This window comes from Ornatilinea apprima (genome assembly GCF_001306115.1).
Lineage (GTDB): Bacteria > Chloroflexota > Anaerolineae > Anaerolineales > Anaerolineaceae > Ornatilinea > Ornatilinea apprima.
This window is the reverse complement of the sequence record NZ_LGCL01000015.1, coordinates 1-57,671: the sequence shown is the minus strand read 5'-3', so window position 1 is coordinate 57,671 and position 57,671 is coordinate 1. Positions and strand designations below refer to the sequence as shown.

General features: G+C 57.4%; 42 protein-coding genes. 23 read left to right on the top strand and 19 right to left on the bottom strand.

The window, feature by feature from the left end; genetic code table 11:
• Positions 1-219 precede the first annotated feature (219 nt).
• The 6 genes from glnA to ADN00_RS03495 all read left to right on the top strand — a co-directional run bounded on the left by glnA (position 220) and on the right by ADN00_RS03495 (position 6,171).
• Complete coding sequence (glnA, locus tag ADN00_RS03520) at positions 220-1,554, top strand: type I glutamate--ammonia ligase (RefSeq protein WP_075061574.1); 1,335 nt, start codon at positions 220-222, stop codon at positions 1,552-1,554.
• 206 nt (positions 1,555-1,760) lie between these two features.
• On the top strand, positions 1,761-2,381 hold the full coding sequence (locus ADN00_RS03515) for an FHA domain-containing protein (protein ID WP_075061573.1): 621 nt from the start codon (positions 1,761-1,763) through the stop codon (positions 2,379-2,381).
• Positions 2,382-2,522: 141 nt separating this feature from the next.
• A complete protein-coding gene (locus ADN00_RS03510) occupies positions 2,523-3,776 on the top strand; it encodes an AI-2E family transporter (RefSeq protein ID WP_075061572.1) in 1,254 nt (417 codons plus the stop codon).
• Complete coding sequence (locus ADN00_RS03505; RefSeq protein WP_075061571.1) at positions 3,773-3,964, top strand: hypothetical protein; 192 nt, start codon at positions 3,773-3,775, stop codon at positions 3,962-3,964. Before ADN00_RS03510 ends, ADN00_RS03505 begins: the two co-directional genes overlap by 4 nt.
• A gap of 147 nt (positions 3,965-4,111) precedes the next feature.
• Positions 4,112-5,104, top strand: a complete 993-nt coding sequence (locus ADN00_RS03500; RefSeq protein WP_160317456.1) for an NBR1-Ig-like domain-containing protein — start codon at positions 4,112-4,114, stop codon at positions 5,102-5,104.
• A gap of 17 nt (positions 5,105-5,121) precedes the next feature.
• Positions 5,122-6,171: an SIS domain-containing protein gene (locus tag ADN00_RS03495; RefSeq protein WP_075061569.1), complete on the top strand. Its 1,050-nt coding sequence runs from the start codon at positions 5,122-5,124 to the stop codon at positions 6,169-6,171.
• 69 nt (positions 6,172-6,240) lie between these two features.
• Here ADN00_RS03495 and trxA read toward each other — a convergent pair whose 3' ends face one another.
• The 5 genes from trxA to ADN00_RS03465 form a co-directional block, all read right to left on the bottom strand.
• Positions 6,241-7,077, bottom strand: a complete 837-nt coding sequence (gene trxA / locus ADN00_RS03490; protein WP_075061568.1) for a thioredoxin — start codon at positions 7,075-7,077, stop codon at positions 6,241-6,243.
• Positions 7,078-7,172: 95 nt separating this feature from the next.
• Complete coding sequence (locus ADN00_RS03485) at positions 7,173-7,598, bottom strand: hypothetical protein (RefSeq protein WP_075061567.1); 426 nt, start codon at positions 7,596-7,598, stop codon at positions 7,173-7,175.
• A gap of 53 nt (positions 7,599-7,651) precedes the next feature.
• Positions 7,652-8,719, bottom strand: coding sequence for a L,D-transpeptidase (locus ADN00_RS03480; RefSeq protein ID WP_075061566.1), 1,068 nt, complete (start codon positions 8,717-8,719; stop codon positions 7,652-7,654).
• A complete protein-coding gene (locus ADN00_RS20110; RefSeq protein WP_201781135.1) occupies positions 8,719-9,789 on the bottom strand; it encodes a L,D-transpeptidase in 1,071 nt (356 codons plus the stop codon). Before ADN00_RS20110 ends, ADN00_RS03480 begins: the two co-directional genes overlap by 1 nt.
• On the bottom strand, positions 9,786-10,595 hold the full coding sequence (locus ADN00_RS03465) for an N-acetylmuramoyl-L-alanine amidase family protein (RefSeq protein WP_075061563.1): 810 nt from the start codon (positions 10,593-10,595) through the stop codon (positions 9,786-9,788). The genes ADN00_RS20110 and ADN00_RS03465 overlap by 4 nt, the downstream gene beginning before the upstream one ends.
• Positions 10,596-10,742: 147 nt before the next feature.
• On the opposite strand from ADN00_RS03465, the gene amrA reads away from it, so the two are divergent.
• Positions 10,743-11,318 (top strand): AmmeMemoRadiSam system protein A, encoded by a 576-nt coding sequence (gene amrA / locus ADN00_RS03460; protein WP_075061562.1) that lies wholly within the window; start codon positions 10,743-10,745, stop codon positions 11,316-11,318.
• A 30-nt stretch (positions 11,319-11,348) separates the two neighbouring features.
• Here the strand turns inward: amrA and ADN00_RS03455 are convergent, their stop codons facing one another.
• Positions 11,349-12,245 (bottom strand): DegV family protein, encoded by an 897-nt coding sequence (locus ADN00_RS03455; RefSeq protein WP_075061561.1) that lies wholly within the window; start codon positions 12,243-12,245, stop codon positions 11,349-11,351.
• A gap of 212 nt (positions 12,246-12,457) precedes the next feature.
• Between ADN00_RS03455 and gndA the strand changes: the two genes are divergently transcribed.
• Positions 12,458-13,864 carry an NADP-dependent phosphogluconate dehydrogenase gene (gndA, locus tag ADN00_RS03450; RefSeq protein WP_075061560.1) on the top strand — a complete coding sequence of 469 codons (1,407 nt, stop codon included), beginning with the start codon at positions 12,458-12,460 and terminating at the stop codon, positions 13,862-13,864.
• An 87-nt stretch (positions 13,865-13,951) separates the two neighbouring features.
• Here gndA and ADN00_RS03445 read toward each other — a convergent pair whose 3' ends face one another.
• The 4 genes from ADN00_RS03445 to ADN00_RS03430 form a co-directional block, all read right to left on the bottom strand.
• Positions 13,952-14,587, bottom strand: a complete 636-nt coding sequence (locus ADN00_RS03445) for a DUF4013 domain-containing protein (RefSeq protein ID WP_075061559.1) — start codon at positions 14,585-14,587, stop codon at positions 13,952-13,954.
• A 190-nt stretch (positions 14,588-14,777) separates the two neighbouring features.
• Positions 14,778-15,044, bottom strand: a complete 267-nt coding sequence (locus ADN00_RS03440) for a cyclic-di-AMP receptor (protein WP_075061558.1) — start codon at positions 15,042-15,044, stop codon at positions 14,778-14,780.
• Between the two features lie 2 nt (positions 15,045-15,046).
• Positions 15,047-15,385 carry a cyclic-di-AMP receptor gene (locus tag ADN00_RS03435; protein WP_075061557.1) on the bottom strand — a complete coding sequence of 113 codons (339 nt, stop codon included), beginning with the start codon at positions 15,383-15,385 and terminating at the stop codon, positions 15,047-15,049.
• Between the two features lie 6 nt (positions 15,386-15,391).
• Entirely contained in the window at positions 15,392-17,791 is a 2,400-nt protein-coding gene (locus ADN00_RS03430; RefSeq protein ID WP_152966244.1) for an MGH1-like glycoside hydrolase domain-containing protein, read from the bottom strand.
• Positions 17,792-18,020: 229 nt separating this feature from the next.
• Between ADN00_RS03430 and ADN00_RS03425 the strand changes: the two genes are divergently transcribed.
• Positions 18,021-21,467: a transglycosylase domain-containing protein gene (locus ADN00_RS03425; RefSeq protein WP_075061555.1), complete on the top strand. Its 3,447-nt coding sequence runs from the start codon at positions 18,021-18,023 to the stop codon at positions 21,465-21,467.
• 46 nt (positions 21,468-21,513) lie between these two features.
• Here the strand turns inward: ADN00_RS03425 and ADN00_RS03420 are convergent, their stop codons facing one another.
• Entirely contained in the window at positions 21,514-23,772 is a 2,259-nt protein-coding gene (locus ADN00_RS03420; RefSeq protein ID WP_075061554.1) for a hypothetical protein, read from the bottom strand.
• 255 nt (positions 23,773-24,027) lie between these two features.
• Between ADN00_RS03420 and ADN00_RS03415 the strand changes: the two genes are divergently transcribed.
• Positions 24,028-28,035 (top strand): GAF domain-containing protein, encoded by a 4,008-nt coding sequence (locus ADN00_RS03415; protein WP_152966243.1) that lies wholly within the window; start codon positions 24,028-24,030, stop codon positions 28,033-28,035.
• An 85-nt stretch (positions 28,036-28,120) separates the two neighbouring features.
• Here ADN00_RS03415 and ADN00_RS03410 read toward each other — a convergent pair whose 3' ends face one another.
• Positions 28,121-29,500 carry a TrpB-like pyridoxal phosphate-dependent enzyme gene (locus ADN00_RS03410; RefSeq protein WP_075061552.1) on the bottom strand — a complete coding sequence of 460 codons (1,380 nt, stop codon included), beginning with the start codon at positions 29,498-29,500 and terminating at the stop codon, positions 28,121-28,123.
• A gap of 476 nt (positions 29,501-29,976) precedes the next feature.
• Positions 29,977-31,107: a hypothetical protein gene (locus ADN00_RS03405; RefSeq protein WP_075061551.1), complete on the bottom strand. Its 1,131-nt coding sequence runs from the start codon at positions 31,105-31,107 to the stop codon at positions 29,977-29,979.
• An 80-nt stretch (positions 31,108-31,187) separates the two neighbouring features.
• On the opposite strand from ADN00_RS03405, the gene ADN00_RS03400 reads away from it, so the two are divergent.
• The gene (locus tag ADN00_RS03400) at positions 31,188-33,179 is read left to right on the top strand and encodes a glycosyltransferase family 39 protein (protein ID WP_075061550.1); all 1,992 of its coding nucleotides are present in this window, start codon (positions 31,188-31,190) and stop codon (positions 33,177-33,179) included.
• 34 nt (positions 33,180-33,213) lie between these two features.
• On the top strand, positions 33,214-35,733 hold the full coding sequence (locus ADN00_RS03395) for an ATP-binding protein (RefSeq protein ID WP_075061549.1): 2,520 nt from the start codon (positions 33,214-33,216) through the stop codon (positions 35,731-35,733).
• A gap of 76 nt (positions 35,734-35,809) precedes the next feature.
• Here ADN00_RS03395 and recR read toward each other — a convergent pair whose 3' ends face one another.
• The 4 genes from recR to ADN00_RS03375 form a co-directional block, all read right to left on the bottom strand.
• Positions 35,810-36,418, bottom strand: coding sequence for a recombination mediator RecR (gene recR, locus ADN00_RS03390; protein WP_075061548.1), 609 nt, complete (start codon positions 36,416-36,418; stop codon positions 35,810-35,812).
• 12 nt (positions 36,419-36,430) lie between these two features.
• Complete coding sequence (locus ADN00_RS03385) at positions 36,431-36,781, bottom strand: YbaB/EbfC family nucleoid-associated protein (protein WP_075061547.1); 351 nt, start codon at positions 36,779-36,781, stop codon at positions 36,431-36,433.
• 25 nt (positions 36,782-36,806) lie between these two features.
• A complete protein-coding gene (gene dnaX, locus ADN00_RS03380; protein WP_075061546.1) occupies positions 36,807-38,432 on the bottom strand; it encodes a DNA polymerase III subunit gamma/tau in 1,626 nt (541 codons plus the stop codon).
• A gap of 169 nt (positions 38,433-38,601) precedes the next feature.
• Entirely contained in the window at positions 38,602-39,114 is a 513-nt protein-coding gene (locus tag ADN00_RS03375; RefSeq protein ID WP_075061545.1) for a lamin tail domain-containing protein, read from the bottom strand.
• A gap of 65 nt (positions 39,115-39,179) precedes the next feature.
• Here ADN00_RS03375 and ADN00_RS03370 point away from each other — a divergent pair, with 65 nt between their 5' ends.
• Positions 39,180-39,659: an NYN domain-containing protein gene (locus ADN00_RS03370; protein WP_075061544.1), complete on the top strand. Its 480-nt coding sequence runs from the start codon at positions 39,180-39,182 to the stop codon at positions 39,657-39,659.
• Between the two features lie 286 nt (positions 39,660-39,945).
• Positions 39,946-41,073, top strand: a complete 1,128-nt coding sequence (locus tag ADN00_RS03365; RefSeq protein ID WP_075061543.1) for a Rossmann-fold NAD(P)-binding domain-containing protein — start codon at positions 39,946-39,948, stop codon at positions 41,071-41,073.
• 59 nt (positions 41,074-41,132) lie between these two features.
• On the opposite strand, the gene ADN00_RS03360 is transcribed toward ADN00_RS03365, so the two are convergent.
• Positions 41,133-42,317, bottom strand: coding sequence for a glycine C-acetyltransferase (locus tag ADN00_RS03360; RefSeq protein ID WP_075061542.1), 1,185 nt, complete (start codon positions 42,315-42,317; stop codon positions 41,133-41,135).
• 71 nt (positions 42,318-42,388) lie between these two features.
• On the bottom strand, positions 42,389-44,056 hold the full coding sequence (locus ADN00_RS03355) for a helicase-associated domain-containing protein (protein ID WP_075061541.1): 1,668 nt from the start codon (positions 44,054-44,056) through the stop codon (positions 42,389-42,391).
• Positions 44,057-44,345: 289 nt separating this feature from the next.
• Here ADN00_RS03355 and ADN00_RS03350 point away from each other — a divergent pair, with 289 nt between their 5' ends.
• The 9 genes from ADN00_RS03350 (at position 44,346) to ADN00_RS03310 (ending at position 57,527) form a co-directional block, all read left to right on the top strand.
• Positions 44,346-45,161, top strand: a complete 816-nt coding sequence (locus ADN00_RS03350) for a DUF4388 domain-containing protein (protein WP_075061540.1) — start codon at positions 44,346-44,348, stop codon at positions 45,159-45,161.
• Positions 45,162-45,190: 29 nt separating this feature from the next.
• Positions 45,191-45,730, top strand: a complete 540-nt coding sequence (locus tag ADN00_RS03345) for a GTP-binding protein (protein WP_075061539.1) — start codon at positions 45,191-45,193, stop codon at positions 45,728-45,730.
• A gap of 17 nt (positions 45,731-45,747) precedes the next feature.
• Positions 45,748-46,542: an alpha/beta fold hydrolase gene (locus ADN00_RS03340; protein ID WP_075061538.1), complete on the top strand. Its 795-nt coding sequence runs from the start codon at positions 45,748-45,750 to the stop codon at positions 46,540-46,542.
• Positions 46,543-46,557: 15 nt separating this feature from the next.
• Complete coding sequence (locus ADN00_RS03335; RefSeq protein ID WP_075061537.1) at positions 46,558-47,151, top strand: hypothetical protein; 594 nt, start codon at positions 46,558-46,560, stop codon at positions 47,149-47,151.
• 9 nt (positions 47,152-47,160) lie between these two features.
• Complete coding sequence (locus ADN00_RS03330; RefSeq protein WP_075061536.1) at positions 47,161-48,438, top strand: hypothetical protein; 1,278 nt, start codon at positions 47,161-47,163, stop codon at positions 48,436-48,438.
• A 135-nt stretch (positions 48,439-48,573) separates the two neighbouring features.
• A complete protein-coding gene (locus ADN00_RS03325) occupies positions 48,574-49,464 on the top strand; it encodes a GGDEF domain-containing response regulator (RefSeq protein WP_075061535.1) in 891 nt (296 codons plus the stop codon).
• Positions 49,465-49,492: 28 nt separating this feature from the next.
• Positions 49,493-56,353, top strand: a complete 6,861-nt coding sequence (locus ADN00_RS03320; RefSeq protein ID WP_075061534.1) for a GAF domain-containing protein — start codon at positions 49,493-49,495, stop codon at positions 56,351-56,353.
• Positions 56,354-56,355: 2 nt separating this feature from the next.
• Complete coding sequence (locus tag ADN00_RS03315; protein WP_075061533.1) at positions 56,356-56,739, top strand: response regulator transcription factor; 384 nt, start codon at positions 56,356-56,358, stop codon at positions 56,737-56,739.
• Complete coding sequence (locus ADN00_RS03310) at positions 56,739-57,527, top strand: alpha/beta fold hydrolase (RefSeq protein ID WP_075061532.1); 789 nt, start codon at positions 56,739-56,741, stop codon at positions 57,525-57,527. The genes ADN00_RS03315 and ADN00_RS03310 overlap by 1 nt, the downstream gene beginning before the upstream one ends.
• Positions 57,528-57,671 lie beyond the last annotated feature (144 nt).

Sequence of the window (57,671 nt, the reverse complement as noted above, 5' to 3'; positions counted from 1 at the left end):
ATCACGGGTTTCTTTTCCCCCATATTCACACGATCTCAAAAGCAGATGGTGACGTCTGCCACAAAGAAAGTGTAGTGATCTACAAAGCCTGTGTTGGCTTTGTGTTGCTGCATTTATCCACACTGGTCTGCCATGCTGCATTTTTGCGGATAGGCATCTTCAGGCCGTGTTTCTATTGGCATATTAATTAGAAAATCCATTCATTCAACAGGAGGAACAATGGACGCAAAGGAATTACTCGCAAAAGTAAAAGAAGACAATGTGAAGTTTATTTCTTACCAGTTCACCGACATTTTTGGCACGGTGAAAAGTGTGGACGCGCCTGTAAATCAGCTGGCCGGCGCGTTGGAAAATGGCGTATGGTTTGACGGCTCTTCAGTGGAAGGCTTCGCCCGCATTGAAGAGAGCGACATGCACCTGATCATTGATCCCAACACCTATGCCGTGCTGCCGTGGACGCCATCTGACCTGCGCCGGGCGCGCGTATTTTGCGATATTCACCAGCCAGATGGTTCTCCCTTCGCGCGAGATGCGCGCGGCGTGTTGAAGCGCATGCTGAAGAAGCTGGACGAGCGCGGTTGGGTGTACAATGTAGGCCCGGAACCGGAATTCTTCCTCTTCAAGCAGAATGGTGGGAATATTCACCCCGAGCCGCACGACGTGGGTGGTTACTTCGATTTTTCCGCGCATGATGATGCCGCCCAGGTGCGCGCCGAATTAATGGCCGCGCTTGAGTCGATGGGATTGGAAGTGGAATTTGGCCACCATGAAGTTGCTTTGGGCCAGCACGAAATTGATTTTCGCTTTGCCGACGCTTTGAAGACGGCGGATAATGTGTTGACCTTGAAATCAACGGTGAAGGCGATTGCCGCCCAGCACGGTCTGATTGCTTCCTTTATGCCCAAACCGATCTTTGGCATCAATGGTTCGGGTATGCATTGCCACCAGTCGATGTTTGACAACAAAGGCAATAATTTGTTCTTCAAAGCGGATGATGAGTTCCATCTTTCTGATCTGGCCAGGAGCTTCATTGCCGGTCAGCTTGCGCACGCGCGCGCCTTCTCCGCGATTGTGGCTCCCACGGTCAATTCCTACAAGCGCCTGGTACCCGGTTATGAGGCCCCTGTTTACATCGGGTGGGCGCAACGCAACCGCTCGGCGCTGATCCGCATTCCGCGCTATACTCCCGGCCAGGACAAGGCCGTGCGCGCAGAATTACGCTGCCCTGATCCATCTATGAACCCGTATTTGGCCTTCGCGGTGATGCTGGCGACTGGCCTGGATGGTGTGGACAAGAAGATGACGCCTCCCCAGCCGTTGAACAATGTCAATATTTATGAGCTGACCCCTGCAGAACTGGCCGAAAAGAATATTGACCAAATGCCTGGCTCGCTGCGCGAAGCGCTGGATGAGATTGAAAAGGATGAGGTGATCAAAGCCGCTCTGGGAGAGGAGATGTTTGAATCGTACAAGCGCGTCAAAGAAGCCGAATACGAAGATTACCGCATCAAAGTGTCGGACTGGGAACTTGAACGCTATCTTGAGCTGATCTAACCCATGGGAAAGACCGGCTTTGCCTGGCGGGGTGAAGCAGGACTTTTTGATCATAAGGAAACAAGGCCGCGAATCTCTCGCGGCTTTGTTTTTTGATTTTACCGGGCGACAGCGCGCGCGGTATTGCGAAAACTGGGTTGCGGATACGTTGACACGTATATTAAAAAAAGCTAAACTAATACTGAACATCAATCAGGAGGACAACTATGGCATCCTATCGGCTGGTAATGCGCAATGGTCCGACCCCGGGAAAATCGTTTCTGCTGGAACAGGCGGAACTATTTGTGGGCCGGGACCTGAACAATGAAATTGTCATCAACGATCCAGAAGTGTCGCGCCGGCATGCGCGTTTTTTGCTGCAGGGCGATGGGTACATCCTCGAAGACCTGGGCTCTACGAATGGAACAACCATTAACGGCCAGCGGATTATGGGGCCTTACGCGCTGCGGCCTGGTGAAGTGATTTTACTGGGTGAAAATGTGACCATGGTATACGAAGCGGTGGTTGACCCGAACGCGACAGTCATATCATCGGCGGGGCAGCCAGTCACGGTGCAGGGATTCCCGCAGTCTTTTCCGCCAGCGCAATCCATTCCTGTGCAACCAGTGCCGCCCGCTCAGGCGTATGCCGGTCATGTGCCCGAGGTTCCGGCCGCTCCGGCTGCCGGCGTCCGGCGAAAATTCCCGATCTGGCTGATTGTTGTCATCATTTTGCTGGTGATCAGCTGTGTGTGTATTGGGGCGTTGTGGTTAATTGATTCACAGAATCTGTGGTGCGGCTGGTTTGGCTGGATGTTCAATATGTTCAGCCCGGGTGTTTGCCCATAAGCTGCCAAATTTGATGCCAAAAAATCCCTCCGCGCGGGTTTATGCAGGAGGGATTTCTTTATTTGATCCCCTCTTATTTCCGCGCTTCTGATAGAATGGATGTGGACTTATGCATTCTTCTTGGGTGATTGAAGGCAAAGTATGAGACTAGAGACAACATCTCCACGATGGAGCAGTTTAACAAAATTAGTTGTTGCGCTTACCCTGGTAGGCGTTTTTGCCGGACTGCTGATTCAATTTCGTCACATTGTTGGCCCGTTGTTAATGGCTTTTGTGCTTTCTTATTTACTCTATCCGATTGTGTCGGTGATTCGGCAGCGCACAAAGATGAACTGGCGCCTGACGACCACACTTATATTTGTTCTGATTGTGATTGCTTTGCTGGGTTTGCTCACCTGGGGCGGGTTCACAGTTGTGGATCAGATTAACAGCCTGATCCGGTTTTTGCAAAAAGCCATTGCCAATCTTCCGGCCTATCTGGAACAACTCAGCGCGACCAAAATTAGCATTGGTCCGTTTGAATATAGTCTACAGGCCTTTGATCTTGAAGCACTGGGTAGCCAGTTGTTGGGAATGATCCAGCCGATTTTAAGCCAGGTGGGGTCGCTGGTGACCGGGCTGGCAACCGGAGCCGCTTCTACTTTGGGGTGGGGCGCTTTCACCTTGCTGATTTCTTACTTCATTGTCTCTGAGACGGGCGGATCGAGCAGCCGCCTGCTGTCGCTGGATATTCCCGGCTATGAGTATGATGTGGAACGAATTGGGAAAGAGTTGGGACGCATTTGGAACGCGTTTCTACGCGGCCAGATCATTCTCATCGCGCTGACGATTGTGGTTTACACAATTGCGCTGGGCAGCCTGCAAGTGCGCTTTTTCTTTGGCCTGGCTGTGCTGGCAGGCCTGGCGCGCTTTGTTCCGTATGTGGGTCCGGCAATCGCCTGGGTGGTATATTTTCTGGTATCTATTTTTCAGGGGCACACTGTGTTTGGGCTGAGCCCTTTCTGGTACGCGGCATTGGTTGTAGGCATTGGACTGCTGCTGGATAATTCAATTGACAGCCTGATCACCCCGCGCCTGATGGGAAACGCCCTGCAGGTTCACCCGGCGGCGGTGATGGTGGCCGCCCTCACGGCGGCGACCTTGCTGGGCATCATTGGCGTGCTGCTGGCCGCGCCGGTATTGGCATCCATTAAACTGGTGGTGGCGTACGCGATGCGCAAAATGTTCGATCTGGATCCGTGGGAGCATTTAGATAAAGAGTTGACCGAATCAGGAGGAAAGCTCTCTCTGGCCTATATGGATTTTGGAGATATGGCGAAAAGCCTGTGGAATTGGTTGAATCAATCCGTTTTGATGAGAATTAGCAATCTATTCAAGAAAGGGAAAATCAAATGAAAGACAATCAGGATCCAATCACCGGCACGATTGTGGAAACTGAAAATTATATTGCCTGGAAGGCAGATGAACCGGATGGCGAGACCACCTATCATCTGGAGCTGAACAATGTAACGGTGCACTTCTTCCAGGAGGAATGGGAAGAACTGCTGCAGTTGGCCAGTTTGCTGGTGAAAGCCTCCAAATAGCTTCTACGATTCAACAAACACCTCCCGCCTTCCGCTCTTGAGCGGGCGGGAGGTATATTTATTTAAGCACGCTCTGGCAGCGGGAGGGCTGGCAGGTTGGGATGGATTTCTCCGCGAAGTGGAAAATGCGGTATGATTGTGAGGCAAATGAGCACTTCTGTTCATCTCTTTTGGACTGGCAAGCCAATTCTTCTGGCGCAACTGAGCTGCCTGCTGTTTCTGGCCAGCTGCTCAATGCCAGCAGGCGAGGTTCCTATGCCCGCCGGGTTACCCACACCCACCGCTGCCGCAATTCCCAACCCGGTAACGGCAGGGGATGAGACGCAGCCAGACCTTTCGCCAACCCCGCCCCCCAGCGCGCATGTCCCGCGCGAGGGGCTTTACCTTGCCCAACCAGGTAACCCCATTGATGTTACGGTTCCAGATGGCACTCCATTAAGGCCCGGAGAACCCTTTACGAAAACCTGGCGGCTGGTGAATGTTGGGCTGGAAAGCTGGACGCCTGAGTTCGCGCTGGTCTGGTTTTCGGGCGACACGATGAGCCTTTACAAGGAGCAATCTTTACGGGTTGTGGTTGCGCCGGGTGAGGCCCTGGAATTGAGCGTTGAAATGATTGCGCCCGAGAAACCGGGTAGTTATCAGAGCAATTGGAAACTGCGCGCCGCGGATGGCACTCTGTTTGGGTTGGGCCCGCACGGCAACTCGCCGTTCTGGGCGAAAATTCAGGTAGAAGATATCGGCATGGCGAGCGCGGCGGCAGCCAGCCCCACCCCGCAAGCAACGACTGTGATCAATGGGTATATCCGTTTGAATCCTTCAGATGAGCTTGATTTTGATGGCGTCGAGCCTGTCGCTGATGCGATGACGGATGTCAAATTTGTAGTGGATGGCGATAGCGGCGCGCAATTGTCGCCGGTGAATGGGGCGCGGATTTCCATTTTTGGGTCGAGGATACCCACCTATGACGAGTGTGTCTCCTCGCTTTTGTTTGCCGATTCCATCGGACTGGTGCTGTCGGACGCCCCCGCTTATATTTGTTTCTATACCGATCAGAAAATTCCGGGCTATGCCAGCCTGGATTTATCGCAAATTGATGTGAATGTGTTGGTGCTCACATACGCGACGTGGGACATTCCATGAAAAATGAGGAGTGAGAGGTGATTAACGATACGCCAGAACGGTATCTACAGTTGGATGTTGAGAATTTGTACGCGATGATCCAGGGGCTGCCCGGCCAGTTGACCCGCGCGTGGAAAGCTGGTATGGAGTATGCCCTGCCGAAGGCGAGAGAATATCGTGGGATTGTATTCAGCGGCATGGGGGCGTCTGCGGCCTGCGCCGATCTGCTGGCGGCGGCTGTGGAAACGGTTTGTCCAACGCCGTTGTGGGTTTTGCGCGGGTACGATTTGCCGCAGTGGGTGCAAGGAGAAGATATTCTTTTTGTGGCGCTGTCGTTCTCGGGCGAGACGGAAGAGACGATCAGTGCGTTTCAACAGGCTGTTGAGCGCGGCTGCACGTTGACGGCCATCGGTCAGGGTGGCACGCTGGCGGAAATGGCCCGCGAAGCCCGCGCGCCGTTCTGGCAGGTGGGCGAAGCTGGCCGCGCGCGCAATCTGGTGGGATGGGGTTTTGGCTTGGGGCTGGCGCTGTTGCACCGCCTGGGCCTGGTACCCGATGCCGAAGCGGATCTGCGGCAGGCGGTGGAAGAAATGGAAACAGCGCAAGCGCATTTCGCGCGCGAGAAACTGCCGGCGGAAAACCCGGCCAAACGGATGGCCGGGCAGATGATGGGGCGGTTTAACTGCTTCTTTGCGGCTGAGTTTTTAGAACCGGCAGCCCGGCGGTGGAAAACTCAGGTCAATGAGACCGCGAAGGCCTGGGCGCAGATGGAAAGCATTCCAGAAGCGGACCATAACACTCTGGAGGGCGTGCGCCAGCCTGAAGAATTGTTGGGGCAGACGATGATGGTGTTTTTCCAGTCCGATTTGTACCGTGAGGAAAACCGCAGCCGGGTGGCGATCACCCGCCGCATGCTGATGCTGGAGGGCCTGGGAACGGACATGATCAATGCCAGAGGCAGTAGCCGGCTGGCGCAGATGTGGACAACCGTGCTGTATGGAGACTATGTGGCCTATTACCTGGCCATCTTCAATGGTGTTGATCCTTCGCCCGTGGAACTGATTCGCGAGTTGAAAGAACAATTGTAAATGATTGATTGAGAATAGTAAAAGCGCGGCTCGTAGATTCGGCCGCGCTTTTTTGATGAAATAGATGGATTAGAAGAGGGTAGAAGCCAGTTCCGCGCGGTATTGGCGTGTTTGAGGGTCTTCATCGCCGAGCAGCTCCAGCAGCGAGAGAAAGACCAGGCGGGCTTTGTCGCCGCGGTAATGGCGGTTTTGGCGTAGAATGTCGAGCAGACCGTCGAGGGCGGCGAGGATGTTGCCGCGCTGTGCCAGGCGGATGCTGTTGCGGAAAGCGGCGTCCAGCTCATTCTCGTCAGGCAGCTGGTTGCCATGAAAATCGGCAAGGGCGCGCGCGTAGGGCAGTAGAAGTTCCGACTGCTTGAATTCTTTGCTGGTGGGGAAAGAAGTGAGGATAACCAGCGCGTCTTGGTGGCGGCCTATTGCCAAAAGGCATTTTGCCAGCCCCAGCAAGGCGGCGGGCTGGTCGGGGTCTTGCTCCAAAATTTCCTGGAAAAGTTCAGCGGCGGCCTGCCAATCGTGCTGCGCGAGAAGACTGTTGGCTTTTTCCAGGGTGAGGTTGAGCGTGGAAGGCGGGGTGATCGCCTCCAAAAATTCGCGGATGCGGTTTTCGGGCAGCAGGCCGACAAATTCGGAGACGATTTCTCCCTGCGAGAAAGCTTTGACGGTGGGAATGCTGCGCACGTTGTAGAGAATGGCCAGGTTGGGGTTGTGGTCCACATCTAACCGCGCCAAGCGGAACGCGCCGTTCATTTCTATGGCCAGCTTCTCCAGAATGGGCCCCAACGCTTTGCACGGGCGGCACCATTCGGCCCAGAAGTCGACGACTACCGGCGTATTCTGCGAATACGAAATCACTTCGAATTCGAAATTGGTTTCATTCACATCCAGAATAAAATCGGCGTTTCCCATGGGACCTCTCTGTGGCGCGGACCGTTAACAGGTATTCAACGTATTGTACTCGATCCTTATAAGAATATTATATATTGTGGGAGTAACCAGGGGGGTCAGTCTTCCTGGTCTGGGCCGGGCGCGGCGCCAGGTTGTTCAATGTGTAAAACCTGTCCGTGATGGTCGATGACAATTTTGAAGCCCATCATGCCCATGTAAGCGCGGCCTTCTTCGGGAATGCCGGTATAGAGCATCTGGTCAAACTGCTGGTCAAGGTGATCGAGCTGATTCTGGAGGACGGCCATGCTGAAGATATCCGGCTGGCCAAGCGACTCGGCCATCTGCTGGATGACCAGGTCTTTGTGCTCGCTGATAAAGCGCTTCAGCTCGTCCAATACCTGGCGGTCCACTTTTTCCGATTCAATATGGCGTAGAAAACCGGCATCGTCAACCACATAGCAGGGTTCTGACCCGACATAGCGCACCTGAACGGATTGGTCATTTTCGTCCACAATGAGTCCGGCAAATAAGGCTTGTTTCATATCCTCTACTCACATTGATCGCTTCAAAATGAATGAAACGGATTGCAATTAATTTATATCACATCTACGCGGGTGCCGTAGGTTTCAGCAAAGTAATCTTTGTACAGCGGCACCGCCGGCAGCGTCCAGCGGTAAATCCAGCGGGCGGCGTCATTGGAAACATTGATGCAGCCGTGCGAGCGGGGGCGGCCAAAATCGTTGTGCCAATAGGTGCCGTGGAAGGAAATCCCTGAGGTGGTCAGGTAGCTGACCCAGGGAACGCCGGGCAGGTCATACGATCCGTTGGCGACCCCATCGCCATCGGTCATGTGGCGCGAGGGCCGCTTGCGGTTGGTGATGAAAGTGCCGTAGGGCGTGGCGTAACTGCCGGTGCGGAACTTCGCGCCGGTGGCCGCGCGAGTCATAAAAACGGGCTGCCCGGCTTCGTAAGCGATGACGGTCTGTTGTTCCAGGTTGATCTCAATGCGCTTTTCTTCGAGCGGCACATGCGCCGAGATGGGAGACACATCTTCTTCACGCAGCAGGCGCAGGTGCTCACCTTTCACATAATAGCGGATGCCAAATTTATCGTCAGGGATGAGATACCAGACCACGCCGTGCTGGTCTACGCGGGCATCCACCACCCAATAGGTGGTCTGGTAATAAAGGCGGTAGGCCACTTCGTAAGGTCTGCGGTAATTCCAGACCGCGTCGGTGAAAGGCACGGTCACTTCGGCCAGGCGCCCGGTGCGGGGCAGCCGGCTGCGGACCGGGTTTAGGCGGGTTTCCACGGGCTGAACGCCCCCAGAATGAACATAGCCGTGCGGTTCCACACGGTACCATACGCGGTTGTATTCGGGCGTTTTTGCGCCCACTGTCGCGCCGGAAATGTCCAGCACCTGGTCGCGCTTGCAGGTTTCAATTTTTTCAGAGGCAGAATCGGGCTGCCGGTGAATGGTGGTGTAATTGGAGATCACGCGGCCCTGCAGGGGAACGGCTTCATCGGGGTTTTGGGCGCGGGTAAGCGGCTCCAGGCCCTTCAACTCGGGCAGCAGCATCAATGCCAGCAAGCTCTGGCTGGCACATTCGAGAAATTCGCGGCGGGATAGTCCCCGCAGATTCCAGAAGGAAGGCGCTTTCATCAGTAATGGATATTGACCAGGGTTCCCACGCTGGCCCAGTTATACAACCATTCCGCGTCGGGGGTATACAGGTTCACGCAGCCGTGGCTCATGGGCGTGCCAAAATTGCTATGCCAGTAGGTGCCGTGCAGACCGTACCCCTTGTAGAAATACATAACATACGGTACACCGGGCAGGTAATAACCTGGCCCAGACATGGGCGCCGATACATATTTGACGTAAATACGGTACTGGCCGGTTACGGTGGGGGTGCGCCAGGTGCCGGTAGAGACCAAGAAAGAGCGCACTATCTCTGATCCTTCGTAGGCGTAGACCATCTGGTTGGTCAGGTCTACATCAATCCAACGGTCTTCGCTGCCCAATTCCACGGGGATGCTGACCTCGACAGGAATGGTGGGTTCGGGCGTGGGAGTGTCGGTAGGGATGGGGGTTGGTGTGTCGGTCGGGATGGGCGTGTAGGTCGGTGTGAGCGTGGGCGTGGATGTGGGCGTGGCGGTGGGGGTGGGTGTAAGGGTGGCCGTGGGGGTGAGCGATGGCTTCAGCATCTGCGTGCCTTCAAAAGCTGCCGATGGAACGCCGCCTAACACGATCCCGTTGAAGGAAAAGGCCAGCAGCGCCAGAGCGGCGACCAGCAGAATGAGCAGAGACGCAAACCAGGGCAATCGCCTGCCGCCGGCAGTGCTTTTCGGCGCGGGAGTCGGCGGAGTTTTGCCGCCAGCGGGCGGCTGGGCTGCTTTCGCGGGCGCAGAAACAGGGATCGGAGCAGTGTCTTCCGGTTTGGAAGGGGCGGAAGGAACAGGCTGGCCTTCCAATTGGCAGCGTTCCAGCGCCCACTGCAGGCCGTCAGCCGCGCTTTTTGAGTGGGGGTTGATTTCCAAAGCGCGGCGCAGGTATTCCACGCTGGCCTGCGGGCTGGCTACGGCGGCGAGGATCATCCAGGGCATTTCATTGCGCGGTTCCTGGCGGGCAGCGATGATGGCCTGGCGGCGGGCTTCGGCGTGGTCGTCGCGTTTGAGGGCTTCGCTTGCCAGCCGCAGGGCGGAGTTGGTGGAAGGGCTGCCTGATCTCATTGCGAATTGATGGGTAGCTCTGCTTCAGGAATGGATTCGTTGCGTGTGTAGCAAAGAATGCCGTTGGCAATGCCCTGGGCGGCAATGTCGGGATGTTTGGTTAGAAATTCACGATCCAGATTCATAAAACCGACTTCGATGATGGCGGCGGTGGTGTTGGAATGAATTTCGCTGAAGGTGTGGTATTCGCGCATGTCGGTAGTGATGGTATTGAAATCAAATGGCAGATTGGTTGCCTGCTGGTAGCGGTGGATCAGACAGCTGTTCAGGCGCTGCGATTTCTCGGGGTAGGCGCTGCTTTGCGCCGCTGCCACTTTGAAGCCGGTTTTGGAATCATCGATGTACTGGCAGGTGTCGGCGTGGATGGAAATCAGGGCGATGGCCTGGTACTGGTAGAGCTTTTCATCAAACTCTTGCAGCAAGTCTACCTGGTAGCCCTGCTCAACCAGAATCTGTTTGACCAGGGTGGCGATGCGCAGGTTAATTTCCGCTTCGGTCAATCCATCGGGGCACACCGCGCCGGGGTCATTTCCCCAATGGCCGGCGACAATGCCAATGCGCTGGTTGGTTGCGGCGCCAGGGGTGGGCGTGCTGGCTTGAACCATTTCGGTGGCCTGAACGGAGGTGAGAATCTCGCGAATGCTTTGGCTGGAAAAAAGTGTCGAGGGCGTCCAGAGAGTGAAAAGCGTGGCTAGAATCATGCCAACCAGAATAACGCTCTGGAAGGATTGAATGATGCTGAAATTGATGGAGCCACGCTGCGCGGGGCGTGGAGCGGGGCTGGCCGAAGTGGGGTTTTCATCCATAGCTGAGTGTTCCATACTTTTTAAGATAGTACCTTAATCCGGGAATGGAATGCAAGTAATGCATTATATCCATACTTGACGCGGGTGTGTGTCAAAAGTATAAAAGAAATACCGATAGGAAACCAACCGCGAAACGAGGAGATTGGAATGACAATTGCCCATCTCTTAAGCCCTGAAGATCAGCAAATCCTGCTGCGCCTGGCGAGATTGAGTATTGAGGCGGCGGTGCGGGATGAAGACCCGCCGGCGCTTAAATTGGAAGACTATTCACCGGCTCTGCAGGAAGAAGGCGCCGCCTTTGTTACCCTGACACGCTCAGGCAAGCTGCGGGGCTGCATTGGCGCGATTGAGGCTTACCAGCCGTTGGTGCAAGATGTGTGCGAACACGCAGCGGCAGCCGCGACGCAAGATTTCCGGTTTGAGCCGGTGCGCCCGGAAGAACTGGAAAGCCTGGAAATAGAAATCTCGCGGCTCACCCGGCCAATGCCGCTGGCCTATTCCTCGCCGGAAGACCTGGTGAGCAAACTGCGACCCGGCATCGACGGTGTGGTGATTAAAGAGGGCTTCCGGCGGGCGACTTTCTTGCCGCAGGTGTGGGAAAAGTTACCCGACCCCAAGGATTTTTTGCATAACCTGTGCCACAAAATGGGCGCGCCTGGGAATTACTGGCAAACCCACACGTTAGAGGTGCTGGTTTACCAGGTGGAAGAATTCCACGAATAGGCCGGCTGCGCCCACAAGATTTTCAAGCGATCAGGAATAGATCAAATTCTGCAGATTGTCCATGAGGGTGGGGCCTTCGAGCGGGCGTCCACAGCTCGAAACGCACACGAAACCAACCGCTCCCGGCCCCAGGTGCACGCCAAGCACAGGTGTAACATTCACCGATAACGGTTCGTGATGGTCGGGAAAGAGATGCAGAGCCCTTTGGCGCAGTTTTTGGGCCGCTTCGGGCGCATTGGTGTGAACGAGCGCCAGCACTTGCAGGGGAGCATTGTGCGCGACCAGTTCAACCAGGCGGTCCATGCCGCGCGAGAAGGTGCGCACGCGTTCTGCTTCGGTTTCTCCGTTATACATCTTCAATAATGGCTTGATTTTGAGCAGCGAAGCGATACTGGCCACGGCCAGGTTCATGCGCCCGCTGCGGCGCAAGAACTCAATCGTGTCTAACACAGCAAAGGTGTATGTGCACTGAATGCGGTCTTCGGCCGCCTGAAGGACTTCTTGCATTGTTTTGCCTTGCGCAGCGGCTTCGGCGGCAGCTATGACGACAAAGCCAAACCCCAGGCTGAGCTGGCGTGAATCGATGACAGTAACAGGCACGCTGGTGGTTTCGGCGGCGGCGATGCGCGCCGAGTCGACCGTGTTGCTTAATTTATGTGAAATGTGGATGGAAAGGATCTCGTCCGCGCCCTGCTGGGCCAGCTGCTCATACACTTGTTTTAAGGCGTCTGGGCCGGGCGTGGCTGTGGTTGGGTGCGTAGGAAAAGAAGGCAGGCCGCGATAGAATTCTTCGCGGGTGATGGTTACCCCGTCTTTATAGCTTTGCTGGCCGATATTGATAAATAAGGGAACAATAGTGATACCCAGTCGAGCGGCTATTTCTGGCGGTATATCACAACAACTGTCTGCGACAATTTTGATGGTCATGCTTGTTCTCCTTGCCATAATTATAGAATCAACAGGCTGGAAAGGGTAAAGTTTGTAGAAGAATTGCTGGAAAAATGCTACAAGCGCCATCGCGGCTGGCTGACTGGGGATATACTTAAGACATCGAGCAGTGAGGAATCTGTATCGGTAGGATATCTGAATAACCTGTTTGAAGGTAACGCGGCACAAACTCGCTCTGATAGGAGGATTGGATGAAAAAATGCGATATTGGCCTGATCGGCCTGGCTGTGATGGGCCAAAATTTGGTTTTGAATATGGAGCGCAATGGTTACCGGGTGGGGGTATATAACCGCACCACCGAAACCACCATGCGATTCATGGAAGGGCCGGCAGCCGGAAAGCAGATCGCGGCAGCCAAATCGATTGAGGAATTATTTAACTTGCTAGATCGTCCGCGCAAAGTGATGGTGATGGTCAAGGCTGGCAACCCGGTCGACGCGGTGATCGAGCAGTTGCTGCCTTTTTTAGATGTAGGCGACCTGGTGATTGATGGTGGCAACTCGTATTACAAAGACACCGAGCGGCGCGCGCGGCAGTTAATGGAGAAAGGCATTCATTATCTGGGCGCGGGGATTTCGGGCGGTGAGGAAGGCGCGTTGTGGGGGCCAAGCATCATGCCCGGCGGGCAGGCCGAAGCCTATCAGATGGTGGAAGGCATTTTTGAGGCGATTGCTGCCAGGGTGGATGGCGAACCCTGTGTAACCTATATCGGGCCGCGCGGTTCGGGCCATTATGTCAAAATGGTGCATAACGGCATTGAATATGGGGATATGCAGCTGATTGCCGAAGCCTACGACCTGCTGCACCGCGGCGCGGGGTTGAACGCCACGGAACTGCATGAGGTGTTCCGTAACTGGAATCACGGCCTGTTGGAATCGTTTTTGATTGAGATCACGGCGCAAATCTTCAAGCGTGTGGACGAGAAAACCGGCCAGCCGCTGGTGGAGTTGATTATGGATGAAGCCGGGCAGAAAGGCACTGGCAAGTGGACCAGCCAGGAGGCGTTTGACCTGGGGGTGCCGGTGCCAACGATCAACTCGGCCGTGAGCGCGCGCATTCTATCGGCGTACAAAGCGGAACGGGTGCAAGCCGCGCAAGTTCTGCGCGGGCCAGAGATATCGCCGCTGGCAGACCGCAAGCTGTTTATTCAGCAGGTGCGCGACGCGCTGTACACAGCCAAGATCAGCTCGTACGCGCAGGGCTTTGCCATGCTGCGGGCGGCCAGTGAAGAGTTCAACTATGACCTTCCCTTTGAAAAGATTGCCAAAATCTGGCGCGGCGGGTGTATTATCCGCGCGCGCTTCTTGAACGACGTGAGCGATGCGTTCAGGCAGGGCGGCGACCTGAGGAATCTGCTGCTGGCGCCGTTCTTCCGCGACGCGGTGCAGACGCACCAGGGTGCGCTGCGCGAGGTGGTGCGCCAGGCGGCCGCCTGGGGCATTCCCGCGCCGGGCTTCAGCGCTTCGCTGGCCTACCTGGACGGCTACCGCAGCGAGCGGCTGCCGGCGAACTTAATCCAGGCGCAGCGAGATTTGTTCGGGGCGCATACCTACAAGCGCGTGGATGAAGAGGGCATCTTCCACAGCGATTGGGATTAGCGCGGTTTCAATCAGGCTATCTGAAATTGGATAAGGAAGGGGCTCTCAAAGCGAGAGCCCTTTTGTGTTCTTCATCAAAGATGAGTTTTACATGGCCTGTTTGTAAGCCTGGCCGTAGAAGTGGCCAAGAACGGCGACCGAAAAAGCGCCGGTGACCACGACGCCAACCACGCAGGCGATTAAGCCCAGCGGGGCGATGAGACCGGCCACGATCGAACCCAGCAAAGCGATTAGGAAGGCCATGGGGGCTTTCTTGACCATAGCAAAAACTTCGCCGAATTTGAGACCCGCGCCGATGGTGTTGGTCATGGCCACGCGCCCGTAGGCAGCCGGCAGAACAAAGCCCATCAGCAAACCGTAAATGACGCTGACCAGGCCGGTGCAGATGGACAGGACAGCCATAACGGTCAGCATGGTATCATCACCGTTCGATCCGGCGAAGGCTGAGATCAGGCTGGATGGAATGGTGAGAATGAACATGGGAATGGCGTAAACCAGGCTCACTACCCAGGCCTTGAAGCCCAAACCAAGCTGGTTGCCAAAATCCAAATCGGGTAGAGGATTGGGATCATTATTGATCACGCGGCGGGCAATTTCCAGCCCCCAGCCCAGCAAAAAGATTTGCCCGATGATCGGGATCAGGCTGACAGCCCCGGCGAGTGCGATTTTCTTGAACCAATCGCTGTCTTGAAAAGCGTAAGTGAAGGGAAGGCCAAATTCCATGGTTTTTTCTCCTTAAGGTAGAAAATGACAAAAATATATTGAATGATTCACTGTTTTGGTTTGCCTATTTCAAACAACCAATTACCGATACTATACCTTTGTTCAAAATTAAAATCAAGTTAATGCCCGATAATATGGATAAATGGCGTCCGCTTTGGAAAACGGTCAGGCGGCGCGGTTCGCGCTCCGCTCAGAACCGTTTGTGGTCAAGCACGTCTAAAACGAAGAGAATGGATTGGCGCGGGTCGGCCTCGCTGAAGGCCGAGCAGTTCTCGCGAACAAGGGTGAGCGCTTCTTCCACCTGTTCGTCATCCACGCCGATCAGCATGGTCGATTGGCCGCGGCGCAGGAAGCCGCCGGTGGAGGCAATGGTGGTTACGCGGAAGCCTTTGACGGTCAGCGCGTGAGTGATATTTTCATTATCGGTGTCTCGCACAATCGCGGTTATCAGTTTCATAATTAGATCACCTCAAAGTGTTCAATATTCAGGGCGAAAACGGTTACGCCGCCAATGGTAACGGGGGTCAGGTTTGGCATGGGGAAGGGCGCGCTCTCCATCGGTGTGGAGATGTATTCCACGCGCTGGCGGCAGGTGTCGCGCAGGGTTTCATAGACGATCTGCACATCTGCCGCCGGTATGGCAATGAACAGGGTGGCATTGCGCCTGCCCAGGAACCCGCCCACGCTGGGCAGCCGGGCAACCGATGCGCCCAATTCTTCCAGGTTGTCGAGGGCCTTGTCTACGTCTTGAGACTGGACGATGGCAATGAGTAGCGCATTAGGGTTTTGGTCATTCATGCGGGGTTACGACTCCTTTCCGTGCGGGTCAACCATTAGTTTTACACGATGGGGTCCGGGACCTTCAACAGTAAGGCTTTGGCCAGAGGCGAAACGAATTACACAGTCGTTTGCGTGGCGCGTGATGGTCATCCCCTTATATTTTAGCGCAACTGGCCAGGGAAAAACATTCTCTCCTTCCAAAATCACTTCCTCTGGAGAGATGCGGCGGATTCCGCACAGGCGCAAGAACAGGCCAAGCGGGGGCAGGCCGGGTAAAGCGTTCTCATCGCCAGCCGGGCGGCCGGTTTCGGCGTGAAAGGCGGCGTGAAAAACATGGTCTTGCTTAAGGTGGGCGATGAAGGCTTCCATCAGGTGGGTGAAGACGGTGAGGGCTTCTTTGGGATGGCCGTAGCGCAGCAGTCCGCGCAGGATGAGGTCATTCCATATGACCGGCACAACACGCTGGTGCCCAGGCTGCTCCGCGGAACCATCCGTGGGGGAAAGGGCCAGGCCGTACGCGCCCAGGTAGCGCGGAAGAAGGTTGCGCCGGATGATTTTTTCCGCCTGGGATGGGGTGGGAACGCCCGCCCAGAGTGGCAGGAGACAGGAAAGGTCTTCGGCTTGGTGGGAGAGAATGGAGATGACGGTTTCTTCTTCGGCGGCCAGACCTTGAATGCGCACGCGTTCTAAGCGGGTGTAGAGGTTCTGGGTGGAGGCGGTTACCTGCGTGCCCAGCCAGGTAAAATGGGCCGGCAGCAAAGTTTCGTGAATGGGACCGGCGTCGCCGGAGCCTTGAATCTCAATCTGCAGGGGACGTGAATTGGGCTCGGCGAGGAGCAGGCGAACCTGCAGGCGCACCGCCTTTTTGAACACGCGCCGGTAGGAAACATCTTTGGCGCCTTTGAAGCGGCGCAGTTCGCTGCCTGCCTGGGTGAGATGGGAAACCGCGTCGCGGTAGTGGTAGGTGCTGGCGCGCGCATCCCATACACTGGAGAGATGGGCGCGCAGGGCATTCATTTTTTCTTCCAGCCAGGCGTCGGCCTCAGGCTCGTTTAGCAGGCGGGCAAAGCGCAGCAAGCAGTCGCATTCATGGTAGAGCATGGCTGCCAGCGAAGGGCATTCGAGTTGCTGAATTTCGCAGGCGGCGCTCTCTTCGTGCCAGGGGTCGTAAAGCGGGCTGTCGGGGAAGCCGGATTGGAGCGGCTGCCGCCACTCGGGGTAGGCGTCCTGGTCGGCGTCCCAGGCGGGGCTGAACCAGGCGCGGACGAAATTCATCAGCGCAGGGAAGACTCGGCGCAACCATTCGAGATCGCGCTGGTCCTGGTAAGCCTCCCAGGCGATGGCGGCCAGCACCGGCTGAGCCAGCATCCCCGCGCGTTGGCCGCTGAGTCCCGGCTTCCAGTCCACCTGGCCGTCCGCCGTTTGCGTGGAGAGGAAGTTCTCAATGAAGCCTTTCACCCACATCGCGCCACCCGGCAGCAAAAAGCCGGAGAGGTAGAGCGCGTCGAGGGCGGTCTGCCCATTCCACAGGTGATGATAGTCGCTGCCGTCTTTGCGGAGAGAATAGCCATGATCGGGCTGGCGGCTGAGCACAAAAGAGGGGTTGGGTAGAGCGGTGGAGGCGGGGAAGATCAGTCGGTAGGCGGTGGTCTGCGCCTGCGCCAGGCAGGCATCCCATTCGGGGTCGCCGGTGTAGATTTCCAACAGGTTTTGATCGTTGATCAACGAGAGCCGGGCAATCTCGGCGTCCCAGCGACGGGCGGTGGCCAGGCGGGCGGTTTCAAATGATTTTTGGGGGGTGTCGTGGCTGGCAATGGCCCATTGAATCTGTCGCTTCTGGCCGGGGAGCAAATCAACTTGGAGGGTGAGCGCGGGGTAGGGACCAAACCCTGGCTGCGCGCCGCCGGTCATGACGCAAACCGGGAAAACATCTTCAGTTTGCCCCTGAAGCACGTTGTTAATGCCGTACGTGCGCGCGGTCATACTCTGACCGCCGTTGAGCGGCTTGAGCTGGCAGATCCACTCAAACTGGAAATTCAATTCACTGCCGCTGGAATTGGTAAAGGTCAGGCGGCCAATCACCAATTGGGACTCGGCAACCCAAAACGCGGAGTCAATGTCCAGTCCGGCGATGGGCTGGTAATGCACATCGAGATAGTTGGGGAGGAAATGGCGAATGATGGGCGCACCGGGGAACAGGGATGGGTCCATCCGGTCGGCTTGCGGGGCCAGGAAGCGGGGAAAAAGCAGCATGCTGCCTGCCCGCAGTCCGTAGGTGGTGCGCAGCGCCAGCGCTCTGGGAGGCTCATCGCCCATGCAGAGCTCCCAGATTTGATCGTTGGTGTAATCAGGTTGGCTGGTGCGGAAGTCAGCGGAAAGGGTCAGGTTGGTAGGTGAGTCGGGGGGGAGACGCCAGAACCTCATAGAATTTATTGTATAGTGTGCGGGGGCACAGGTCAAATGGATTCGAAAGTAGGCGGCTGAAACGGCGCGGAATTTGAACCTGGATGGGGAGGCTGCCTTTGTTTTCAGCCGGGCGCACAGAGGCGGAGGGGAGAGAAGGGGTGTTTTATGCTAGAATAAAGTCAGCCGTTGGCTTGATAATTGCATCTGAAATTGCATTCAATAGAAGAAACCATTAAAGTGTAAAGCCATGAGAGAAGAAGACCAGGAATCAACCAACCCGGTAGAAGGCAAGCCTTTGCCTTCACATACCGAATCGAATGAAGAAACTCCCCCCAAGAAGCTGCGCCGTCTGCTGGCGAGCAGCGAAGAAGAGACCCTGCCACCGCCGGCCCACATTGGAACAAATGCCGCGCGCGAGACTGGCACTGCCCCAAAGGCCACCCAGCCAGAAGCGCCAGACAGCAGCGAAACGGTGATTTTTCCGACCCAGGAGCTGGATCAACACGCGGCGGGCGGTGAATCGCAGCCGGCGAAAGCCGGGCCGGCAGCCAGCGTGCCGCCCTTCACAGATGGCACACTGCCGCTGCCAGCCAGCCAGCACCCGATGAGACCCGCCCAACCCGCTGCCGGGCAGACGCGCGTTTCGCCTGCCAGCCAGAGCGGTGCTTCTCGCCCGTCCGCGGGCGGGCGCACCCCTACACCGCCTGGTGGCGTGGAACTGCCGCGGCGCGTGGAACGCGTGGACCACGATGCCACGCGAGTTACCCCCGCCGCCACTGAGAATCTTCTACCGCGTTCCGCCCAGCAAACCCGGGCGGCGTACCGTCCCAGCCAGCGCGGGCCGGCTGGCGCACCGGGAGGCGCTGGCAAGCCTCCTGCTCAAGATACGGGAATGAATTCGTTTCGGGCTTCGATTGGCTGCGCGCTGCGCGTGCTGGTGGCGTTTTTGTTTGTGGGTGTGCTGGCGGTCGTGGCTGTGGCGACCTTTGGTGTGTACCAATACTTCCGCATTGCGCGCACCCTGCCAGACGTGGAGGATTTGAAGGCGCACGCCTCGCAATTTGAGACAACCCGTATCTATGACCGCAATGGCAATGTGCTGTATGAAATAATCGACCCCAACGCGGGGCGGCGCACCTATGTTACGCTGGATCGGATTTCTCCGTATGTGATCGCGGCCACGCTGGCTACCGAAGACAAGGAATTCTATTCCCATCCGGGGTTTGATCCCTTTGCCATTGCGCGGGCGCTGTGGCAAAACTACACTTCGCAAGAGATCGTTTCGGGCGCGTCTACCATTACCCAGCAGCTGGCGCGCACGCTCATGTTTGATCCAGAAGAGCGCATCGAGCAGACCTTTGACCGCAAAGCGCGCGAGATCATCCTGGCGGCAGAAATTACCCGGCGCTACAGCAAAGATGAGATTTTAGAGCTGTATTTGAATGAAAACTTTTATGGCAATCTCTCGTATGGGATTGAGGCTGCCGCGGAGACTTACTTCAACACCAGCGCGGAGCAGTTGAACCTGGCACAGGCTTCCTTTCTGGCCGGGCTGCCGCAGGCCCCGGCGGTCTATGATATTTTCACCAACCGCGAGGAGACTCTACGCCGGCACAAGCAGGTATTGGTGCTTACCTATCAGATGAGCCAGGAGAAAAACTGCATCAGCGTGAGCAACAACCGCCAGAATGTGTGCGTGGATGCTTTACAGGCGGCTGAGGCGGCCAAGGAAATTGAAGAATACAACTTTGGCCTGACAGAAGACAGCATGCGCTTTCCACACTGGGTGAACTTTGTGCGCGCTCAACTGGAGGCACAGTACGATCCGCAGACGATTTACCGCTCCGGTTTTAACGTGTATACCACGTTGGACGCCGATTTGCAGGCGGAAGCTGAGCGAATTGTGAAAGAACAGGTGACGCTGCTGACCGACAAAAACGCGACCAACGGCGCGCTGGTGGCCATCCGGCCGACAACGGGCGAAATTCTGGCGATGGTGGGATCGGCGGATTTCTACAATGAAGCGATCTCCGGGCAGGTGAATATGGCGATCAGCCCGCGCCAGCCGGGTTCTTCGATCAAGCCGCTCACCTACGCGGCGGCCTTTGAAAAAGGCTGGACCGCCGCGACACTGATTTGGGATGTTGCCAGCGAATTCCCGCCCTCTGGAAACCCGAACGACCCCAGCCCTCCTTACAAACCGGTGAATTATGACGAGCGCTTCCACGGGCCGGTGACGGTGCGTTCGGCGCTGGCCAATTCTTACAATATTCCGGCGGTCAAGGCGTTGGACTTTGTGAAAATATATGATGATCCCGCCACACCGCAGGAAGATGGCTTAATCAATTTTGCCGAGCGGCTGGGCATCAGCACGCTGACGCGCGACGATTACGGGCTGGCGCTCACGCTGGGCGGCGGAGATGTTTCGCTGCTCGAGTTGACCGGCGCGTACAGTGTTTTTGCCAATTCCGGCCAGCGCGTGCCGCCGGTGGCGATCACCCGCATCGAAGATTACCAGGGCAACCTGGTGTATGAACATGAGTTCAAACCTGGCGAGCAGGTGATGCGCGCCGAACACGCCTTTTTGATCAGCTCGATTCTTTCAGACAACCAGGCGCGCGCGCCGATGTTTGGCAGCAGCTCCATTCTGGCGTTGCCGTTCACCACAGCGGCAAAAACCGGCACCACCAATGACTTCCGCGACAACTGGACAATGGGCTATAACCCCGACCTGGCTGTGGGGGTGTGGGTGGGGAATGCCGATTACACACCGATGATCAACACCACCGGCCTCACCGGCGCGGCCCCCATCTGGTCGCAGTTTATGCAGTTCGCGGTGCCGCGCCTGACGGGAAATAATCCCTCACCGTTCAGCCGGCCAGCGGGCATTGTGGAAAAAGTGATCTGCTCGGTTTCGGGAACGGAGCCTTCGCAGTGGTGCCCTTCGCAGCGCGGTGAATTTTTCGCCTCAGACCAGGGGCCGCTGCCTAAAGAGCAGGATTTATGGCAGGAAGTGAAGATTGACACCTGGACCGGGCTGCGCTCATCGCCGGCCTGCACCGGGTTTGTGGAGAAGGTCTTCGCGTTAAGCATTCAAGACCCGTGGGCGATCAAGTGGTTGAGCGAGAGCGACCAGGGTAGAGCCTGGGCTGAGGAGAATGGATTCAAACAGCCAATCTACCTGACCCCTGAACGGGAATGCAAGGAAGGCGATCCGCGGCCGATGATTGTTTTTGCCAGTCCGCGTGATGGCGACGTGATCCGCACCAGCCCGGTGGATATTTACGCGCTGGTGGACGCGACTAGCAATTTTAAGGAGTTCAAACTGGAATACGGGTTGGGGGGTGACCCCGGCGAGTGGAAAACCCTGGTAGACTGGCGCGACCAGCGTTACGAACAGCCAGACCGGATTTATACCTGGGACGTGAGCGAACTGCCGGCGGGTGATGTAACCCTGCGGATTGTCATTCGCAGCAAGGAAGAGGGACGCTTTGCTGAGAAACGGATGAAGATGCAATTGGCGGTGCCCACCCCCACCCCCACGCAGACGCCTACGCCTACCCAAACGCCCACACCCACCAAAACGCCTACGCCTACCGAGGTGATCCCGCCCACCAACACACCAACGCCCACGCAGACATATACCCCTACCCCCTCGGCAACCTTCACCACTGTGCCGCCGCCGACGGGATAAACTTAGCGCAAGCGCGCCTGTTCAGACGGGCGCGCTTTTTTCATCTTTATAGGTCAGAGAACATGGCGATTTGGGTGGGCTCGTCCCATTGGGGCGGGTCCGTATCCAGAAGGGTATCCCATAACTGCAGGTTCATATCGGGCAGCAGGTTGAGCTTGCGCAGGTGGCGGAATTTAAGCATACGCCAGCCTTTGGCCGCCGCTTTGAGCCGCGGGTCGCGCTGCAGTTTGTACTCCACCAGGCGCGAGCGGCTGCCGGGAAACACCAGAATGCAGCGGCGCTCAGGCAGATTCTGTGGGGCAAGCATAAAGCGAGAGAAGATGGCTGAGGCGAACAGGTAGAAGAGGTAAGCGGGTTGCGCCTGCGGGCCGACCCAGACCAGCGGGTTTTCACCGCTGACGACGTAGCCCATGCGGTGGGCAAGCTGCTGAAGCTGTTCGCGCGCTTTAGCCAGGTCTTCACGGCGGGCGGCAGACTGCTCGGTGGGAAGGAGGTGGTAAAGGGAAGGCTGCTGGGGGTCCGCGGTGGCGTATGACTGCAGGATTTCAAGTACCAGAGGCTGGGGCGGCGTTTGCAGGCCGGGGAATTCCGCGCAGATTTCGGGGTAAAGCTGGTTGAAATCGAGGCGCTCGGTTTGCTGCAAGCGTTCCACTACAGAGATTTCCACGCGGTCTGCCAGCGGCAGGGGCAGGGACTCCGTGGGGGTAGACGGCCAATAATAGCCGCTTTCTTCGGTGCGGGCGGTGCTTTCGTAGCGGCGCAGCCAGCCGGGGGCGCGCACCACCTGGTTGAGACGCTGCTGGAGCTTGCTTAAAAAGTCGTGCGGCAGCGGGTACTCATAAGCGGGCAGGGCTTCTTCCTGCAACAGGGAGGTTAGCGTGGCGGCGTGCAGGTTCAGGTATTCATCCGGCTCGGCGCGGCGGGTAAAGTGCTGGGTCAGGGCGGCTCGGGCGACGCTTTCGAATTTCTTCTCACGCGCGGTAGGGGGAGAGGGAGCAGCTTGCCAGTAGAGTTGGGCGATCTCCTCGTGCGTGTTGGCAGCCAGGCCGTTCAGCCGGAAACCGGCGGCCTGCCCGCCGATGAGGGCGGCGGTGAAGAAGCCCGGTTCCCATTCTGGAATGAGGGTGGTGAGGGGCGGGTTGGCGGCGGGCAGAAAGGCGCGCACCGAGCGGAGCACGCTGGCGAGGGCGTTGGTGTGCCACTGCCAGTCGTAGCGATAGCGCTCCAGGCCAATGCGCATAGCCGAAGCGGTTTCGGGTCCCCACAGCCAGCCGGCCCACAGCGCGCACAGTGCCCAAAAAGCCTGATTGGGGCGTGGGAACACGGCGATGACGCGCGAGATCTCTGCTGGTTGAGGGAAGGGCTCCAGGTCTTTCAGGCGCGCGGCCGCCAGGCTCAGCCCGCCGCTCTCGGGCGGCAGCTGGGGATACGTCACCAGAGGGACGGGGGCGGGCTGCGCGCTCCAGGCCGCGACGGCGTTTTCCATCACACGCCACAGGTTATTCTCGCGGAAGCGCGGCGGAGTGATCATCTGGCGCGGGCGGTCGCGCCCCGAAGGCCAGGCCCACAGGCTGCTGGCGGCATCGCAGGCGCTGAGGATCAACGCGCGCAGCAAATCCAATCGCTGCGTTTCAAGGTCCAGTCCTTCGATTTTGTTGAGCAAGGTGAAGAGAACATACAGGGGCCGGTCCTGGTAAGCGCCGAGGGCTTCTTTGGCACCTTCAAATGCCTCCGCGGATCCAAAGTTGAGCCGTTCCAGGGCGCGCGAGCGGTGCAGGCGCACGCTGCCCAGGTCTTGCAGACGCTGGAGATCGCGCGGGGTAATGGGGGACTCGCCGCGCGTCTGGCAGTGCGGACAGTTGATCAGGCGGGCGTAGGGCTGCGCTTCTCCGCGCCGCCACAAGAACGCCTCGGCGGGCGATTCGCGGCCGCAGTTATCGCAAGCGGTGAGGTAAAGCTCCTGCAGGTGCGCCTCCAGCCGCTGGGTTCCTTTGCGCTGCGCGGCCAGCTCGGCCAGGGCGGATTGGAATAGTTCGGGGGAAGGCGCGCGGGAGAAAATGGTTAAGATGAAGCGTTCGATGGGGTTATTGCTGGCGACCAGCACGCGGTAACCGGCGCGCGCGGCGGCCAGCGGCAGGCGGGGAGATGTGCCCAATGGGTCCAGCAGCCATTCACCGGGCCGGGTGGGAGCTGGGATCAGGCGTGAAAACAGCCCCTGGGGAATGGGCGGCAGGAAGCGCGAGAGGGGCAGCGGGCTGCTCTCGTTCAGGTCGCCGGGAAGATAAGGACGATCTAAAGCGTTCATCCTGAAATGAGTATAAACTGAGCGGGATGAAAATGCCACCGGCAGCGCCGCGCCCACAATTTATTGAGCGGATGGTCATCCGCCCCTATCGAAGATCTGAATAGGACAATGAGTGAAATGATGGGCTGCTAGCCGGCCGGGGATTATCAAAACTGTAAAGCGCGCGAGCGGATGGCAGGGGTGCGGGTGAAGCATGTATAATACAGAAAGTGGAATAGGTTTGATCGAACAGGCACTTATCCGCGGACAAAATCGATGAGTCAAAACCGACCCTCCCAACCTCGCAAAGCAATCCGGGTCTCTTCGCGCATCGCGGAGGGATTGGCAGCCGTGTACCTGATCATCGCGGCGCTGGTGATGCTGGCTGTGCCGTTCCAGGCGCGCGGATGGCTGCGCCTGCCGCTGGCGGGTGGTTTCTACCAGCCAGGGATGCGCCTGGCGGATGTGCTCTTGCGGGACTCGCTGGACGGGTGGGATTTCCGCGCTCAGGGAGTGGAACCGCACGCGCGTCTGGTGGAGTTGGCAGGAGAGCCAGTGAACAGCAGCCAGGATCTGGCGGCCGCTCTGGCAAAACTGCAACCGGGTGAGCCGGTAAATGCCCGCTTTGAGCAGACGGGCGGTCAGCGCGTGGTGGAAGTTCCGGCGCGCGTTCTGACGGATGCGGATCAGCTCTTATATTTTTATCTTCCCTATATCATTGGTTTAATTTACCTGTTGAGCGCGGCCTGGATTTTCTGGACACGGCGCTACCAGGACAGCGCGCGGGCTTTCTGCGTCTTCGCGACATCGGTGGCTATCGCGGCCGGGGGGTGGTTTGACGCGTTAACCGGCCATTTCTGGGCGATGCTGTGGTACGCGGCCATACCGATAGCCGGCGCGGCATTTTTCAACCTGGCGCTGGTCTTTCCGCACCCCGAGGCCTGGCTGCATAACTACCCTGCCGCGCGTTTTGGGCTTTATACATTGGGAGCCGGGCTGGGTCTGGCGGCAGCCGCGTTAAGCGGTACGGCGGTGGGCGGCGCTCTGAGCCTGGCCGCGTATGCTTTCTGCGGCCTCACCAGCCTGGCTGCTCTGGGTTGGATTATGCTGCGGCGCTTGAAAACCGCTTCGCTGGTCGAAACCGACCAGATTCGCCTGATTTTCATCAGCGCGGTGCTCTCTTTTCTGCCGGCGGCGATATGGCTGGCCGGGTCACCCTTTTGGCCGAATGTTGTACATTTTTCGCCCCTGCTCATTGTACCGTTGGCACTTTTTCCGCTGGCGGGTGGTTACGCTCTGCAGCGCTACGGTCTGCTGCGCTCCGATTTCTTCCTGCGGCGCGCTTCGCTGTACGCGCTGCTGGGAGTGTTGGTCGCGGCCGGGTACGCGTTGATGGCAACCGGGGCCAGCCTGGTGGTGAAAGCCTGGCTGCCCGGGCGCTTGCTGTGGGTGGATGGGCTGATTATTTTTCTAATGGCTATGCTGCTGCTGCCGGCTTACCAGGCGCTCAAGCGCAGAGTAGACGCGGTCTTTGTGCGCGGGGAAAACGCTTACCCAGACCGTCTGCAAACCTTTAGCGGAGAATTGACTCATCTGGTGGATATTCCCGGGGTGATCAAGGTGCTGCGTCGCAGCATTGAAGAAACTCTGATGCCGGCCAGCTATCATATTTTTGTCTATGACCCGGTGATCGAGCAGTACGCTGCCGCGCCGGACGCGAGCGGGAAGCCCAGCTCTGATCTTCGCTTTGGTAAGAAGAGCGGGCTGGTGCTGACCCTGGAAAAAATGCGCTTCCCGATTGAAATCGCGGTGGAGCGCACGCTGCCGCTGGAGATTATGAAAGAACAAGCCAGGCTGCGCCTGTTGGGCGCGGAGGTCTATGCGCCGTTGTTGGGCAACCAGCGCCTGGCTGGTTGGGTGGCGCTGGGCCGGCGAGCCTCTGGCAAGCATTATGACCGCACGGATTTGGGATACCTGGATTCGCTGTGCGACCAGGCGGCGCTGGCGATTGAGCGGGCGCAGGTGGTGGCTAACCTGGAGACGCGTGTGCGCGAGCTGAATGTGCTGGCGCGCGTCTCGCAGATGATTAATATTACTCTGTCGTTGGACGATATTCTAGAACTGGTTTTCGCGCAGAGCAGCCAGGTGGTGCCGGCTGAGAATTTTGCGATTATGCTGCGCGATGAAGCGTCTCAGACCCTCTTCTGGCAGTTTCTGGTGCAAGACAACGAACGCCTGACAGCCGAAGAAGGTAAGGCTCTGAAAGAAACCAACCGTCTGGAAAGGGTGGTGCTGGAGACCGGCCAGGCGATTCTGACGGATGATTACGCGCGCGAGTGCAAGCGGCACGGCATTTTCTGTGAGGAAAGCACGCTGGCCAACTGGATGGGGCTGCCCTTGAATGCCGGCGCGGGATCGATTGGCGTGTTGAGCGTTTCGACCCAGGACCCCACGGTCAGTTTTCACCGCGAACAAATGGACCTGCTGCAAGCCATCGCCGATCAGGCTGCCGGGGCGATTGTCAAGGCGCGCCTGCTGGAAGAGACCGAGAAGCGCGCGCGGCAGTTGACCACGCTGAATGAGCTGGCGCGCCAGTTGGGGTCCACCCTGGAGCTGGACCCGCTGCTGAATCACATTTTGGACAGCGCGGTGGAAATTTTGAACTGTGAAGCGGGCAGCCTGCTGCTGGTGGAGGAACCCGGCGGAGACCTGGTCTTTACTGCCACCGCCGGGCCGGTGGCCGCGGAACTGCTCGGAAAGCGCATTCCGGCCGGCACAGGTGTGGTGGGCAAAGCGGTGAGTGAAGCGCGGGCGTTGATTATCAACGATCTTTCGCAATCACCGGAATGGTTTTCCAAGCCGGATGAAGATACCGGCTTCCGCACGCGCAACCTGCTGGTGGTGCCGCTGCAGGTGAAAGACAGCGTTACCGGCGTGCTGGAAGTGATTAACCGCAACGACGGCTTGCCTTTCTTGCAGGAAGACCTGGACCTGCTGGCGGCTTTTGCCGGGCAGGCGGGAATCGCGATTGATAATGCGCGCCTCTACACCCGCACCGACCAGGCCCTGGAAATGAAAGTGGGCGAGCTTTCGACCCTGCAGACCATTGACCGCGAGCTGAATGCCAGCCTGGATACGCGCCGCGCGATGCAAATTACCCTGGAATGGGCGCTGCGCCAATCGGGGGCGACGGCCGGGTTGGTTGGCAGTCTGTCGGAAAACCGTTTGCATGTGGCGGCAGCGCAGGGTTACGAAACGCAGCCAGAAGCGCAGGTGATTGACCTGGCCAATGCGGCCGGCTGGCAGGAAGCCGCCAACCAGGGCGCGATTCTGCGCCTGGCAGGTGAAGGCGCGCGGAGATTGTCTTTTCTGACCGGCGTTCAAACCCAGGTGCTGGTTCCGCTGCGGCGCGAAGCGACTACGATTGGTCTGCTGGTGCTGGAAAGCCGCGCGCCAGACTTTGGCAATGAGGTTGAGGTGAATCAGTTCCTGGCGCGCATGAGCGACCACGCTTCGATCGCGGTTTCGAACGCGCAGCTTTATGAAGAAGTTCAGCGCGCCAACCTGGCCAAGAGCGAGTTCGTCTCCTTTGTGTCTCACGAGCTGAAAAACCCGATGACATCCATTAAGGGTTATACCGAGCTGATCCTGGCCGGCGCGGTGGGACCGGTGAACGACGCGCAGAAGAACTTTTTGGGCACCATCCGCTCGAATGTGGAACGCATGACCACCCTGGTTTCGGACCTGGCGGATGTGTCGCGAATTGAAGCCGGCCGCCTGCGCCTCGATTTTGCGGAAGTGAGAATGGCAGATGTGGTGGAAGAGGTGATGCGCTCGATGAAGCGCCAGGTGGAAGAGAAGAATCTGGTAGTCAGCCTGGACCTGCCGGAGGATCTGGTCACTGTGTGGGCGGATAAAACCCGGCTCAACCAGATTATTACCAATTTTGTGAGCAACGCGGTGAAGTATACCGAAGCCGGCGGGCAAGTCTGGCTGGGGGCGGAAAGCTGCGAGAACCGCTGGGACGCGGAAGGCGCCACGCAGGTGGTGCATTTCTGGACGCGGGATTCGGGGATCGGCATCAGCGAAGAAGACCAGCCAAAGATTTTCCAGAAATTCTTCCGCTCAGAAGACCCCAAAACGCGCGAAGCGCCCGGCACCGGCCTGGGGTTGAACATCACCCGCAGCCTGGTGGAGTATATGGGCGGCAAGATCTGGTTTGAGAGCGAGTTCCGCAAGGGAACCACCTTCCATTTCACCATCCCGGTAGCAGGGCAAGAATAAGCCCACCAGCCGACTTATCCTATGAAGCAGCCCGCGGACGCACTTCCGCGGGCTGCTTTTCAAAAGGAGATGAACAAGTGCGTTTTCAGGCAACGGGCGCAGATTGCGAGAGCGGCAGGTGTTCGCGAATGGAGGAGATTTGCTCTTCAGGCAGATCGTAGTCAACCAGCCTGCCGGAGAGATAGGCGTTGTAAGAAGACAGGTCAAAGTTGCCGTGCCCGGAGAGGTTGAAGAGGATAACGCGTTTTTCGCCGGTTTCTTTGGCTTTGAGGGCTTCATCGATGGCGGCGCGAATGGCATGCGCGGATTCGGGGGCGGGCAGGATGGCTTCGGTTTTGGCAAACAGCAGGCCGGCTTCAAATGTGGAGATCTGCGGAACGGCGATGGCTTCGATCAGCCCCTGGTCGTAGAAGGAGCTCAAGGAAGGCGCCATGCCGTGGTAGCGCAGGCCGCCGGCGTGGATGGGGGCGGGAATGAAGTCGCTGCCGAGGGTGTGCATTTTCACGATGGGGGCCATTTTCGCGGTGTCGCCGTAATCAAAGTCGTAGACGCCGCGGGTGAGCGAGGGGGTGGCGTTGGGTTCAACCGCCAGCAGGCGCGTGCGCTGACCATTGCGGAGATTCTCACGCAGGAAGGGGTAGGCGATGCCGGCAAAGTTGGAGCCGCCGCCAACACAGCCGATGACCACATCGGGGTATTCACCGGCCATATCCATCTGCTTGAGGGCTTCCTCACCGATCACCGACTGATGGATGAGCACATGGTTGAGCACGGAGCCGAGGCTGTACTTCTTTTGTCCGTTGGAGAGGGCGGCAACTTCCACGGCTTCGGAGATGGCGATGCCCAGCGAGCCGGGGCTGTTGGGGTCTTGGGCCAGAATGGCCCGGCCGGATTGGGTGAGGTTGGTGGGGCTGGCGAAAACCTGGGCGTTGTAAGCTTCCATTAAGAAGCGGCGGTAGGGTTTTTGGTCGTAAGAGACCCTCACCATGTAAACTTCCAGCGGCATATCAAAGAACGAGCAGGATATTGATAGCGCGGTGCCCCACTGCCCGGCGCCGGTTTCGGTGGTGAGGGCTTTAGTGCCGCTGATTTTGTTGAAGTAAGCCTGCGGGATGGCGGTGTTGAGTTTGTGGCTGCCGCTGGGCGACGCGCCTTCGTATTTATAGTAAATGTGGGCAGGGGTGCCAAGGGCTTTTTCAAGGCGAATGGCGCGCATCAGCGGGGTGGGGCGGTAGAGTTTGTAGATCTCGCGCACTTCTTCGGGGATGTCAATAAATCGGTCAGAGGAGACTTCTTGCATGATCAATTCCATGGGGAAGAGAGCGCTGAGGAACTCGGGGGTAACCGGTTCTTTGGTCTGCGGGTTGAGCACCGGCGCGGGAGCAGCCGGGCTGTCGGCCACGGCGTTGTACCACTGGCGCGGGATATCCGATTCGTTGAGTAATAAGCGATACTGGTCAGACATGATATTCCTCCTGATTGGGTTGTGGTGTGAAAGCTTAAAAACAAAAAACGTCCGTTCCCAAAAAGGGGACGAACGTCAAAAAATCAGTCCGCGGTGCCACCCCGCTTAAGCTGGTTAAACAAAAATCCCTGTGGTGCGACACACAGGGGAAAAAGCCAGCCTCACTCTTTGCGAGTACGTCAACATTAAAGCGTTGGTTATACTCTTTACCTTGATAACGGTGGCAACTCCGGCACGGGCTACTGGCTTCCGCGTTCGCCTTGCGACTCAGAGGTCCATTCGACTGTACTGTTCAGGCGGAGTTCTCACTATTCTCCACTCACTGGACTGCCGTCGCGCAGTTTACTCGTCCTCGTCAACGTCTTTGGATATGAATTTTGTAACATTATAAGGCTTTGAGGATGAAAGTCAAGAGGCAATTTTTGAAATACTTTGATAAACTGCAAATAGATGTTGATCATAGTTTGACCTACGGATTAAATAATTTTTGATTTTTGATAGACAGTGAAGATTTGGTTAATGAATGATGGTATTGTTACTAGTTCATTGAGAATTCGTGACCACGCCCCTTCAAGAATTGTAAATTGATCCCTATCAATCCTGACCTCAAGTTCATTATGCGGTTTTAATAGAACATATGATCCATTTTTATTAAATTGCTCAGCAAATTTCTCTAGATTGATAGCAATAACGGCATCTAAATTTCCAAGAAGAAATTCAATACCTATATCAGGTGTGATTGGAAACACAGTTATGGGCAAACAGTATGGTGGAATATTATTAAGATTTTTATTTAAATGGCGTGACAGACTTGAAATAATGATGGAACCATTTTCCCAATCAGCGTCACTAATTGAGCTTAAAAAATCTTCACTTGATATTCTCGAACGAGAATTGCAAACTGCTAAATAGACACATTTATCCAGAAGTTGCCAAGAAAAACCACATTTCAGTGCATCAATTGACAGGTTTTCAAGCACATCCCAATAATGAGTATACACCATATTTGTTTCCACAGACCGAAAGGGGGTATTTTTGACAAGCACAGCCTCACTCTTGCCCATATTTATCAATTGAACAATTTCGTTATGTCGATTTCTTTGACGAATTGAACGACGATCATGTTTGCTTGTACATCCCTTGATCTCAATAGGTTGTATTCCTTTATCCCTTGTAAAAACTAAAATATCAGCCAGATGAAGAATATTTGTAATGTCACACTGGATTGCAGACACTACATTAGGATTATTGAAGGCATCGTTTATGAATCTTCGTTCAGTCAAATACCCCTCTTTCCCGTACATAAACCCTGCAGAATGACCAATTGAACACCCAAAAATTTTATGAAAATCATAATCTAAAAGTATCCATGCAAGTCCATCGGCAAGTCTCTTTAATAAAGTACGTCTTCTATAGAACTCTTCTTGGGCGGCTTGATGATTATTCTTCTTACATTGAGTGATCATCTTTTCGGATTCGTAAATTTTGGTTGAGAGAGTTTCCTCCAATTCCTTAATTCGATCTTTAGTAAAAGAACCTTGCCTTAACTTCCCATAAATTTCTGTTACTACAGCATTTGTTTGGTTCTTAATTATATTTATGTTCATAGTCCCCTCTTGGAATATCTTCAAACCATCATTCAGATGTGTATTTAATTATAAGTGCAATCTAACCTATAATATTCCGTATGAACAACTCCAACACGCGCGCATGGTGGATCGGTCTGGCGAGCCTGGCCTGGTTTGTGGGAATGCTGGTGCTGTATTTTGTGTCGCACAAGCCGCTGACTCCCGAACTGGCGGTCGCGCTGGCGTTGGTCGTCTGGCGGCTGCTGCTCAGTTTTGGGCTGGTGTGTTTGGGGGGCGGCCTGGGACGGCTGCTTCTGCCTTCCGCGCCCATTCCCTCTCCGCTGGCGCGGTTGGCGCTGCAAGGCGCACTGGGGCTGGGCTTGCTCAGCCTGGGGTATCACTGGCTGGGGACGCTGGCGGGTGTGTACGCCTGGCTAAATGCCATTTTGCTGGTGGTTGGTTTGGCTCTGCTGAACAAATCGGTGCGCGCCTGGCTGGGGGAATGGCGCGCGCTGCAAACGCAGTGGGCAGAAGGCGGCCGGTGGGGGCGCTGGGCGGCGGGGCTGTGCGCGCTGCTGGCGCTGGGCGCGCTGCTGATTGCCCTCGCGCCGCCGGTTAAATTTGATTCGCTCACCTATCACCTGACGCTGCCGCAGGCCTACAGCCTGCAGCACCGGATTTCATACCTGCCCTGGCTGGTGATGTCTGGCATGCCACAGATTGCCGAGACGCTGTACACCTGGATTTACCCGCTGGGCGGCGCGCCTTCGGCGGCCTTATTGACGTGGTGGGCGGCGCTGCTGGCGCTGATCGGACTGGCAGGCTGGCTGCGAGATCTGCTCGACGCGCGCTCGGCGCTGGCCGGAATGGCGGCGCTGATGTGCGGTTTCTCAATGGTGATGCTGATGGGCTGGGGCTACGTGGACTGGTGGGGGATCCTATTTGGGTGGGCCAGCATGGCAGCCTTGTTTGCCTGGAGAGAAAACGGCCATCAGAAAGACCTCTGGCTGGCCGGGCTGTTTATCGGCTTGGCGATGGGCAGCAAGTATACCGCAGGGGTGCTGGCTCTGGCCGGCGCGGCGGCGCTGGGCTGGCTGTGCTGGCGGCAGAAACGGGCTTTTTTGCCCGCGCTGGCGGTTCTGGCGGCGGGGGCGCTGCTCACCAGCGGGACGTGGTTTCTGCGCAACACGCTGGCAACAGGCAATCCGCTCTACCCGTTTCTGTTCAGCGCGGGGGAGATGAACGTCTATCGTCTGGAGAGCTACCAGAGCGTGCCGCCGTGGGGCAACTGGCTGGATATTGTCTTTCTGCCGCTGCGAGCGATGTACCGCGGGATCGAAAACGCGGAGGGTTACAATGTGTCGATGGGCCCGCTGCTGGCCGCGCTGGGATTTCTGTTCTGGACGGGTTGGAGAAAACTTTCTGAACGGCAGCGCGGTTGGGCCGAGATGCTGCTGGCGTTTTCGATTGCCGGTATTCTGATTTGGACGGCGGCTAACCAGATTTCGGGCAACCTGATCCAGACTCGCTACTATTTTTCGTTGTTTTCGGCTTTCGGCGGGCTGGCCGCGTTGGGCTATTGGGGAATCGTCCAACTGCAAATACCGCAGGTGCGTCTGGGGCGGATCGTCTCGGCGATGATATTGTTTGTGCTCTTGCTGAATGCGATTGAAGTGGGCCAGGAAGTGTTGAAAAAAGATGCGCCGCGGGCGGTATTGGGGTTAAAATCAAATGAGACATTCCTGGCCGACAACCTGGGCTGGTTCCAGCCCGCCATGCAAGCGGTGAAGGATCTGCCTGATGACCAGCAGGTGCTGTTGCTGTTTGAGACGCGCAGTTTTTACTGCTTGCCCAACTGCCGCCCGGATGAAATTCTGGACCGATGGAAGCGGGATTGGCGCGAGCTGAGAGATACGAATGCCATTCTGGCGCGGTGGAAAGCGCAGGGCTTTGAGCAGGTGCTCTTGTACCGCAGCGGGGCCAATTTTATGCGCGAAACCGGCGATATTCATATCACCGCGGATGATTGGCAGGGTTTGGACGCGATGCTGCCAAAATTGGTTGAGATGCAAGATTTTGGCGGGGCTTATCAGTTATACCGGCTGCCTTAGGGCAGACATCATTCCTGAGAAGGAGAGACTTCCAATGGTTGAAAAACGAAAAGAATTTTATCTGGGACGCGTCTTTGACCCCCAAAGCGGCAAGCTGATGGAAGAAAATGTTATGTATGACCCGGCTCATCTGACCACCCACGCGGTGGTGACGGGTATGACCGGCTCGGGGAAAACCGGCCTGTGCGTGGGTATGCTGGAAGAGGCCGCGCTGCAGGGCATTCCGGCGATTATCATCGACCCAAAGGGCGACCTGACCAACCTGGTGCTGCACTTCCCTGATTTGCTGCCCGAAGATTTTAAGCCGTGGATTGACCCGGACCTGCCGCGTCGCGAGGGGAAAACGCTGGATGAACTGGCCGGTGAGACGGCCGAGAACTGGAAAAAAGGCCTGGCGGGTTGGGGCCTGAGAAAAGAGGATATTCTTGCCCTGAAGGAGTCGGTGGAATTCAGCATCTACACCCCCGGTTCCACGGCGGGCATTCCGATCAATATTTTGTCTTCCTTCGCAGCGCCCCAACTGGACTGGGCAACCCAGGCTGAGCTTATCCGCGAGGATATCTCCAGCACTGTTGCCGGCCTGTTGAGCCTGGTGGGAATGAGCGATGTTGACCCGCTGCGTTCCAAAGAGCACATTCTGCTCTCGAATATTCTGGAAAGCGCGTGGAGCCAGGGGAAATCGCTGGATTTGATGGAGCTGATTCTGCAGATGCAATCTCCGCCCTTTGAACGCCTGGGGGCATTCCCGCTGGACCGTTTTTACCCGGAAAAAGAACGCTTTGACCTGGCCATGCTGTTGAACAATATTCTGGCTTCACCGTCCTTCCAGACCTGGGTGGAAGGCCAGCCGCTGGACGTGGAAAAGTTGCTCTACAGCCCGGATGGCAAACCGCGCCACAGCATTTTCTATATCGCGCATTTAAGCGACCAGGAGCGCATGTTCATTGTTACCCTGCTGTTCGCGGCGATTGAAAGCTGGATGCGCACGCAGCGCGGCACCAGCGGACTGCGCGCGCTGGTCTACTTTGATGAGATTTTGGGTTATCTGCCGCCGGTGGCTAACCCGCCTTCGCGGATGATCATGCTGCGCATGCTGAAACAGGCGCGCGCCTTTGGTGTGGGCTTGCTGCTGGCAACGCAAAACCCGGTGGATGTGGATTACAAGGCGCTCTCCAACGCGGGAACGTGGCTGATCGGCCGTTTGCAGACCGAGCGGGACAAGATGCGCCTGCTGGACGGCCTGCAGAACGCGGGCGGCAACGCGCCGATTTCCGAGATTGATAAAATGATCTCCGGCCTGGGCAAGCGCACCTTTGTGCTGCAGAATGTGAACAAGTCGGGCGTTAAACTGTTCCAGACGCGCTGGGTGATGAATTACCTGGCGGGGCCAATGATGCGCTCGCAGATTCCGGCGTTGAATGAACTGGCCATGGGCGGCCGCAAAGCAGACGCGCAGCCCGCCGCCGCGCAAGCCGCGCAAACTGCTCCTGCGGTACAGCCGTCCGCGGCCGCGGCGCATGCCCAGCCCGCGATTGTTACCAACGGGATGAAGAGTTCCGGCTATACCAGCACCGCGCCAAATTTCCCCGGTGACCTGGCGGTGTATTACCTGCCGCAGGAGCTGGACGCGGGACAGGCAATGGAAGCGGCGCGGGTGGGGGCTGGGGCGGCCGCGATGCCAAAAGGGATTGTCTACGTTCCGGCGTTGCTGGCGCAAGCCAGTGTGCGCTATCTCTCCAGCAAGTACCGCATGGAGTTTGAGCAGCGCTTCACCGTGGTGGTGCGCAACCTGGAAGGCCGCATTGTGCCGTGGGAGAAACACGCCTGGCGTAGTCTGGACGCCAGCCAGCTCCACCGCCAGCCGCTGCCGCAAAGCCAGTATGCTCAACCGGCAGCCTGGTTGACTGATGAACGCGCATTAAAACTGTATAGCAGTGATTTTGTTGATTGGGTCTTTCGCAACGGCACCGTGCGGGTGAAAGCCAATGAGTCCTTAAAGGTCTTCGCCGGCCCAGAAGAGACGATGGGATCTTTTCGGGAGAAGTGCAGCGCTGCGGCTCGAGAGGCGATGCAAGCCGAAATGGAAAAATTGGGCGCGGCCAGCCAGAAGAAAATTGACGCCCTGCAATTGAAGCTGGAAAAACAAAAGATGGAAGTGGCCAAACAAGAAGATGAGCTGAACCGGCGGCGAATGGAAGAATTGGGCACCCACGGTGAGTTTCTGTTGGGTATGCTAACCAGCCGCAAGCGCAGCGTCTCCGGTTCGCTTTCCAAGCGGCGCATGACGGCGCAAACAAAACTGGATGTGGAGCGTGAAAAACTGGAGCTGGCAGCCCTGGAGAAGGATCTGGCAGCCTTAAAGAAGGACTATGAAAGTATTTCGGCGGGAGTGAAGAAGAAATGGTCGGATGTCGTGGATGATATTACCGAAGTGCCGCTGAACCCCATGAAGAAAGACATCTTTGTGGACCTTTACGGCATTATTTGGCTGCCGCATTTCCTGGTTCAAGACGGCGAGCGGGTTTTGGAAGTGCCGGCCTTCAAGGCGGAATAGCTTGCACGGTAATGGATGAAAAAAGAGGCGCGGATGGCAAGGTCCGCGCCTCTTTTGCTTGATCAGAAATGCTGGATCAGCTCATTTCCTGGCGGCCGGCCAGGGCGCGCAGCAGGGTGTTTTGATCCGCGTATTCCAGGTCGCCGCCCATCGGCAGACCGCGCGCCAGGCGGGTAACCCGCACGCCCAGCGGAATCAACTGTTGGTGCAGGTACAGAGCGGTGGCGTCGCCTTCCATGCTGGGGTTAGTGGCAATGATAATCTCGCGAATCGTCCCCTGGCGCGTGCGCTCAATCAGCGGGCGAATTTTCAGGTCTTCGGGACCAATGCCCTCAATGGGAGAAAGCACGCCGTGCAAAACGTGGTATCGTCCGGTGAACCCGCCGGTGCGCTCCAGGGCCAGAACGTCTAACGGTTCTTCTACCACGCAAATGGAAGAAGGGTCGCGGTGTTCATCCTGGCAAATGTCGCATTCGGTTTGCCCGGCGACCGTGATGTTAAAGCAAGTCTGGCAGGTGCCGGTTGCGGTGCGAATGGCCTTGAGGGCGTCGGCCAACTGGTTGGGCAGGTCGTCGTTGGAGCGCAGCAGGTGAAATGTGAGCCGCGAGGCGGTTTTGGGACCGACCCCTGGCAGGCGTTCCAGGGCGTTGATCAGGTTTTGTACTGGCTCAGGCAGAATTGGCATGCATTCCTCGGGTTAGAAGCCCAGCCCGGATAAGCCGCCGGAGACTGGCCCCATCTTGTCTTGCTGCAGCTTGCGGGATTTCTCCAGGCCGAGGTTGATGGCCGAGAGCATCATATCTTGCAGCATTTCTGCGTCGGCGTCTTTGAGCAGTTCGGGGTCAATGGTAACCGATTTGCACACCTGGTCGCCCGTCATAACAATTTTGACCGCGCCACCGCCAACGGTGGCTTCGACGGTTTCTTCGGCCAGCTGCTGCTGGGCCAATTCCATTTGCTGCTGCATGGCTTTGAGCTGCTGCATCATGCCGCTCTGGCCGCCGGCCATGCCTTTTCCTCCGGGCATGCGATTAAATCCTTTTGCCATGGTTGGGGTTCCTTTCCAAAAAACATTAATCCTGGTCTACAATCTGGCCGCCCAATCGCAGGGCGGTGCCCAGCATTGAATCACTGTCAACGTCATCCAACTCCTGCGATGGCTGGCTGCCGGTGTTGATGGCGCATTTGAGCGCTAACGGCGAACCCAGCACCTGCCTGATTGCTTCCTGAGCGATGAAGAGGTTTTCCTGGGTGTCCATTTTGGAGCGCAAAACTTCGGTGGCGAAACCGATGACCAGCGCGCCGTCCTTGATTGTAAGCAATTTGCATGAATTGAGCAATGCCGCGGTGGATTTGCTCTTCTCGCGCACCAGGCCGGTGATTTTGCGCCATTCTTTGCGCACGTCGTTCAGGGAGACACCCCCGTTCTCTTCGGGGATAGCATTGGGCGGCGGTGCGGGAACCGGCTGCGGCTGGGGCTGACGGGCTGGTGGGGTGGAACGCGGCGCATCCTGCGAGGTGGGCTGTTGCGGCCGGGCGGAAGGGGCGCTTTGGGTTTTGGCGGGTTGAGCGGGTGGGGGCGGAGCCGCGCTGGCGATTGGCGTGGGCGCTGCCGCCTGGCGCGTCTCTTCGATGGCCTGGGTGAAGGCCAATTCCAACTGCAGGCCGGGGTGCCAGCCGCCGCGCACATCCACGGCGGCCGAGTTGAAGAGCCGAATGGTCTCTACCAGCCAGGGCGTGGTGAAGCGGTTGGCGTGGGCGGCCATTTGCGATTGGGTTTCACTGGTGGCTTCAATCTGATCACCAGAGCCCATGCGAATGAGCAGCAGGCCGCGCAGGTATTCCACCATCTGGCGGGCGAACTGGCGCGCGTCGGTGCCGCTGTCGAGGGCGTGTTGAATGCAGTTGAGACCGGCAGCCGGGCTGCGGTTGACAATGGCTTCCACTAATTCCAGAACGATCTGGCTGGTGGCAGTGCCGAGCACGGTTTGAGCCACACTGAGGCTGATCTCTTCTCCGGTGGCGGCCAACTGGTCGAGCAGGGAGATGGCGTCTCGCATGGCGCCAGTGGACTGGCGGGCGATGAGGGTGAGCGCTTCGGGTTCGACCTTGAAGCCTTCGGCGTCGCACATCTGCTGGAGCTGGCGCACAATGTCGGCGATGGGGATGCGGCGGAACTCATGGCGCTGGCAGCGCGAGAGCACCGTGGCGGGAATTTTGTGCACTTCAGTGGTGGCCAGAATGAAAATGGCGTGGGCGGGCGGCTCTTCCAGCGTCTTCAACAGGGCGTTGAAGGCGGCGGTGGAGAGCATGTGGACTTCGTCAATGATGTAAACTTTGAACTGCCCGCTGGAGGGGGCAAAATTGATTTTGTCGCGGAGCTCGCGCACGTCGTCGACCGAGGTGTTAGAGGCGGCGTCAATTTCAATCAGGTCGAGAAAACGCCCCTCATTGACGGCCACGCAGTGCGCGCAGGTGTCGCAGGGCCGATTGGCCGGGTCGGGGTCGAGGCAGTTGACGGCTTTGGCCAGTAAGCGGGCGGTGGTGGTTTTGCCGGTGCCGCGCGGGCCAGAGAACAGATAGGCGTGGCCAACCCGCCCGGAGCGGATGGCGTTGCGCAGGGTGCGGGTAACGTGCTCCTGCCCGATGACTTCATCCCAGAGGTGAGGGCGCCATTTTCGATACAAGGCCTGTGACATGCGGTAAGTCCGTTCTCTTTCTGGTTGAATGGTTGATTCTTTGCGCGGTGATAAAACCAACCCTGGGCGCAAAGCAAACCCAGGATCGGCATTTGATCGTAACCTTATTGTAACCGAAAATCGCGCGCGGTTTCACGCAAGAAACGGTGTTTGGGGCGCGCGTCTGCTGCTACGGGATGCGGTAGCTGGCGCGGATGTTGCCCTGGTAATCGATCATCGTAACCAGGTCGCCGGTTTTCCAGGCGGGTTCGGAGCGGTTCCAGTACAGGGCCAGAGCCGAATTAACCCCGGCGCGGGAATAGACCTGGATTTCAGCGTCTTTATGAAGCTGAAGATCGGGAAAGATGAAGCTGTCGCCGCTTTCGTTTTGCAGCTTCCAGCCGGTGAGCCACAGCTCACCTTCGCCCAGGCGGCTGAGCACAACCACCTCCGAGTTCAAGTCGCCTTCACCAAAGACGTTTTTGATCTGAATGACAGGCTGGTTGAGGGGCGGCAGCGCGGGGGTCGGCGCCAGGGTAGGCGCAGCAGGCGCGCTGGTCTGCGCGGCGGCGGGCTGGACAGCTTGAGGGGGCGGCTGAATCTGGTGGGCGCGGTCCCACAGCCACAGCACCAGCAGGGTAGTGGCGGCAGAAACGAGAATATTGACAAGGATATAAGGCCAGATCGATTTTTTTGTTTTCATGGGTCAGCTTTCAAAATCATAGCACAAAACGAGAGTAAAATGTATTCGAAAGAGAGAGGTTTGTTTTGGCTTATCTGGTGGATGGTCACAATCTAATTCCGAAGGTGCGCGGGCTAAGCCTCAAGTCGCTGGATGACGAGAACGCGCTGATGGATCTGTTGCAAGATTTTTGCCGGGCGCGGCGCAAGCGGGTGGAAGTCTATTTTGACGGCGCGCCGGCCGGCCGGAGCGGCACACAGCGCATGGGGCTGGTATCGGCGCATTTTGTGCGCGTCAGCTCCAGCGCGGATGACGCCATCGCCAACCGGCTGCGGCGTCTGGGTGGCGAGGCGCGCAACTGGAGCGTGGTCAGCTCGGACCGGCGGGTGCAAAGCGAGGCGCGCGCCGCCGGGGCGAGCGTGATCAGCGCCGAGGCCTTCGCGGCAGATTTACAGGCAGCCCTGATGGAAAGCGGGGAAGAACGGGCGGACGGAAAGACAATGAGTGAAAACGAGTTGAACGCCTGGCTGGACTTATTCTCCAAGGGAAAGAAAAAGAACTGGTAAGAAAACTCTTATACAGTTTTAATGAATAGATGATAAATATGATGTATATTATCTATTAAGAAGGCACCAAGAATTATTGGTACTGACTTACAAATCGGTGTCTCCCACCAGTGTAGGAATCAGCTCGTCCCCCCCGAGCTGCAAGAAGAACTGGTGGAATTGCTTCCCTGAGACCGTCGGGCTTTCTCCTTTGCCTGACGGTCGCCTTTTTTATACAATATCGGTATAGATTTCTTGACCTGGGTTTTTCGAACCATAATTCCCACGCAGCGCGGAAGGAGGAGGAATGTACCACAGGATCTCGATTGGATTGGCGCGCATGCACGCTGAGAAAAATGAGAGACGAGATTTCTTACCCGAATTTGTGGGGCAATTGGAGAACAATGGTTACGATGTCCTATTAGAAGAAGGTTATGGAAGCGGGCTGGGTCTGAGCAAAGATGCGTATCTGGCAGCTGCGCCGGGGGCAGTGTTTGCCAGCAAAAAGCATATTTTTCAACAAGACTATGTGCTGGTTTTGCGTTATCCGGGGGATGAAATCGTTCAACAGATGCAGCCGGGCAGCTGCCTGATCTCCATGCTGCATTACCCCACCCGCCCGCACCGGGTAAAATTTTTGCGTGATCTTGGCGTAAACGGCATTTCTCTGGATTCGCTGGCGGACGATAACGGCCGGCGGCTGGTGGAAAATTTGCGCGCGGTGGCCTGGAATGGGGTGGGTGTCGCGTTTGATTTGATGGAGCAGATTTACCCCGCGCCGGGGCTGGGCAGCCCGCGCCGCGAAGCGGTGAGGGTGGTTTTATTGGGCGCGGGGGCGGTGGGCCACCACGCGGTGCAGGCGGCGATTCATTACGGAGACCCCGCGCGCCACAGGCGTTTGGCTTCTGAAGGCGCGCCGGGTGTGCTGGTGCAGGTGGTGGATTATGACCTGACAGGCCGGGTGGAGGTGATGCGGCCGCTGCTGAAAACGGCTGACCTGCTGATTGACGCCACTTCGCGGATTAACCCCAGCAAACCGGTGATTCCCAATGAATGGATCGGAGAGATGCCGGGGCATGCGATTCTGTTGGACCTATCGGTGGATCCGTACGACTTCCAGATTGAGCCGCCGATAGTGAAGGGTATTGAAGGCGTTCCGCAGGGGAACCTGGACCAGTATATTTTCGCGCCGGATTCACCCGCTTTTGAGCGCGTCCCGGCCGGGGTCGATACCCGCAACCGGCGGCATTCCGTGTCTTGCTATTCCTGGCCGGGGATCAAGCCAGGCGAGTGCATGGAGGTGTACGGCAACCAACTGCGTCCGCTGTTGCGCACTTTGATTGAATCTGGCGGGCTTGAGCGCATACCGCCCGACGGGAATTTCTTCCAGCGGGCGCTGTACCGGGCTTCGCTGGCGCATTGGGACGAGCGCTGACCATCAAAAAGCGGGGCAGTCTGCTGCAGACTGTCCCGCTTTTTGAGTCTGTCAAACCTCTAGCGGATCACGCCCAGCTTTCGGCCGACTTTGGCAAAAGCCTGCAGGCCGTAATCGAGATCGTCGCGGGAGTGAGAAGCGGAGATCATCACGCGAATGCGGGCTTTGCCCTGCGGCACGGTGGGGAAGCCAATGGCCATGGCAAAAACGCCTTCATTGTACAGCTCGCGGCTGAACTGCTGCGCCAGGGGCGCTTCACCGAGCATGATGGGGGTGATGGGGGTTACGGAAAGGCCGGTATCAAAACCGAGGGCTTTCATTTCGGTTTTGAAATAGCGGCTGTTTTCCCACAGTTTGTCCACCAGATCGGTGGATTCTTCGAGCAGATCAACGGCGGCCAGGCAGGCGGCTACGTCGGGCGGGGTGACGGCAGAAGAGAAGAGGAAGGGCCGCCCGCGCTGGCGCAGCCATTCAACGATGACCGATTTGCCGGCAACCACACCGCCCACCACGCCAAAGGCTTTGGACAGCGTGCCCACTTCCACGTCTACTTTGCCGTGCAGGTTGAAATGATCGACAATGCCGCGCCCGCCTTTGCCCACCACGCCTTCGCCGTGAGCGTCATCGACCATCAGCATCAGGTCATGGGCGCTGCTGACGGCGTAGATTTCATCCAGGGGGGCCAGGTCGCCGTCCATGCTGAAGACTCCGTCGGTGATCACCAGACCGCGGCGGTAGCTGCCGGCGTTGGCGCGGATGACACGCTCCAGATCGGCTGGGTTGGCATGGGCGAAACGCTCAATCCGCGCGCGTGAAAGGCGGCTGCCGTCGATAATGCTGGCATGGTTCAGCTCATCGGAAAAGATGACGTCTTCTTTGCTTACCAGGGCGGGGATCACCGCGAGATTGGCGCAAAAACCAGATTGGAAGGTAACGGCCGCTTCGACGCCTTTGAATTGGGCCAGGCGGCGCTCCAATTCGAGGTGAATGTCCATGGTGCCGGCGATGGAACGCACGGCGGTTGGGCCAACGCCATAGCGGTCAACGATCTCTTTAGCTGCCTGCACCAGACGGGGATGGTTCGCCAGGCCTAAATAGTTGTTCGAGCAAAAATTCAAGGCTTTTTTGCCGTCTACAACCAGCCAGGGGCCCTGGGGAGAGGCCAGGGTGCGGATATGGTTATAAAGGCCCTGGTCTTTCAACGTGTCCAATTCGGTTTGAATCCATTGCAATTGATCGGTCATTTTCACCTCAGATAAGGATAAACTGCCGGGATAAAAAGCTATCTTTATTATACAGCCGGGCCAGAGCGGCTTCAAATCTTGGTGGTGGCTGCGCCAGATGATTCATTGGGTTCGAGATCGGAGAGGTAGCCCAATTCCAGGAGGGCGGCGCGAATCTTGCCGGCTCCTTCAGCGCGTACCAACGCGATGGTGGGGGTCAGCTCTTCGCTGATGTAGCGCGCGGCGCGGGTCTTTTTTAGGGCGATCAGAATTTCAGGAGCTGTGACGCGCAAAATCACGGCGGCCTGCTGGCGGGCCTGCAGACCGTGGCGGTCCCATTTCTCAATGGACTGCAGGATGGTGGGCGGAAGGGGCGGGGCGGCGTACTGCTTGAGCAGGGCGGTCAGATGACGGGGCAGCAGGCCCTGCTTTTTAGCCTGCTCCAGCGCCTGGGGGGCGAGGCGGTAGTGGTAGGTTTGCTCCTTTACACCTTCCCAGGCGCAAAAGCGCGCCAATTGGTAGCGCACCGAACGCGGGGTGAGATGTGGAATTTCAATGCAGCCGTCGCTGGTAACACGCAAGGGGGCGGTTTCGGCTGGCAGGCCGGATGGCTCGCGGCCTTCGAGCAGGTCGGCGGACCAGGCGGAGAGCCGGAAGGCCGCGACAGGCGCGCCAGGGGTGGGAGAGGCCAGGTCGGCCAGGCCCAGCCAGTGCAGCGGGCCGGTGATGAAGAAGCGAATCAGCTCTCCATCGACCTGGTCCCAGGAGGAAAACCCCCGCAAAAAATCTCCGCTGGCGCGGCTGCGAATGAACCAGGAATCGTAGTCACCGGCCGGGCGCTGAAAATCGGGGTGCTGCTCTTTGACGGCGTTGATGAAGGATTGCAGATTCCACCATTTGTCCGCGGGCAGCCGGGAGAGGATATCCAGCAGCGCCTGGCGGGCGGTGAGTGGGGTGTTGCTCCATTCGCCTTCAAAGATGAGATGGGGCAGCAGGCGCAGCTCATTGAACATGGGGCTGGTCAGCCAGCCGCGCACCAGCATCAACAAGGCTTCCGGCCGTGGCGCGCCAAGCAACTGGCGGACGCGCTGTGGGTTGATCTGCAGCGCGTCGTCCAGGCCGCCAGCGGCCTGCAGTAAAGCACGCAGCACAGTCAGGGGCAGCCCGGTGGTGAAGCCAGCCACCTGCTCGTTGGGGATTCCGGCGCGGGTGGCGGCCAGAAACGTGCAAGTGTGATCGAGGATCTGGTCACTGGCGGGGAGGATTACTTCATATTCGGCGGGAGACGCTGGGCGGCCCAGCAGCGATTCCTGCGGGGGCGGCAGCAGCTCGATGACAAAATCGAGGATGTCTTCGGGAATATAGGCGTATTCCTGGGGCTCATCGGGTGGAAAGCTGAGAAAGGCTTTGCCAATCAGCGCACGGTACCAGAGCACTTCCGCGGAATTGGCGGGTTTTAAGTCTGGGCGCTCGCGGTCGCGGCGGGAGGGACCCATCACGCGCACCTCGCCAAATTTCCGGCAAAATTGGGACCAGAGCAGCATACCTTCGGAGCGCAGCACTTCTTGCAGGGCCATTTTCGCGCCGTCGGGCAGGGCTTCAATCACCTCGGTGAGCAGGTCAGCGTCAAGCATCTCGTTTTCCAAAATAGGGAGCGCTTTGCGGGCGTCGGGGGCGTTCAGCTCAATGCCCCACAACCCGGCAACCATTTTCAAGAAACCGAGGTCGTGACTTTGAAGGGTGTGCGAAAGGTCTGGCATGCAGGTTCTCTCAGATTAATTTTTTTCAGCGGCGGGTTGGCGAGATGGTAAATTTGCGAGCGGTCTGCGGCTCGCGCTTGCTCAAATTATAGTATGGAAACGGCCGAGTTATTGAATTTGTTAAGCCGCGCCAGAGTTGCGCGGGCGGGTTTTGGTATACAATAAGACTGTTCGAGTGTGAATCGGAACGGTGGTGTTTGTGTGGTTGCGTGCAAGAGCGGCGGTTAATTGACTGGACCGGTTCTTGAAAGTATAATTTTTTGAAACTTGCAGAGATTTGAGGCCACCTATGGCATTAAAGGGCAACCTGCGTGATTTCACAATTACCCAACTGCTCAACCTGGTGAATCTTGCAAAGAAAACCGGGACGCTGGAGATTCAGGGCAGCGGGGGAGCGGCGAAGGTGATGTTTCGGGAGGGAAAGCTGGCTTACGCGCAGTTCTCCAACGAAGATGCCAGCCTGGCGAGCATTTTACACCGTAATAAGAAAATCACGCGCAGCCAGCGCCAGTTGATCGCGAACCGCGCCAGCCAGATCAGCGACAAGGAGCTGGGTCTGCTGTTGATCAATGCCGGGTATGTGAGCCAGGATGATATTCTCACCAGCCTGCAAACCTATTTTATCAGCGTGGTGCAGCGCCTTTTTACATGGGTGGAGGGTGTCTTCCAATTTGAACAGACCCTGCAGCTCCCCGAAGATAAAATCGCGGTCAGAATTGATCTGGAAAACCTGATTATCGAAGGCGCGCGCCAGATGCGCGAGTGGGAACTGCTGCAGGATGAAATTCCCAGCCTGGATATGGCGTTAAAATTTACCGACCGGCCCGAAACCAACTTGAAGAACGTGAACCTCAGTGTCGAAGAGTGGCGGGTCGTTTCTTATGTCAACCCCAAGAACTCGATTCAACAAATTGCCAGAGCAGCCAACCTTTCGGACATGGAAATTCGCAAAGTGGTTTACGGTTTGCTGCAGGCCGGCCTGATTGAAATTGTGCGCCCGGGTGGCGGCCCCACACGGATCACGAAACAGATGTTCCCCACCACAAACCGGGAAGAGCAGAAGAATCTGCTCTCAAGGCTGGTGGACCGCATTCGCTCGCTGTAAGATTGGAATCCATTGGAGAGGATGTGCTCATGCAAACGGTCAAAATCGTTGTAACAGGGCCATTTAGCGCAGGAAAAACAGAATTTATCCGCACCGTCAGCGAGATTGATGTGGTTTCGACGGAGCGGAAAATCACCGCGGAGGCTGAGCGCATCAAACAGACCACGACGGTGGCGATGGATTTTGGCCGCATCACGGTAGATGATGACCTGGTGCTGTACCTGTTTGGCACCCCGGGCCAGAAGCGGTTTGATTTTATGTGGGAGATCCTCTCAGAAGGGATGCTGGGATTCATTGTGGTTGTGGACAGCAACCGGCCGGAAACGTTCCGCGAGGCGCGCAGTATTTTGCAAACCTTCAAGGCCTACGCGCCAACCCCCTACGTTGTAGCCGCCAACAAACAAGACTCGCCGGATGCCTGGGACCTGGAAGATATGCGGGTGGCCTTGCGTCTGGATCCCGATGTGAAGCTCTTACCCTGTGTGGCCTTAGACAAAGAAAAAGTTAAGACGGTTCTGCTGGAACTGCTTTTCACCATTCAAACGTTAATGGAATCGGGCAAAGCCTGAGTTTTGAGTAAACCAACGTGTCTTCCATAACGACCGACCAGGGCATTCTTCACTATGAAGTGTATGGGCGCGGCCGTCCGGTGATTTTACTGCACGGATGGCTGGGCTCTTGGGGCCTGTGGCGCGAAACGATGACTTACCTGGGCCAGTCGTACCGTACCTACGCGCTGGATTTTTGGGGCTTTGGCGAATCGGGCCGCAAGCGCAGCACCTACAAAGTGCAGGACTTTGTGAGCCTGGTGACCCAGTTCATGGATCAGATGGGAATTTCCAGCGCTCCGCTGGTTGGGCACAGCATGGGCGGGACGGTGAGCCTGTTGGCGGCCATCCAGTCCCCTGAGCGCGTGCAGAAGGTGGTGATCATTGGCTCACCGATTGTAGGCTCCTCCCTGGCGCTGGCTCTAAAGCTGGCTGGGGTACCGTTTAACGCCCGGGCCTTGTTTACGTTTTTTCCGCTCTTCCGGGCGGTGATGCGGGTTGCCTCTCCATTTATTTGCAGCGATCCGGGCTTTCCGGATCTCATGGACCGCGATCTGTCGCGCACCACGCTCGAATCCTTTTTGATCTCCATCGCGACCTTGCGCAAAACAGATTTGCGACCCCAATTGAATCAGATTCAGGTGCCGGTGATGGGTATGTTTGGCGACGCTGATAATATTGTGCACCCTCAGCAGTGGAAACCCCTGCTGGCGGGCGTGCCGCACGCGCAAATCGAGCGGTTTCCACAGGCGGGACATTTTATTATGCTGGATGAACCACCGTTGTTTTTGGACACGTTAAAAAAATTCTTGGATCAAAACCCAAATGTGTAGAGGCAGGGAGTTTTCATGGAAATGACAGCGAACTGGCATTGTCAAGACCGGCTTGGAGAATGGCTGCTGGAAAGTCTGGCGGAAACTTTGGGGGAAGAGCAAATGAAGGCGCTGGTTGCGCGTTTTGACGGCGGTGATGAATCGTCGAAAGCAGGCATGAAAGAGGTGCTGGCCGCCCTGAAAGACTGGTTTGGCCAGCCGGGCAGCCAGGGGATGTCGGTGCAGGCGGGCAGGAACGCGTTTAATTTGCTGCTGCAAAAGCAAGGCGAAGAACTGGGGTGGTTTTCTCAACGCTTTCGCCTGCTTCCCAAAAGCCGGCGCATCCATGAGGGATTGTCTGCCCTGGTGAATTTTTTGGTGGAGCTTTGCGGCACGTCCATACGCCTGGAAGAGGATGAACATGGCTGGCGCTGCACCACGCAAGGCTGCGCCTGGGGCGGGATGGATGGAGGAAACCTGGATCTGTGTTATTTTCAGCAGGGTTTGCTGCAAGAGTTTATGTTGTGGGCCAGCGGTGGGCGGCTGCACCTGGTGAATGTCGCCGCGTCCGCGGCTCAGGGAGAGCCGGCCTGCGTGATCCGCATCGCCAGGCAGCCGTTGGAAGCGTAAGGAAAGGCCATGCTGAAGATCATTTTACATTCCGAAAAACCGGTGGAGCCATTCAACGAACCGGCGCGTGATCTTCGCATTCAAAACAAGCCATTGTGGCTGCACCAGCGCGACGTGCTGGCCGCGTATACCACCCAAGAGCTGGAACTGCCCGAAAACGCGCGCCTGCCGCAGACCAACCAGCCCTGTCTGGTGTACCGTGATCATTTGTTTTTTGACCAGGACTATATCGACGCTTTTCTACAAGAGGCGCAGAAGCGCAATCGGCCCGCGCGCGCAGCTTTTTCCATCAACGATCCGGCTTTCCGGGAGCACTGTCTGCCGCTTTCCTGCTCTTACACACCGGCGGGCAAACTGTATCTGGCCGACCTGTGGTATTACCCGCAGGGTCCCGAAAGCGGGGCGGAGCCGCTGGTGATTGACATGCAGGCGCGGGAGATTGGGTATTACCATGTGCCCACCTACATGGCCAGCGAACAGGGCGACCTTGTTTACCAGGTTCCCTTGCGCAGCCTGATCGCGATTGACAGTTGGGTGCATGTGTTTATCGCAGATATGGTTTTTGGGCTGTTTGGCCGCGGAGCGCGGTTTGAGGCGCGCCTTGATGCAGACCCGTTTTTCAAGCTGGGCATTCTGGCGCGCGCGCTGTATGAAGGCAAGCAGGTGTTGGAATGCTCGGGCGTGGTGAAAGTGGGCAAGAACTGTGTGATTGATCCCACCGCCGTCATTCATGGCCCCACCACGATTGGTGATAACGTTACCATCAACGCCGGGGCAGTGATTGAAAACTGCATCATTGGCGATAATGTGAATGTGTCGCAGGGCTGCCATGTGATGCTTTCGGTAGTGGGCGACGGCACGTTTTTACCGTTTCGGGCGAGCCTGTTTATGACCACGTTGATGGATAACAGCATGGTGGCGCAAAATACCTGCCTGCAAATGTGCGTGGTTGGCCGCAACGCCTTTATTGGGGCAGGCAACACGTTCACCGATTTCAACCTGCTGTCCGATACGATCAAGGCGCGGGATGGGCGGGGAGCGTTAAGCCCTTCCAACCAGATGGTGTTGGGCGGCTGCGTGGGCCACAACTGCCGGATCGGTTCGGGTTTGATTATTTACCCTGCGCGCATGATTGAATCGGATGTGGTGCTGGTGGCTTCGAATGAACGGCGCATTATCGACCGGGACGTGCGCTACGAGGACAGCGATCACCATCATCAGAAAGCCGCGCGGCTGCACCAGCGCCTGTATCCGCGCCAGGGCGACAGCGCGCCAGAAAGCTGGTAGTCGCGGGCTGGCCAACGCCAGTTGGTCACAGACCGCGAAGCGGCTAAAATTGTAAAAAGGAATTGAGAACTGGAAGCCAGTGCTTGTAAAGGCCACCTTCTGTTTCGGAAATTGATTGGGGAAGAGGAGTGTATGATGAGCAAAGCGCGCCTGTTGGTCGTTGAAGATGATCTCGATATTTCAAATATGCTGCGGATTTATTTCAGCAGCCAGGGTTACGATGTGGATTTAGCCCCGCGAGGGACCGACGCTCTGGAGAAGACGCGCCAGGGCATGCCGCATTTAATTGTGCTGGATATCATGCTGCCGGATATTGACGGGTACGAGGTGTGCCGGAATTTGCGCATGAACGCCCGCACCAGCCATATTCCGGTGATCTTCCTTACCCAAAAGGATGAGCGCAGCGATAAGCTGGCCGGCCTGGAATTGGGCGCCGATGATTATGTAACCAAGCCGTTTGATATTGAAGAGCTGAAACTGCGCGTGCAAAACGCCATTGCGCGCTCTGAGCGCGAAAGCCTCACCGACCCCAACACCGGCTTGCCAGCCGGACGCCTCATTGAAGACCAACTGCGCCAGTCCATGCGCAAGCAAGGATGGGCTTATATGGATATTCGCTTGCAGCATTTTGACGCGTTTAAGGACGCTTACGGTTTTATCGCGGGTAATGATGTGCTGCGTTTCACCGCCATGCTGCTGGGAGAAGAGCTGGATAAAGACGGCCTGCGCGATGATTTTTTGGGCAACGCCGGGGGAGATAATTTTGTGCTGATCACCGCGCAAGCGCGCGCCGACGCGCTGAAAGCGCGCATTTGCCAGCGGTTCAATGAAGAAGTGCTGACTCATTACAATTTTATTGACCGCCAGCAGGGTTTTGTTCAACTCTCAAAGACAGACGGCGAAATGGTAAAGGCCCCGCTCATGAAGCTTTGGGTGGGAATTGTCTCACCGGAAACGCATGTTTTCTCGGATATTCGCGAGATCACCGAGCTGGCGGCTGAAGAACGCCGCAAGCAAGCGGTTTAGTCTTGGACTGAAACGGAAAGTCTGCAATATGACGGAATGGAGCGCGATCACCTTGGGCGTCGGCCTGGCCGGTTTTGGGCTGGTTCTGTGGGTGATTGCCCGTTTTTTCCTCAAGAAGGCCAGCCGCACGGCCGCGCCGCAGGCACAATTTCAGGCCGGTGTGCCGCTGTCGATGCAGAGCCACCAGGACGCGATTCTGCTGGTTCACCCTGGGGGAAAACTGGGGTGGCTGAACCCCAAGGCGCGTGAGATTTTTCGTATTCCGGCGCATGAGACGCCCAACCTGGAGCGCCTGGCGCGTGCTGCGCGCCCGGGCGAGGCGCTGCTTAATCTATGCGCGTCGGAAACACGCGGTAATTTTGTGTTGAATGGAAAACTGGTTGAGGGGGTGTCGTACTGGCTGGGCGGGCAAACCGAGCCGGTGATGGTGGTGGCACTGCGTTTCGCGGGTGTTAACGCAGCCGATAAAAACAGCGGCGATTACTCCTTTGCTTCTTTACAGACAATGATTGATCTGAGCCGCGAGATGAATACGCGCCTGGGGATCAACGAAACCTTGCAGGCGGTGATGGAGTCGTTTGAAAAGCTGCTGGCCACCGATTTTCTGCAAATTTGCGTTTGGGAAAAAAGCGGAGAAGTGCTGATTCCCTACCTGTTCAGCGGGTTTGTGGAAGGGGAGCGTAAAGTGGAGCAGCTCTCTGACCGCTATATGCCGGGGGACGGCAACCCCGGCTTTTTGGTGAAGACAAAAACGTACCGCTTTTTCTCTACCATTGATGAAAACACGCCGCTAAAACCGGTCCCACAGGTGGGCGACCATCGAATTAAATCGTATATTGGGCTTCCACTGCTCTACAACGGCAAAGCCATCGGCACGCTGGAATTGGGTTCGCTGCAAGAGGGACAGTTCAAGCACAGCGACGTGGAATTAATCCGCTTATTGAGCGGACAGGCCGGAGTGGCAGTGTATAAGGCGCAGCAGTACGACCTGCAAAAACGCCGCGCGGAAGAGCTGGGAAATCTGGTGGATTTATCGCGGGCGTTCAGTTCAATGCGCGACCCGAAGGAAGTTTTTGCCCGCTTGCTGGAAAATATTGCGCCGCTGTTCGATGTTCAAATTCTGGGTTTCTTGATCTATAACGAGAATGACCGCCTGCTCTCGGCGCAGGTGCCGTTTTATGGGCTGCCTCCTCAGGTGGCGTCGATTTATTCGGTGCAGATCACGGCCAACAGCGCGATTGAAAAGACACTGCTCGACCAGGATGTGCTGTACAGCGATGACGCGACCATCGACCCACGCTGGGAAACGCTGGGGCTGGATACGATCGCCCGGGCGGCCAGCATCCGTGAAACGGTGTTGATTCCGCTGATGACGGGCGGAAAAGTGTTGGGCTACCTGCAGGCCGCGAATCATAAGGAAGCCGGCGCGCCGTTTTCCAATGACGAGCTGCACCTGCTGACGATTGTCTCCAATCAGGTGTCGCCGATCATCGAAAACTCGGCGCTGGTGCAGCAGACCCGTCTGCGTGCTCAGCGCGCCGAAGCGCTGCGGCGCATCGCCAGCCTGGCCAGCTCCGACGCGACTCGCGATGAAATCCTCTCTTTTGCGGTTCGCGAACTGACCAGCCTGATCCACCCCGACGTGATCGGAATTTTTCTGGTGGACTTGCAGCGCGAGCGGCTGGCTTTTCACCGCGCTTCTTATTACGGCCTGCTTCCAGACCTGCCGCGCCTGCCGAAGGAAGACCGGCAGATGCTGGTGACGGATGTGCAGTACCCCTTCACGGTTACCGGCAGCCAGCGCGTGTTCCAGTCTGATGATTTGCAAGAAGAAACCACGGTCATTCCGTTTTACCAGCGCGTCATTGAGGCGCTGGGTCTGCGCTCGGCGGTGGTTGTGCCGATGGTTGTGCGCAACGACGGCATCGGTGAGATTTGGCTGGGAAGCCGCACCCCCGGCTTCTTCAACAAGGGCGATCTGCAGGCGGTTGTAACGGTTGCCGGGCAGTTGGCTAGCGTGGTAGAGCAATCGTACCTGGTGGAACAGACCGATGAAAATCTGCGCCGGCGGGTGGAGCAGGTGTCGGCTATTGACCGCATCAACCGCGCGCTGGCGGCATCGCAAGACCTGCCTGCACTCATGGAAATCATCTTGCAAGAAATGGTCCGCGCGGCCGGGGCCGACAGCGGGACGCTGATGGTCTTTGATCTGCAAACTGAGGAGGGTGATTCACCGGCGCTTCAATTCAGCGTGGGAGAAGCCCACCCGCCCGGTTTCGCGACCGCAGAGCTGGAGACGCTGAGCGGCAGCCAGACCGGCACGCGCCTGGAGGCGGATGAAGAACTGAAAGAATTCTTTGGCCTGCCGGTTGAGTCACTGTTACTGCTGCCGATTTCGGTGATGCGGGTAAAAGCGGGACTGGTGGTTTTGCACGGCATGCGCGCCAATCAATTTGACCAGACCAGCCTGGAGATTGCCCAATCGCTGGCAGCGCAGGCTTCGGTGGTGTTGCGCGGCGCGGAAGGTGGAACGGGCTTTTTCAGCGCTCAACCGCTGGTCAACCGCCTGCCCGATGTAACCCGGGAATGGATTGGGCTGGAAGGTCCGCAGGCGTGGTTTGCGCGTTTGGCCGATGAAATTCGCGAACTGACTCCTTTTCAGATGGTGTTGTTCAGCCAATATGACCCGCACAGCGGCACGCTGCAGCGCGTCTTTCACCGCGGGCTGCCAGAAGCGGTCTGGCAAGAGCTGATCCGTCAGCGACAGCCCTGGAAGAGCGTTGAACAGCTTTTTAAGAAGGAATACCAGCATGGCGCGGTCTATTTCATTCCGTTTGAGGGCGAACTGGAATCAGCGGAGGGTCTGCACACGGTAACGCCGCTGCCATCAAGCGAACTGCGCACCGCCGGGGGGTGGCACGCCGAAGACCTGCTGGTGGCGACAGTGCGCGACCCCAACGGAGATCCGCTGGGCTTGATCAGCCTGGACGCGCCGCGGGACGGCAAGCGCCCCAACAGGCAGGTGTTTGATGTGTTGAATCTAGCGGCTTTGCAGTTGGGATTCTTATTGCAGAGCCAGAAGCGCGGCGCGGCGGCTCCCCAGATGGGCGAAGAAAAGCCAGGGCGGGATATTGGCCGATACCAAAGGGCGCAGGAAATTCTAGAGAAAGCGAACCGCCAGATGGATTTACATGCGGTTCTACAAGGTACGGCGCGGGATCTGATGGATCTTATTCAGATGGACGCGGCCGTTACCGCCATTCGAGACGCGGCTGGCGCGCAGCTGGTGGATTCCCTGGGAGATGTGCCGGAAGGTGTTTCGCTGGAAGCTCTGTTCGGTCAGCGCAACCCGCTGCGGCAAACCCTGCAAGAAGGGGATGTGTTTGTTGAAACCGATCTGGCAGCGTCGGCGGTGTGGCAGAAAACACCTTTGCTGCGCAGTTTAGGCGCGGCCAGTTTTCTCTCTCTGCCGCTGACGGTGAGTGAAGGGGTAAGCGCGGGGATATTGCTGACCGCCAAACGTCCGCTGGCGGATTTGAGCCTGGAGGACCGCGACCTGCTCTTGCATGTTGCACGGCAGGTGAGCGTTACCATGCAGAATCTTTACCTGATCACCGAAACCCGCCGCCGTCTGGAAGAAGTGGATATTCTGCTGGAATTTACGCGCAAGATCAGCAATCTTGACCCACAGGCCATTCTGGAAACTCTGGTGACCAGCGCCATTCAGGCCATTCCCGGCGCGAAAGCGGGCTGGGCGGCCGTGTGGAAGGACGAGTTGGGCTGGCTGGAGCCGGCAGCAGCACACGGTTACCGTGATAATGCCAGTCTGCTGCAGATTCGCTACCGCGTTCCTGAACAAACGCTGGAGCAAGAAACTGCCCGCTTACCGCTGCCCATTCGCGTTTACCTGTCGCGAAGCCTGCGCAACGCCGAAGAAGTGGATTTTTCGCGCGATTATCATTTGAGCGCGGATGACCTGATGCGTTACCGCCAGGCCACCGGCGGTCCTGTGCCGCTCTCTTGCCTGGCCGCGCCGTTGAGCGTGGGCGAATCGATTTTGGGGGTTGTCCTTCTGGATAATTTTGAAATGTCGACCGCCTTCACCCGCGCGGATGAAGCTGTATTCCTGGCCTTTTGCCGGCAGGCGGCCCTGGCGCTTGAGAACGCGCGCTTGTTCATCTCCACCGAACAGCGCGCGGCGCAGCTGCAGTCATTGACGCGCGCGGCGGGGGCACTTTCGACCACGCTGCAGCGCAACGCATTAATTGATTCGATTTTGGATCTGTTGGGTGAAGTGGTGCCATACGACACGGCTACCCTGTGGTTGCGCAGCGGCGAGCGCCTGGTGGTGGCCGCGGAACGCGGCTTCAACGATACCGAGAGCCGCGTCGGCCTGTCTGTAGAGATGGAAGACAGCCGCTTGTTTCAGGATATGGTCAGCAGCCCCATGCCGCTGGTGGTGGGCGATGTGCGTAAAGATGAGCGCTTCCCTGCGCTTCTGGAGCCAGAGCATCTTTCGTGGATGGGCGTTCCGCTTTCGGTCCAATCGAAACTGACCGGTGTGATCGCTCTGGAGAAACGCGAAGCTCGCTTTTATCAGCCCGAACACATCCATGCCAGCCAGACTGTGGCAAGCCAGGCGGCGGTGGCGCTGGAAAATGCCAGCCTGTATGAAGAGAGTTTGCAACGCTCCTCAGACCTGGACCAGCGCACGCGACGTTTGTCGCTGTTGAACCGCTTCTCGGGTGAGTTGGGGGCGCTGCTGCAAAGCGAGCAGATTTACGCGCTGGCGCTCAAGCAGATTGGTGAGGCGCTGCAAGCGGACCGCACCTGCCTGGTAACCATGCCCGGCGAGCGCGCTGAGGTGGTGATGGAATCGCCGGCAGACCGATTGGCGGGTAGCCTGGAATTGCCTGCCAGCCCGCTGCTGGCGCATCTCAAACAATCGCTGGGGGTCTATAACCAGAATCAGGTCGGGCAGGAAAAACAATTCGCTGGGCTGGTTGAGGCTTATCTGGGCGAGCGGGAAGTGCAGTCGCTGCTGATGGTGCCGCTGACCGCCGGAGAGAACTTCTATGGTTGGGTGTGGGGAATGCGCAAGGACGATTACCGCTTCACCCCGGCGGAAATGGAATTGGCGCGGACGATCTGCAACCAGGCGGCGATTTCTTTGCAGAATGCCACCCTGTATGAAGAGACGCGCAACTTCTCGATTACCCTGGAAGAAAAAGTGCGCGAGCGCACCGAAGAACTGTATCGCGAACACCTGAATGCCGAGACTTTACTGCGCTTGAGTGAGGAGCTTTCGCGCAGTCTGGATATGTCGGAGGTGATCACGCGCGCCATGCAGGTCTTGAACCAATCCATTGGCGCGCAGCAATGCCTGGCCGTGCAGACAAGCAATCCCGAACGTTCTTTCCGCATTGGGCGCGAGCTGATCCGCTGGGATGGAATCAAGCCCAAAGAGCAGCATTGGCTGGAAGAATATGTTTACCAGGACGTTATCCGTCAAGGTCAGGCAATCTATGTCGAAAATATTAAGCAGGAGTTGGAACGCCGCCAGTTGGGCGGCCAGGCGCAGCCGCCTTACCTGAGTCTGCTGGCTTTGCCGTTGCAGTTGGGGCCGGAAATTCTGGGCGTGATGATGCTGGCGCACGAGACCGCGAGCTTCTTCCAGCCCGAGCAAAAAGATTTGCTGGAAGCCGGCGCGCGGCAGATCAGCATCGCGGTGAACAATATGACGTTTGTGGAATATATCCGCGAGGCGGCCGAAGAGCAGGGGCGCATGCTGCGCGAGCAGCAAATTGAGTCGAACCGTTCAAAGGCGATTCTGGAAGCAGTGGCAGACGGTGTGTTGGTGACCGACGGTGAAAACCAGATCGCGCTGATGAATAAATCGGCGCAGGAAATTTTTGAGATCAGCGCAAACGACTATCTGGGCAAAGAAGTTGGCCTGTTGAGCGAGCTGATTGGGCAGGAAGAAAATGAGCGAAGCTGGCTGAAAAAGCTGATGACCTGGTCGCGCCGGACGGGCGAGTACCGGGGCGAAACGCTGGCTGAGCGAATTGTGCTGGATAACGGCCGGTATCTGGCTGTGCATGCCGCGCCGGTGTTCTTTATGGGCGGTTTCCTGGGTACGGTCTCGGTTTTCCGCGACGTAACCCATGAGGTGCAGGTAGATCGGATGAAGGCGGAGTTCATCGCCAATGTGAGCCACGAGCTGCGCACGCCGATCACCTCGATCAAGGGATACGTGCAGGTGCTGCTGATGGGCGCTGCCGGAGAAATGAACGAACAGCAGCGTCATTTTCTGGACATTGTCTCCAGCAACACCTCGCGCCTGACGGTGCTGGTGAACGATCTGCTGGATATCTCGCGCATTGAAACCAGCCGGTTGTCGCTGCTGTATCAGGCGGTGGATATGACCGAAATCGCGGCGGATGTGATCGCCGACGTGCGCAAGCGCGCGCAGGAGGAAGGCAAGACCGTGCACATCCGTCTGGCGGCAGACCCCGATCTGCCGCCGGTGAACGGCGACCGCGCGCGCTTGCGGCAGGTGCTGCTGAGCCTGGTAGGGAACGGTTATAACTACACTCCAGCCGGTGGAGAAGTGGTGGTTTCGCTGAAATCGGCGGGCGGCTTTGTGCAGGTAGATGTGAAAGATAACGGCATTGGCATTTTGCCTGAGGAACAGGGCCGCATTTTTGAGCGCTTTTATCGTGGAAACGATCCGCTGGTATTGGCGACGGCGGGAACAGGCCTGGGGCTGGCGATTGCCCGCACGCTGGTGGAAATGCATCATGGGAAGATGTGGTTTGAAAGCAGCGGTGTGAGGGGTGAAGGATCTACGTTTTCGTTCACCTTACCGGCAAACATTGAGGAACAATAGGCATGGCAAAGAAGATATTAATCGCTGAAGATGAAGCGGATATTCGCGCCCTGATTGAATTCACATTGAAATTCGCGGGGTTTGACGTGGTCACTGCCAAGAATGGATTGGAGGCGCTGGAGGCGGCGCAGGCAGAACTGCCTGATCTGATTTTACTGGACGTGCGTATGCCCCAGATGACCGGGTATGAGGCCTGTGAAGCGATCAAATCGGACCCGGATATCCGCCATATTCCGGTGGTGTTTCTTTCGGCAAAAGGGCAGGAGAAAGAAATTTTGGCCGGTTTGGAGGCTGGCGCGACCGAGTATTTGCTCAAGCCTTTCGCGCCTGATGAGCTGGCCAGGCGGATCACGGAATTGCTGGAGCAGTACAGCCGGTTGAACTGATGAGCGCATTTTTATATCACGGCAAGGTCATTCACTATGAGTCGTTGGGCCGCGGCAAGCCGGTATTATTTTTGCACGGCTGGCTGGGTTCCTGGCGGTATTGGATGCCGTCCATGCAGGCGGCTTCGATCAGCTACCGCGCCTACGCGCTGGATTTGATCGGTTACGGCGAATCGGCCCGGGCGGAAGAGGATTATTCGCTGGAAGGACAGACCGCGCTGGTGGACGGGTTTTTGGAACAAATGGGCATCGCGCGGGTGGCCTTAATTGGGCACGGTCTGGGGGCGGTGGTGGCGCTGCGCTTCGCGATGATGTACCCGCAGTATGTTGACCGGGTGATGACGGTTGGCTTTCCGTTTGAGGTGGGATCGCTTCATCCGCGCCTGAAGAGCGCGGGGCTGTCAGATCTGGTGGACTGGCTGGCGCCCAAAGAACCTGAGTATGACGCCGTGCGCGGCGACGCGGCCAAGGGCGATGCGGCTGCGCTCAAAACCAGCCTCGAGAACCTGGAGGATGGTGAACTGGCCGCGCTGTGGCAGCATCCCGGGCGGGTAAGCCTGTTTGTTCACGGCCTGCAAGACGCGGCCGTCAGCCCGCCGCGCGAGGATATGCTCAACCGGCTGCCACTTCTGGCACACGCGATTGGCTTTGAGACAGCCGGCCATTTTCCGATGCTCGATCAGAGCATCCGTTTTCACCGCCTGATGGTTGATTTTCTCACCCTGGAATCGGGGGAAAGCCCGCGTGATTTGCAGGTTAAGGATGAATGGAAGCGGCGGGTGCGGTAAGCGGATCATCGGGTTATGTTACTGTATCGAATATCCATAGATCTGGAAAAGAGAGAGCTCAGCGGCCATAGATTGCCTTATGGAGTGCAATGGCCCAAGGCCTGTTTTGATGAGGGCCTTTGAAGACTGGCATTGAGCATTGGA

What these genes read in the sequence shown, in the direction of transcription:
- glnA (WP_075061574.1), top strand. Translation starts at nt 220, where the DNA reads ATGGACGCAAAGGAATTACTCGCAAAAGTAAAAGAAGACAATGTGAAG.
- ADN00_RS03515 (WP_075061573.1), top strand. Translation starts at nt 1,761, where the DNA reads ATGGCATCCTATCGGCTGGTAATGCGCAATGGTCCGACCCCGGGAAAA.
- ADN00_RS03510 (WP_075061572.1), top strand. Translation starts at nt 2,523, where the DNA reads ATGAGACTAGAGACAACATCTCCACGATGGAGCAGTTTAACAAAATTA.
- ADN00_RS03505 (WP_075061571.1), top strand. Translation starts at nt 3,773, where the DNA reads ATGAAAGACAATCAGGATCCAATCACCGGCACGATTGTGGAAACTGAA.
- ADN00_RS03500 (WP_160317456.1), top strand. Translation starts at nt 4,112, where the DNA reads ATGAGCACTTCTGTTCATCTCTTTTGGACTGGCAAGCCAATTCTTCTG.
- trxA (WP_075061568.1), bottom strand. Translation starts at nt 7,077, where the DNA reads ATGGGAAACGCCGATTTTATTCTGGATGTGAATGAAACCAATTTCGAA.
- ADN00_RS03485 (WP_075061567.1), bottom strand. Translation starts at nt 7,598, where the DNA reads ATGAAACAAGCCTTATTTGCCGGACTCATTGTGGACGAAAATGACCAA.
- ADN00_RS03480 (WP_075061566.1), bottom strand. Translation starts at nt 8,719, where the DNA reads ATGAAAGCGCCTTCCTTCTGGAATCTGCGGGGACTATCCCGCCGCGAA.
- ADN00_RS20110 (WP_201781135.1), bottom strand. Translation starts at nt 9,789, where the DNA reads ATGAGATCAGGCAGCCCTTCCACCAACTCCGCCCTGCGGCTGGCAAGC.
- ADN00_RS03465 (WP_075061563.1), bottom strand. Translation starts at nt 10,595, where the DNA reads ATGGATGAAAACCCCACTTCGGCCAGCCCCGCTCCACGCCCCGCGCAG.
- amrA (WP_075061562.1), top strand. Translation starts at nt 10,743, where the DNA reads ATGACAATTGCCCATCTCTTAAGCCCTGAAGATCAGCAAATCCTGCTG.
- ADN00_RS03455 (WP_075061561.1), bottom strand. Translation starts at nt 12,245, where the DNA reads ATGACCATCAAAATTGTCGCAGACAGTTGTTGTGATATACCGCCAGAA.
- gndA (WP_075061560.1), top strand. Translation starts at nt 12,458, where the DNA reads ATGAAAAAATGCGATATTGGCCTGATCGGCCTGGCTGTGATGGGCCAA.
- ADN00_RS03445 (WP_075061559.1), bottom strand. Translation starts at nt 14,587, where the DNA reads ATGGAATTTGGCCTTCCCTTCACTTACGCTTTTCAAGACAGCGATTGG.
- ADN00_RS03440 (WP_075061558.1), bottom strand. Translation starts at nt 15,044, where the DNA reads ATGAAACTGATAACCGCGATTGTGCGAGACACCGATAATGAAAATATC.
- ADN00_RS03435 (WP_075061557.1), bottom strand. Translation starts at nt 15,385, where the DNA reads ATGAATGACCAAAACCCTAATGCGCTACTCATTGCCATCGTCCAGTCT.
- ADN00_RS03430 (WP_152966244.1), bottom strand. Translation starts at nt 17,791, where the DNA reads ATGAGGTTCTGGCGTCTCCCCCCCGACTCACCTACCAACCTGACCCTT.
- ADN00_RS03425 (WP_075061555.1), top strand. Translation starts at nt 18,021, where the DNA reads ATGAGAGAAGAAGACCAGGAATCAACCAACCCGGTAGAAGGCAAGCCT.
- ADN00_RS03420 (WP_075061554.1), bottom strand. Translation starts at nt 23,772, where the DNA reads ATGAACGCTTTAGATCGTCCTTATCTTCCCGGCGACCTGAACGAGAGC.
- ADN00_RS03415 (WP_152966243.1), top strand. Translation starts at nt 24,028, where the DNA reads ATGAGTCAAAACCGACCCTCCCAACCTCGCAAAGCAATCCGGGTCTCT.
- ADN00_RS03410 (WP_075061552.1), bottom strand. Translation starts at nt 29,500, where the DNA reads ATGTCTGACCAGTATCGCTTATTACTCAACGAATCGGATATCCCGCGC.
- ADN00_RS03405 (WP_075061551.1), bottom strand. Translation starts at nt 31,107, where the DNA reads ATGAACATAAATATAATTAAGAACCAAACAAATGCTGTAGTAACAGAA.
- ADN00_RS03400 (WP_075061550.1), top strand. Translation starts at nt 31,188, where the DNA reads ATGAACAACTCCAACACGCGCGCATGGTGGATCGGTCTGGCGAGCCTG.
- ADN00_RS03395 (WP_075061549.1), top strand. Translation starts at nt 33,214, where the DNA reads ATGGTTGAAAAACGAAAAGAATTTTATCTGGGACGCGTCTTTGACCCC.
- recR (WP_075061548.1), bottom strand. Translation starts at nt 36,418, where the DNA reads ATGCCAATTCTGCCTGAGCCAGTACAAAACCTGATCAACGCCCTGGAA.
- ADN00_RS03385 (WP_075061547.1), bottom strand. Translation starts at nt 36,781, where the DNA reads ATGGCAAAAGGATTTAATCGCATGCCCGGAGGAAAAGGCATGGCCGGC.
- dnaX (WP_075061546.1), bottom strand. Translation starts at nt 38,432, where the DNA reads ATGTCACAGGCCTTGTATCGAAAATGGCGCCCTCACCTCTGGGATGAA.
- ADN00_RS03375 (WP_075061545.1), bottom strand. Translation starts at nt 39,114, where the DNA reads ATGAAAACAAAAAAATCGATCTGGCCTTATATCCTTGTCAATATTCTC.
- ADN00_RS03365 (WP_075061543.1), top strand. Translation starts at nt 39,946, where the DNA reads ATGTACCACAGGATCTCGATTGGATTGGCGCGCATGCACGCTGAGAAA.
- ADN00_RS03360 (WP_075061542.1), bottom strand. Translation starts at nt 42,317, where the DNA reads ATGACCGATCAATTGCAATGGATTCAAACCGAATTGGACACGTTGAAA.
- ADN00_RS03355 (WP_075061541.1), bottom strand. Translation starts at nt 44,056, where the DNA reads ATGCCAGACCTTTCGCACACCCTTCAAAGTCACGACCTCGGTTTCTTG.
- ADN00_RS03350 (WP_075061540.1), top strand. Translation starts at nt 44,346, where the DNA reads ATGGCATTAAAGGGCAACCTGCGTGATTTCACAATTACCCAACTGCTC.
- ADN00_RS03345 (WP_075061539.1), top strand. Translation starts at nt 45,191, where the DNA reads ATGCAAACGGTCAAAATCGTTGTAACAGGGCCATTTAGCGCAGGAAAA.
- ADN00_RS03335 (WP_075061537.1), top strand. Translation starts at nt 46,558, where the DNA reads ATGGAAATGACAGCGAACTGGCATTGTCAAGACCGGCTTGGAGAATGG.
- ADN00_RS03330 (WP_075061536.1), top strand. Translation starts at nt 47,161, where the DNA reads ATGCTGAAGATCATTTTACATTCCGAAAAACCGGTGGAGCCATTCAAC.
- ADN00_RS03325 (WP_075061535.1), top strand. Translation starts at nt 48,574, where the DNA reads ATGAGCAAAGCGCGCCTGTTGGTCGTTGAAGATGATCTCGATATTTCA.
- ADN00_RS03320 (WP_075061534.1), top strand. Translation starts at nt 49,493, where the DNA reads ATGACGGAATGGAGCGCGATCACCTTGGGCGTCGGCCTGGCCGGTTTT.
- ADN00_RS03315 (WP_075061533.1), top strand. Translation starts at nt 56,356, where the DNA reads ATGGCAAAGAAGATATTAATCGCTGAAGATGAAGCGGATATTCGCGCC.
- ADN00_RS03310 (WP_075061532.1), top strand. Translation starts at nt 56,739, where the DNA reads ATGAGCGCATTTTTATATCACGGCAAGGTCATTCACTATGAGTCGTTG.